This window comes from Bradyrhizobium sp. NBAIM18 (assembly GCF_020193825.1).
In the GTDB taxonomy this organism is placed as follows: domain Bacteria; phylum Pseudomonadota; class Alphaproteobacteria; order Rhizobiales; family Xanthobacteraceae; genus Bradyrhizobium; species Bradyrhizobium yuanmingense.
The window spans coordinates 169,705-225,091 of the sequence record NZ_JADYVO010000008.1 but is presented as its reverse complement, the minus strand read 5'-3'; the positions used below and the strand labels follow the sequence as shown (position 1 = coordinate 225,091).

The window sequence follows — 55,387 nt, the reverse complement described above, 5'->3', positions numbered from 1 at the left end:
CAGAACGGAGGTCTGATCGAGGACGAAACGGAAGTCGGTCGTCTTCGGCCAGACATTGTCCCATTGGGTTTTGACCCATTGATCGAGGCCGGGGATGACGTCGCTATGGGTGCCGAAGGCGAGCACGTCCGGATCGAAGAGCGGCCGCGCCGAGGCGTAATCGACCTCTCGGACATAACCCGCGAAGGTGTCCAGCCATTCGCGGAAGAACTGCGTGATCTCAGTATTCGCGGTCGGCAAAGAGGCCATCACCTGCTCCACATTCGGCAACTCAATCACGGCGATCTTTGTTGCCATGGGCCGGACGATCCAGCAAGATTTGTGCTCCGGGATCACTCGATCGCGACAGGTGTCACGTCACAGCCGGGTTCGATGCTTCGACATCGGCCGGCTCCATTTGTGGGAGCCAGATTCATGAACCGCGTCCTTCTGCTTGCAGCCTCCCTCCTCCTCACCGGCAGCACAGCCGGCGCGCAGTCCAGTCAACCCTATGCCGGCCTTGAGAAGCGCCCCATCAAGGCGCTGTCACAGCAACAGATCGACGATCTCCGCGCCGGACGCGGTATGGGCCTGGCTCTCGCTGCGGAGCTCAATGGATATCCCGGTCCCAGCCACGTCCTCGAGCTCAGTGATCGTCTCGGCCTGACCGCCGATCAGCGCGCCGAGGTTCAACGGCTGTTCGATGCCATGAAACAGGAAGCCGTTCCGCTGGGTAACAAGCTCGTCGAGCAAGAGAGAGCGCTGGAAGACCTCTTCTCTTCCCGTAGGGTCACATCGGAAGCGCTCAAGACCAGCATCGGCGCCATTGCCGAAACTCAGGGGCAGCTCCGCGAGAGCCACCTCAAATATCATCTCTCAACCGCTGCCTTGCTCGATCAGAGCCAGATGCAGCGGTATGCAGATTTACGGGGCTATCAGCGTCCCGACGGCTCCGCAGGGCACAAGCACAAGCACCATCACTAGACAACACCGACCGACCAGACGATCGCGCCAGGGCGGATCGACATGAGGCAACGGCGGACCGAGCTTCGCTGATTCGCCCCGCGCATTTGCCTCAATTCAGTGCCGAATACACGATCAGGCCGAGGATCAGCGCCGTCAGCGAGTATTTGAGCGTGTAGTAGACGTTGCGGTTCCACTCCTTCACCTTGCGGCTGGCGAGGTGGATCTCGTAGAGCTTGCCGAACACCTTGTTGAGCACGCCGACGTGCTCACCGTCGACATTCTGGGTCGCCGACGCCTTGACGATGTGATGGCTGACCCAGCGGTTGATAGCGGACATGAAGCCGTATTTCATCGGGCGCTCGACGTCGCAGAACAGGATGATGCGGTTGACGTCGGTCGCATTCTCGGCACTGTGGATGAAGGTCTCGTCGAACATGAAGGCCTCGCCATCGCGCCAGACGCATTCGACGCCGTCGACGAGGATCCGGCACTTGTTCGAGTTCGGCGTGACCAGGCCGAGGTGATAGCGCAGAGAGCCGGCGAAGGGATCACGGTGAGCGCCGAGCTTGCCGCCTGGAGGCAGCATCGCGAACATCGCGCCATGCACGCTCGGGATCGACTTGAGCAGTTCCACCGTCTTCGGGCAAAGCGTGTTCGCCGACGGCAGGAAGTCGTCGTACCATTTCAGGTAGAACCGCTTCCAACCGCTCTTGAAGAACGAGTAGAAGCCCCAATCGTTGTTCTTCGCCGCCGCGCGGATAAAACCTTCATCGAACAGGCGCACGGCTTCGTCGCGGATGGTCTCCCAGTTCTCGCTAAGGGGCTTCAGCTCCGGAAACTGATCGACCGAGATCACCGGCTTGTTCGGCACCGCCGAGCCCGCATACATCAGCACATTGTAAGGGGCGAGATAGGTCGAGTGATCGCCGAGCTGGCGCGCGAAGCGCAGCCGCTGCTTGCCGCGGAAGTGGACGTAAATCGTCGAAGCCGCAAGCACGTACAAAATGACGAGCTGCGGCGCAAAGAGCTGTTTCAACATTTCCCCAATCCCCAACTGACCCAGCCGGGGTGTCGTGTAGCTCGACCCGGCCCGAGCGACAAGATATTCGCCGGTGGGTTGCAATCACGCTGGGGAGAGCAAGGGTTGAAACTGGGGTCAAAACCGGCCGAAACGAGCCGAATCAGGCCCGCGACAGCGCCTGCAGGCCCTTGAAGGTCAGGCGTTTGGGGTCGGTGACGCCGGCGAGGTAGAGGCGGCGGATGAAGGCGATGACGGCATCGCGGTCGCAATCGGTCAGCGCGACGACGGCGTCGACCGCTATTCTCTGGGCTTCCATTGGGCTCACCTCGGCCTTGCGAGTAACCCCGGCCGAGACAGGGTAGGACTCATCCGTTAAATCGGCGTTAACCGTTCAGGAACCATCGCCGATTCAGCCGCCCCGCCGTATACGCGAAAACGCGCATTGCGGAGGCATGAAGCGGCTCAACGCGCCTTGGTGCTCTGCTTCAGCAGCGCAAACTGCTTCTTCAGCCGGGGCACGGCGAAGTCGGTGAAGGCGCGCACCTTGGGCACCGAAAGCCGGCCCTGCGGGCAGATCAGATGCGCCGGCATCTCCGGATCCTCGTCGTCCGCCAGCACGATCTCGAGCTCGCGGCGCGCGACCTGCTCGGCCACTTGGTACGAATACATCCGCGCCACGCCGCGCCCGGCCACAGTGGAGGCCACTGCCGCATAGGTGCTATTGACGACGAGCCGCGGGGTGAACTGCACGGTGCGCGGCGCCGATGAGCCCGGTTGCGGCGCAAAGGTCCAGGAATTGGGCAGATGCGCCATCGCGACGATCTGGTGTTTGGCGAGATCGCCCGGCTCGGTGATCCGCGGATGTTGTTTCAGGTAGCGGGGAGCTGCCACCACGACGCGGCTGATCCCGCCGACCCGCATCGCCACCATCGCCGAATCCGCCAGCGGACCGATGCGAAGCGCGATATCGACGCCTTCCTCGATCAGATTGACCGCACGGTCGAACAGCAGGAGTTTTGCCGATACGGCCGGATAGGCGTCGAGAAACGCGTCGAGGATCGGCCGCAGTACCATCTCGCCGGAGACCACCGGAGCGGTGATCGTGAGCAGACCACGCGGAGCCGTGCGCGGTCCGGCCGCGATGTCCTCGGCCTCCTCCAGATCGGTGAGCACGCGGCGGCAGATCGCGACATAACGCTCGCCTTCCTCGCTCAGCTTGATCGAGCGTGTCGTCCGGTGCAGCAGCTCGGCGCCGACCCGCTGCTCCAGAAAGGCGATGGCGCGGCTCACCGCAGCCGGCGATCGGCCGAGCTTGCGTCCTGCGGCAGCCAAGCTGCCCTCGTCCACCGCAAGGACAAACACCTTCATCGCGTCCAGACGATCCATGCGCTCGCCGCAGCCCCTGAGATTTCGGCTGAAAGCTAGGCGTTTGCGCCGGCTGCGACAACCTCCGCAAGGATCGATCCGGCATTCGTTCGCGTCGCGAAAGAGTGTCTGCCGGGCAGCGGATATTCGCAAGCAAGCCGCCGCAGCGTACCTCAACGCCCAAGCCAGCCGCCGCTGGCGCAGGTTTTCAAGCCAACAACAGGAGCCCGTCATGGGTATCGAGCAGAAGGTCGCCATCATCACCGGTGCATCGCAGGGTATCGGCGCCGCCCTGGTCCAGGGTTTTCGCGATCGCAACTATCGCGTCGTCGCAACGGCGCGCTCCATCAAGCCGTCGGGTGATGACGACGTCCTCGCCGTTGCAGGCGACATCGCCGAGCGGTCCACCGCAGAGCGCGTGGTGTCGCAAGCGATCGCCCGCTTCGGCCGGGTCGACACGCTGGTCAACAACGCGGGCATCTTCGTCGCAAAACCGTTCACCCAGTACACAGCCGAGGACTATGCCGCAGTGATGGGCACCAATGTCGCGGGCTTCTTCAACATCACGCAGCTTGCCATCGCCGAAATGGAGAAGCAGGGGTCTGGCCACGTCGTCCAAATCACGACGACGCTGGTCGATCAGGCCAATTCGAATGTGCCCTCGGTGTTGGCCTCGCTGAGCAAGGGCGGGCTGAACGCCGCGACCAAGTCGCTCGCGATCGAATACGCCAGGCGCGGCATCCGCGTGAATGCGGTGCCGCCCGGCATCATCAAGTCGCCGATGCACCCGGTCGCGACGCATGCCCAGCTCGACGCACTGCACCCGCTCGGCCATATGGGCGAGATGTCTGACATCGTCGATGCCGTGCTCTATCTCGAGGGCGCCTCCTTTGTCACCGGCGAAATTCTGCATGTCGACGGCGGCCAGAGCGCCGGCCACTGAGCGGAGGAGAACGACAATGCCCATCGTCACCATTCAAGTGACCCGCGAGGGAACGGCGCCGGGTGCGGCGTCGCTCACGGCGGAGGAGAAGGCCGCACTGATCAAGGGCTCGAGCGAGCTGCTGCGCGACGTGCTCGGCAAGCCGCTCGAGTCCACCTTCGAGGTCGACACCGACAATTGGGGCTGGGGCGGCGTGCCCGTGCAGGAATTCCGCCGCCGCCGCACCACGCAGACAGGATGATCTGCACGCCGTCGCGCGCAAGAGGATGACATGACCTCGGCACGATCGTCGGCCCGCTCGTCGCCGACCATCTCGGCGACCACTCGGGTTTGGTCCCGCCCTTCGCGCGGCATTCCTGATCGAGGCCGCGGCCGTGCTGTTGCGACCGTCAGCACCGCGCCGCTGTCGCTGATCGTGTTGAGCGTGGTGGTCGGCGGCTTCACGCCGGCCATCGTGACGCTGGTGCTCGGACGCATCCACGAGTTCGTGCCTAATTCGACCGAACAGCAGCGCACGACCTGGAGCTACGCCACCACAAGCTTTGCGCTGTTTCAGGCGGCCGCCGCTTACGGCTTCTCCTGGATCGATGCGCAAACCGGCGGAGACTATCTCGTCCTGTTCGGCCTCGGCGGCGGTGCGGTGGTGCTGGCATCTCGGCCGCGCCCTGATCGTCCCGCGCAGATCCTGAGTGCGATGATGGCAGGCGAGCTGCATCACCTGGCAATGGGCTTTGTCATGCTTTGAGCAAGCGACCTCAGCAACTCGGTTTGCTTCAGGACCAACTCACATTGCTTTCGCGCGTGCGTACCCGACAGCTCAACCAACTCTGCCAGAGTCTTTGCACGCCCTAGCTCCCGCGCATACTCCAAGGTCGCGCCCGCATTGACCTTCATCAGTTCGAGCACGACGGTGCGACACTCGGCTGCCGTCCCAATCGCGTCGATGAGATCGCTTTCCGCGACGACGGTTTCATTGGCCTCTGATGTCACACTGGCCAGCCGTGACTTTGCGAGGTCGTTGGCGTAGTTGAGCGTAGCGCTCATGCCGTCCAAAGCGCGGGCTTGATACTCCTTGGCCATGTCCACGATGAGATCAGTGCTGCTCGGAGGTTCAGGTCTTGCAACAATGACGCTGGCCGCTTCTTGTGCCGGAACAGTCATAGGAGCAGGGGCTCCTTGCGCGATCTGCGGCGCATCTTGGGGGAAGACGGCGACTGAGCCCGGCAGCATGGCCAAGCCCTCGTCGACCGCACGGCTCACTTCCGCCGCCAGTTCCAGCAGCGAGCGACGCCCGGTGCGTGCAACGTCAGCAGGCAGCTTTGAGCGCGCCTTTCCCATAATCATCCGACTCCTCGGCCAAGTGCGCCGCGATCCAACCCCACAAACTTACAATTTCGTCCGAAGCTTTGGCCGCCGGTGCGAACTCCGTCACGCCCGACCCTGCTCCGAGTGCATCCTGGTGATCGTTACGCTGCGCAATAAACGGGAGTGCAAGCACGCCGAGCGAGCTTAGCGATGTGGCAGCTTCGCTCAGCCGGCACCCTCGCATCGGTGTCTGATTGAGGATAAAGGCAAATCGGCGGTTGAGCCTGCGAATGGCGATCAGTGTAGGAATTGCGGCTTCGATATCGGCCGGGCTCGGGCGCGCCGGGATGAGACAGAGATCGGCGCAGGCGATGACGCGCATCGCCAAGCCGTTGGTCGTGGCAGCTGTGTCGATGATGGCAAGCGAAACGCCTTCGGCCTTCAGCCGCGCGATCAACGGTTCGAGCTCGGCAGGATCGGCAACGCGCTCGACGCGGGGATAGGGATGATCGCGGCGCTCTTTCCATTTCGAGATCGTACCTTGCGCGTCCGCCTCAATGAGAGCGACGCGCTCAGCTCGCTGCATTGCTGCCACCGCCAGTCCAACGGACAGCGTACTCTTGCCGCTTCCGCCTTTTTGCGTGACCAGGGCAAGGACGTGCATGTCCCGCGCTCCCCTTGAAACGGCAACGACGCGGAACTTAGACGTTGTCGGAAATAAACTTCTTGCAGCGCAAAAATACTACCGCAAGTCGCGATTCGTCTCAAGCGAACGCGAGGCTATCCCGGTATCGTACGTGGCAAGATCAGGAATACTGCATCACGCCATCGTCGATCCGACCGAAGCGCAACGAGACGATGTCGAGCGCGTAGTTCTGGTGGAGCCGCCAGGGCCGCTTCGAGCCCTGCTTCGGCATCTTGGCAATCGAGCGCTGCACGTAGCCCGAGGTGAAATCGAGCGAAGGCTGCGCGGTGATGGTGGGATCATCGTTGTGCGGCATGCACTGGCGGAAATTGTGCCGGTCCATGTAATTGATGAGGCGGCAGACATATTCGCAGGTGAGGTCGCATTTCAGCGTCCAGGACGCGTTGGTGTAGCCGAAGGCCGAGGCCATGTTCGGCACGTCGGCATACATCATGCCCTTGTAGGTCAGCGTGTTGGCGAAATCGACGGAGCGGCCGTCGACGCTGACCTCGAGGCCACCGGCGACCTGGAGCACCAGCCCGGTCGCCGTCACGATGATGTCGGCCGCCAGCTCGCGGCCGTCCTTCAGACGGATGCCATCATGCGTGAAGGTCTCGATCTCGCTGGTGACGACGCTGGCGCGCTGCTCGCGGATCGCCTTGAAGAGGTCGCCATCGGGCACGAGGCACAGCCGCTGGTCCCAGGGATTGTAGCGCGGCGTGAAGTGGGTCGCGACGTCGTAGTCCGGACCGAGCGCGATTCTCACGCCCTTGAGGATCAGATCCTTCACCTTCGCCGGCCTGCGCCGGCTGAGCTGGAAGAAGAACATCCCCCACATCACGTTGCGCCAGCGGATCAGGTGATAGGCGAACTTCGCCGGCAGATTGCGGCGCAGCTTGTTGGCGAGGATATCCTGCGCCGGGCGCGACACCACATAGGTCGGCGAGCGCTGCAGCATGGTGACCTGCTCCGCCTGCTTGGCGAGCTCCGGCACCAGCGTCACCGCTGTCGCGCCCGAGCCGATCACGACGACACGCTTGCCCGCGTAGTCGATGTCCTCGGTCCATTTCTGCGGATGCACGATGCGGCCGGCAAAATCAGCGGCGCCCTTGAACTCCGGCGTATAGCCCGCTTCGTATTTGTAATAGCCCGAGCACATGAACAGGAAGTTGCAGGTGAAGCGCACCAGCTCGGTCGCGCCCTCGCCCGTGATGCGCTCGGCCTCGACGGTCCAGCGCGCATCCGGCATCGACCACGCCGCGCGCTTGACGCGATGGTGGAAGCGGATGTGCTTATCGATGCCGTTCTCGCTAGCAGTCTCGCGCACATAGTTCAGGATCTGCGGCCCGTCGGCGATCGCCTTCGGATCGGTCCACGGCTTGAACGAATAGCCGAGCGTGAACATGTCGCTGTCGGAGCGGATGCCGGGATAGCGGAAGAGGTCCCAGGTGCCGCCGATGCAATCGCGTCCTTCGAGGATGACGTAGCTCTTGGCCGGACACTTGGTCTGCAGATGATAGCCGGCGCCGATGCCTGATAGCCCGGCGCCGACGATCAGCACGTCGAAATGTTCTTGTTGCATGGTTTCCTCCGCCGGGGCGGATTGTCCGCCTGCCGCTGCTGGCCGTCAATCGGCAATCAACGGACCGCAACTGCAAAGCGAGTTGAATTCCATGCCCCGAAACAACAAAGCCCCGGATCGCTCCGGGGCTTTGCGTCGATGGTTGGTCGAACCGGTGGCTCAGTAGCGGTAGTGGTCCGATTTGTACGGGCCTTCCTGCTTCACGCCGATATAGTCGGCCTGGTCCTTGCGGAGCTCGGTGAGCTTGACGCCGATCTTGGAGAGGTGCAGGCGGGCGACCTTCTCGTCGAGCGTCTTGGGCAGCACGTAGACCTTCTTCTCGTACTTGCCGTCCTTGTTGTTGGCGAACAGCTCGATCTGAGCCAGCGTCTGGTTGGTGAAGGACGCTGACATCACGAAGGACGGATGGCCCATCGCATTGCCGAGGTTCACGAGGCGGCCCTCCGACAGCAGGATGATGCGGTGCTTGTCGGGGAACTCGATCTCGTCGACCTGCGGCTTGATGTTGGTCCACTTCAGATTGCGCAGAGACGCGATCTGGATCTCGTTGTCGAAGTGGCCGATGTTGCAGACGATGGCGCGATCCTTCATCGCGCGCATGTGCTCGATGGTGATGATGTCCTTGTTGCCGGTGGCGGTTACGAAGATGTCCGCCCGCGGCGCGGCGTCTTCCATGGTCACGACCTCGTAGCCTTCCATCGCCGCCTGCAGCGCGCAGATCGGATCGACCTCGGAGACCATGACGCGGCAGCCGGCCTGGCGCAGCGAGGCGGCCGAGCCCTTGCCGACGTCGCCGAAGCCGGCGACCATCGCGACCTTGCCCGACAGCATCACGTCGGTGCCGCGGCGGATGCCGTCGACCAGCGATTCACGGCAGCCATAGAGGTTGTCGAACTTCGACTTGGTGACGCTGTCGTTGACGTTGATGGCCGGCCATAGCAGCGTGCCTGCCTTCTGCATGTCGTAGAGACGATGCACGCCCGTCGTGGTCTCCTCGGAAACGCCCTTGATGCTGTTGGCGATCCCGGCGAAGTAGCCCTTCGGCTTTTCCTTGAGCTGCTTCTTCAGAAGCGCGAAGAACACTTCCTCTTCCTCGGAGCCGGGCCTGTCGAGGAAAGCGGTGTCGCCGTTCTCGGCGCGCAGACCGAGATGGACATACATGGTGGCGTCACCGCCGTCGTCGAGGATCATGTTCGGGTGACCGCCGCCGTGCCAGTCGAACAGCTTGGCGGTGTAGTCCCAGTACTCGGTCAGCGTCTCGCCCTTGACGGCGAAGACGGGAATGCCGGCAGCCGCGATCGCAGCCGCGGCGTGGTCCTGCGTCGAATAGATGTTGCAGGAGACCCAGCGGATGTCGGCGCCGAGCGCGGCGAGCGTCTCGATCAACACGCCGGTCTGGATCGTCATGTGCAGCGAGCCGGCGATGCGCGCGCCCTTCAGCGGCTGCTTCGGGCCGTACTCCTCGCGGGTGGCCATCAGGCCAGGCATCTCGGTCTCGGCCAGCGAGAGCTCCTTGCGGCCGAAATCGGCGAGCGAAATGTCCTTGACGATGTAATCGGTGAAGCCGGGCTTCGCGTTCATGGCGAGTGTCCTGTTGTTGAACTCGTCATTCCGGGGCACCTCCAAGAGGCGAACCCGGAATCTCGACGTGATAGATGAGGATCCCGGGTTCGCTCGCGTACGCGCCCCGGGATGTCGCGTTTATTAGAGCGCGCGCTTGAGCTGCTCGACGAGGTCGGTCTTCTCCCAGGAGAAGCCGCCCTCGTTGTCGGGCGTGCGGCCGAAATGGCCGTAGGCCGAGGTGCGCGCGTAGATCGGCCGGTTGAGATCGAGATGAGTGCGGATGCCGCGCGGGGTGAGGTCCATCGCCTTGGCGGCGGCCTTCTCGAGCTGGTCTTCCGAAACCTTACCGGTGCCGTGGGTGTCAATGTAGATCGACAGCGGGCGCGCCACGCCGATGGCGTAGGCGAGCTGCAGCGTGCAGCGGTCGGCAAGACCGGCGGCAACGATGTTCTTGGCGACGTAGCGCGCAGCATAGGCCGCGGAGCGGTCGACCTTGGTCGGATCCTTGCCGGAGAACGCGCCGCCGCCGTGCGGGGCCGCCCCGCCATAGGTGTCGACGATGATCTTGCGGCCGGTCAGGCCGGAATCGCCGTCGGGACCGCCGATGTAGAACTTGCCGGTGGGGTTGATGTGCCAGATCGTCTTCGCGGTGATCCAGTCCTTCGGCAGCGCCTCGCGCACATAGGGCTCGACGATCTCGCGAACCTGGTTCGAGCTGAGGTCGGGAACCAGATGCTGGTGCGACACGACGATCTCGCGCACGCCGACCGGCTTGCCGTTCTCGTACTGCACGGTGACCTGGCTCTTGGAGTCCGGACCCAGCACCTTCTCCTTGCCGGAGTGACGGGCTTCCGAGATCAGGCGCAGGATCTTGTGGGCGTAGAAGATCGGCGCCGGCATCAGATCGGGCGTCTCGTTGGTGGCGTAGCCGAACATGATGCCCTGGTCGCCCGCGCCTTCTTCCTTGACCTCGCCCGGCTGCAGCGCATCGACGCCCTGGGCGATGTCGGCCGATTGCGGATGCAGGAGGATCTCGATGTCGCAGGTCTTCCAGTGGAAGCCTTCCTGCTCGTAGCCGATGTCCTTGATCGCGCCGCGCACGACGCTCTCGATCTGCTCGTTGGTCACCGACTTCGGGCCGCGGGTCTCGCCGGCGATCACCACCTTGTTGGTGGTCGCGAGCGTCTCGCAAGCGGCGCGGATTTGCCAGGGGTCGATGCCCGCCTTAGGCCCTTCACGGTAGAACAGGTCGACGATCTCATCGGAGATCCGGTCACAGACCTTGTCCGGATGGCCCTCGGACACGGACTCGCTGGTGAAGAGATAGGACGCGCGCATCAGTAACCCCTTGTTCCGCCGCTAGCCGGCGGGCGTTTGCGATGTTTACTTTTGATGATGTCAATCACGCCGGCGCGAGATGACGTAGGATTCGTCGAGAAACCAGAGCCCGTTGTACTTCCGCAGGACATCCCTGGCGGCATCCAGAGTGCGGCCGTTTTGAGTCATTTCTGTCAATCGGTCGTCCTCAATCTGAGCGACATACACCGCCGCATTCCACGCTGCAAAGGCCGTCGAGGTTCCGATGGTGCCGGTGACCTCGTTGGGCAGAGCTTCCATATCATACCTGAAGATCGAACGATTGTCCGCGTAGGCATTAAAATTTAAGTCGCGGCCCACCGATCCAAGTTCATACTTAACGGCACGCAGTAGCTCATGACGACTGACTGAGAAAGGATTTTCTCCCGGCCAGATCGCCTGGATCATTTCCATGCCCGGATCCTGCCCATGGGAGTGGATACCGATCAGCCTGCCGCCCGGCCGCAGCGCCCGCGCCAGAGGTGCAATGATCCGCTTGGCCCGGAAATTGACCGATGACAGGGCCCGGTAGGGCTGGGATGCGATGACGAGGTCGAAATTGGCCTCAGTCTGGCCCGGCCGCGGAATGGTCGAATCCAGCAGGAACCTGTGGTCCTCGCGATAGAGCACGAGGACGACCGGCCGCTCGTAGAGCGGCATGGCCGTGCGTGGGCTGATCGCAGCGCGCCAGTTCTGCTCCAGAAAGGGCCTCAGCTCCGCGATCTGCTGCTCGAACTCGCCCGACGAAGCGCCGCGGAGCGGCACCTCGTGCCAGACGGTGGCGGCCGCCGCGGCGGGCGACGCTGGCGTCAGCCAGGGCGCCTCGGCGTAGAACATGTTGGTGAACACGAACACTGATGCCGGGTGCTCGAAAATGCGATCCGGCACCTTCTCCAGCGTCAGGCGCAAATCCTCCAGGCTGAGCTCCTTGCCCGCGACGTAGAACGGCATGTGCGGAAAGCGCTGGTGCGTGGCGCGCAGCACCCGCGCCAGCACCGTTCCGTCGCCGACGCCGGCGTCGAACAGGCGCAGCGCCGGCGGGCGCGGATGGATCGAGGCAAGCTCCAGCGCGACGCGGTCCGCGATCACCCGCTTTTCGCTGCAGGTGTGGACGAACAGCAGGTATTTCTGGCGGTTCTCGAAGAAGCGGAAATTGCCGCGTGGATCGCGCTTCTCGGGCGGCACCTGAAGTCCCCGCGGCGGCGGCACGCCGCCGGCCATCGACGCCGCCATATAGGCCTGGATCCGCTCCAGCGTGTCGATGGTGATGCGCTTTCCCTCGCGCAGGCGGTGCACCAGCTTCCCATCGTTCACCGCGCGCCGGCCGAACGTCGATTCCGCCATGTCCGCCTTGCGGCAGAAGTCGGTGATCTGGCTCAGGATTTCGTCGTTCTTCATGAGTGGGAAATCGGTGGGCAGACGGATTGGGACCAATCTCCTAGCAAAATCTGCCCACTGAGGGAATAGCGGATCCAAGCGCCTCCTTCACAGTTTGCTCCGGCCGCGAGCCGCGCCCCACTCTGGCCCCGCCGAGCAACAACTGGCGCTTCTCCTCTGATCGGCTCCTTACCGTGCGCGCCTGCCCGGTCGCCCTGCTCGCCGCGATCCCGTGGTCCGCCCGCGGTCGCGCAGGCACGCGCAATCAGCTCGAGCCGAGCTGCACGGCGGACACGACGCCGGCAGACAAGATGATCAATGCCTGCGAAGGAATCATCGCGTGGGAGGTGAAGGAGCACGGCCCGCCGAGCGGCACGAGCTCAATCGCGGCAAAGCCAGGCGCGGCAAGGTGATCTCGACTCCGAAGAACAAGCACGTGCCCACGGTCGAACTCCTCTCTGTTGGGGTCTATCTGGCGGAGAAGTGACTCGTGCCCGGACGCAGCGCAGCGCTTCTCAGCGGTGCTCTGCAGAGCTGAGGCCTATAGCTCCGCGCAGCAAGTCGAGCAGCATGGGTTCCGGCTCTGCGCAGCAACGCTGGAGCGTTGCTGCGCAGAGCCGGGACACGGGTGAGCCTTAACGGCGGAGCCTTACTGCCCCCACACTTCCTTCGCGATCTCGACCGCGAGGCTGAGCTTGGCCCACTGCTCCTCCTCGGAGAGGATGTTGCCCTCTTCCGTCGAGGCAAAGCCACATTGCGGCGACAGCGCGAGCTGCTCCAAGGGCGCGAACTTGGCGGCTTCTTCCAGGCGGCGCTTGATGTCGTCCTTCTTCTCGAGCTCGCCGAACTTCGAGGTGATGACGCCGACCACGACGACCTTGTTGCCCTTGGGCAGGAAGCGCAGCGGCTCGAAGCCGCCGGCGCGGTCGCTGTCGTACTCCAGGAAGTAGCCGTCGTAATTGGTGCCGGCGAGCATGGTCTCGGCCACCGGCTCGTAGCCACCCGAGGAAATCCAGGTCGAGCGGAAATTACCGCGGCAGACGTGGGTCGTCACCACCATGTCGGCCGGCTTCTCCGCCAGCGCGTAGTTGATGATGCGCGCATAGATCTGTTGCAGCCCATCCGGATTATCGCCGCGCTCGCGTGCCTTCTGCAATTCGTCCTGCGAGCAGAGATAGGCCCAGACGGTGTCGTCGAACTGGAGATAGCGGCAGCCGGCGTCGTAGAACGCCTTCACGGCCTTGCGGTAGGTCTTGCCGAGATCTTCGTAGAAGGCGTCGAGATCGGGATAGACGTCCTTGGAGATCGACTTGCGTCCGCCGCGGAAGTGGAGCACTGCCGGCGAAGGGATCGTCATCTTGGCGGTGACGTGAGCCTGGTCGGCGACCTTCTTCAGGAAGCGGAAGTGGTCCAGCATCGGGTGGCTGTCTGGAAAGTCGAGCTTGCCGATGACGCGGACCGCATCGTGACGGGTCTGCACGCCCGTGAACTGGATGCCGGTGTCGGGGTGAAACAGCTCGCAGCCGGTGAGCTTGGCCAGGAAGTCGAAATGCCACCAGGAGCGGCGGAATTCGCCGTCGGTCGCGAGCTTCAGCCCAATCGAGGCCTGCTTGTGCACGACCTTCTCGATCTCCATGTCCTCGATCTTGCGCAGATCGTCGGCCGAGATCTCGCCCTTCTCCAGCCGGCTACGGGCTTCCTTGATCTTGAGCGGACGCAGGAGGCTGCCGACCTCGTCGGCGCGGAAGGGGGCTTTGGTTCGCTGCATGTGTTACTCCCTGGACATCTTAGTGGGCCGCCGCCCCGGCGACGCCGAGATGGCGCTCCAGGACAGAGGGGTCGGTCTTCAGCGCGGCGCTCGGAGCGTCGTGGACGATCGTTCCGCGCTCCAATATCACAACGCGATCGGCGAGCCCCAGAATCTTTTGGGCATTCTGCTCTACGATGATCGAGCAGATACCTCCGGACCGGGTGATGGTCCCGATCGCCTTCAAGAGTTCCTCGACGATGATGGGCGCAAGGCCCTCCATCGGCTCGTCCAGCAGCAGGACTTTCGGATTGAGGGTAAGTGCGCGACCGATCGCCAGCATCTGCTGCTCGCCGCCGGAGAGCTGGTTGCCGAAATTGCTCCGCCGCTCCTTCAGCCGCGGGAACATCTCGTAGACCTTCTCGACCGTCCAGGGACCGGGCTGCGCTACGGCGGTCATGTTCTCTTCCACCGTCAGCGAGCGGAAGATGTTACGCTCCTGCGGCACCCAGCCGATGCCGGCGCGCGCCCGCTGGTCGGGCCGCATCGCCGTGACATCGGTGCCGGCCAGCGCAATGGAGCCTGCGAAGCGGCGCGTGACGCCGACGATGGAGTTGATCAGCGTGGTCTTGCCGGTGCCGTTGCGCCCGAGCAGCGCCAGCACCTGTCCTTCGGCGAGGCGGAGCGTCATCTTCGGCAGCACCACCGCCTCGCCGTAGCCGGCGCGAAGCGAATCGATCGCGAGCAGGTCAGACATCGACCGCCTCCTCGCCGAGATAGACCGCCTTCACCTGCGGATCGCGCGCGACCTCTTCGGGCGGGCCTTCGGTCAGCAGCGCGCCCGAGACTAGCACCGAGATGCGATCAGCAAAGGAGAACACGAGGTCCATGTCGTGCTCGATCAGGAGCACGGTGACGTCCCGCGGCAGGCTGCCCACGACGGCGAGAATGTCGTGGCGCTCGCTCTCGGGCACGCCGGCGGCGGGCTCGTCGAGCAGCAGCACGCGCGGCTTGGCCGCAATGGCCACCGCGATCTCGAGCAGGCGCTGCTTACCATAGGGCAGCGTCACGGTCTCTTCGTTCATGACGTCGAGCAGATGGAAGCGGGAGAGCAGATCGGCGGTCTCGCCATTGACGTCACTGCGCGTGCCCATCCGTCGCCACCAGTCGCCGCCATGGCCGAGGCGCTCGGAGACCGCGAGCCCGATGGTCTCCAGGGGAGTCAGGTCCGGGTAGAGCTGGTTGATCTGGAACGTGCGCGACAACCCGCGCAGCACGCGCTTGTGCACCGGCAGATCGGTGATGTCCTGACCTTCGAGCAGGATGCGGCCTGCGTTCGGCTTCAGCACGCCGGTGAGCTGGTTGATGACCGTGGTCTTGCCGGCACCGTTCGGACCGATCAGCGCGTGGCGGGCGCCCTGCTCGACCTTCAAGGACAGATCGCGGGTGACGCGCAGGCCGCCGAACTGCTTTTCGAGATTCTGGGTTTCGAGCGCGATGGTCATGAATCGCTCTCCGGCACGGCAACGATCGCCTTGCGCCCCGCAATCCGCCTGATGATCAGGTTCGGCACATACAGCACCCAGCGATGCAGGCGCTGGCGGCCGACCAGCACGATCACGACCAGCACGAGCCCGATCCAGAACTGCCAGTATTGCGGCGTGATGGTCGAGAACAATTCCTGGAGCATGCGGAAGATCACCGCGCCGATCAGCCCGCCGTAGAGATAGCCGGTGCCACCGATCACGAGCACCAGCATCAGGTCCGCGGAGCGCTCGAAGGCGAACACGTCGAGCGAGGCGATCGCGGTCGTCTGGGTGAACAGCGCTCCCGCAATGCCGGCATAGAACGCAGCCAGCGTATAGATCGCGACCAGGCGGCGGTTGACCGGAATGCCAATGGCGGCAGCGCGGAGAGGGTTGTTCTTGATGGCGCGCAGCGACAGGCCGAACGGGGAATTCACGACGCGGCGGGCGAACAGGAACAGCAGGAACAACACGGCGAGCGAATAGAAGAAGCCGGCCTTGCCGAACATGTCGAACGGGATCTCGCCGAAGATCGGCTGCATCTCGATGCCCTGCAGGCCGTCGGTCCCACCGGTGATATTGGAGAAGCGCTCGGCGAGCGCTTCCAGCAGCAACGCGATGCCGAGCGTCACCATCAGGCGCGTCAGGTCGACGCCGCGGATCACCAGAAAGCTGGTGGCAAAGCCGAGCACCATGGCGGCAAGGCCGGCGACGATCAGCGCCAGCACGGGCTCCTTGACGATGCCGTGCAGCGCCAGCAGCCCCGCGGCATAGGCGCCGACGCCGAAGAAGGCGGCATGGCCCAGCGAAACGATGCCGGCATAGCCGAGGATGAGATCGAGCGACATCGCGAACAGCGCGAGGCGCAGGATGTCGGTCATGATTAGATAGCGCGACGGAAATGCGAAGCCGCAGGCCAGCACGATCAGCCAGAAGGCGATTTCGCCGTAGTGCCAGCGCGCCTGGCGCTGGGCATGGTAGCCGACGTCGGAAGCAGCGCTCATCGGTGAACTCAACGCGCGGCCGTGCGGCCGAACAGGCCGTTCGGGCGCCAGATCAGGATCACGATCATGATGGTGTAGATCACGAAGGGGCCCATCTTCGGCACGTAATATTTGCCGGCGACGTCGCCGATGCCGAGCAGCAGCGAGGCGAGGAACGGGCCCGTTATCGAGGAGGAGCCGCCGACGGTGACCACGATCAGGAAGTAAATCATGAACTTCAGCGGGAAATACGGATCGAGGCCGAGGATCTCGGCGCTGAGCGCGCCGCCGAGGCCGGCGAGCCCGCAACCGAAGGCAAAGGTGAAGGCGAATACCTGCGGCACGTTGATGCCGAGACCGCTCGCGGCGCGGGGGTCATCGACCGCCGCCCGCAGGCGGCTACCGAAACGCGTCTTCGCCAGCACCATTTGAAGCGCGATGGTCAGCAGGCCGCAGATCACGATGATCATCAGCCGGTAGCGGCCGATACCGACGCCGAACAGATCGAACTGGCCTTGGAGCGCGGCGGGCAAATTGATGAAGACCCGCGAGGATCCCTGGATGTAATCGACGGCTGCCACCGACATGAAGGTCAGGCCGATCGTGAACAGCACCTGGTCGAGATGGCTGCGGGCGTAGAGATGACGGTACAGCGTCCTTTCGAGCGCGATGCCGATTGCAGCCGAGGACACGAAAGCGAGCGGCAAAGCGGCGAAAAACGGCCAGCCCATCCGGTTGACCAGCACCATGCAGATATAGCCCCCCGCCATCGCGAAGGCGCCGTGGGCGAGATTGACGAAGTTCATCAGGCCGAGCGTGACCGCGAGCCCGCAGGCGAGCACGAACAGCAGCATGCCGTAAGCGACGCCATCGAACAGGTTGGTGAGGATTGCGGTCATTGTCTCAGCTTGAGTAATCCGTCATGGCCGGGCTTGTCCCGGCCATCCACGTTCTTGTCTGGGCCGCCGCGTGGATGCCCGGGTCAAGCCCGGGCATGACGCTGGAGAGAGACCCGGGGTTCGCGCTCATGCGCGCCCCGGATGACGCGCTTTCGCGCGTCACTTCTTGGTCTTGCCGAGATCCTTGACCGCCTCGAAGGTCGCGAACTCGACATTGTAGAGTTCGCCATCCACCTTCTCGACCTTGCGGATGTAGATGTTCTGCACGATGTCGCGGGTCTCGGGGTCGATCGAGATCGGGCCGCGCGGGCTTTCCCACTTCTGACCCTTCATGGCCTCGATCAGCTTGTCGCCGTTGGTGTCGCCACCTGTCTTCTTCAGCGCCTCGTAGATCAGGTGGATGCCGTCATAGCCGCCCACGGCCATGAAGCCCGGACGGTTGCCGAAGGCCTTCTTGTAGGCCGCGACGAAATCCTTGTTCATCTGCGAGGGGTGCGCGGCGGAATAGAGATGCGCGGTGACCGTGCCGAGCACGGCGTCGCCCATGTTGTTGAGCAGATCGTCGTCGGTGACGTCGCCCGGCCCGATCACCTTGATGCCGGCCTTGTCGAGGCCACGCTCGGCATATTGCTTCATGAAGTTGCCGCCCTGGCCCGCCGGCACGAACACGAAGATCGCGTCCGGCTTTGCGTCCTTCATGCGCTGCAGGAACGGAGCGAAGTCGGGGTTCTGCAGCGGCACCTTGACTTCTTCGACCACCTCACCGCCGCCGGCCGCGAAATGCTGCTTGAAGAAGTTGAGGGCGTCATTGCCCGGCGCGTAGTCCGAGGTCAGCGTCGCGACCTTCTTGATGCCGTTCTTCACCGCCCAGTCGCCGATGATGGTCGAGGACTGCGCCAGCGTGAAGCTGGTGCGCACGATATAAGGCGAGCGTTCGGTGATAATGGAGGTGCCGGCCGCCATCACGACTTCAGGAATCTTGGCCTGGGTGGCCAGCGGCGCGGCGGCGAGCGCGGCCGGCGTCACACCGAAGCCGGCGATGAAGTTGACCTTGTCGTTGACGATCAGCTCCTGCGCGGCGGTCTTGGTCTTGTCCGGGATCGCGGCGTCGTCTTTCAGGATGATCTCGACCTTCTTGCCGGCGACGGTGTCGCCCTTCTGCTGCATGTAGAGCTTGATCGCGTTCTCGATCTGCTTGCCGGTCGAGGCCTGGCCGCCGGTCATCGGCAGGATCAGCCCGATCTTGACCGTGTCTTGCGCCTTGGCAGGCTCGACGGCCGCGAGGCCCGCGATCGCAACGACCGCTGCGGTGTGTAAAAAAATTCTGCGTTCGAACATCAGATGTCCCTCCCCTTCATTCCTCACCTCTTGTGCGCCGGACCGAGTACCCGGTCCTTGCCGCGCTTCACTCACGGACAAGCCATGCCGTGCGGCCACATGGCGTCCTCTGTAACCCCGTTGTCAATCGAACGTTGGGCGACCATTCGGCGCAAGCCGCGCAATCTGCCTCAACAACGGCGGAGAGCTATTTGTACGATTGTACAAATGAAATGGTCCTGTCAACGAAAAAGCCCTGTGACACTGGGCCGGAGGGCGATGGCTTTGCCACCCTACGAGGGCCGCACCACACCGGGGATGGAGGATTCAGTCTCTCATTTGCAGAATCCGGACATCTTAAGTGCGTCCGTGGCATGCCCCGTCCTACGATCCGTCAATGACAAATACCCGGTGTATACCGTACCAACAGCGGCGACCTCATCAAGTGCAAAATATGCCTATTATAATACCTTCTCTGTATACAGCTATGCCCTCCCTCGAATAGGCCAATTTTACCTATTGAGAGATATGGTTGCCGCTAACGCCTATGGCGCTCCACCATCCGCGCCCCGTCGGGGGCACGACCAGAGATATTCATGCGTTCTCGCTCGCTTTCGATCGCCGCCGCACTCGCCCTGCTCAATCTCGCAGGCTGCGGGACGGTCAACGAGAAGCTCTCCGCCGGGATGGGCGACTACGTCCCGCAATGGGCCGGCGGCCTGCCCGCTGATGCGCCGCCGCGGCCCGGCACGCCGCAATACGATGCCTACATGAAGGAGCGCGAGCGCAAGCGGCTGATGCCGGCGGCCGATCGCGAGAAGGAAGAACAGGCCCAGAAGGGCGCGACGGGGACGACGTCGGCTGGCGCGGGGCGCTGAGGAAGCGAATGGCGAATAGGGAGTAGCGAATAGGGCGCGCTCCCCCTCCACTCACCATTCGTCCCCCATTCGCTAATCCACGAACACCACGGTCTTGCGGCCGTTGAGGATGACGCGGTCGTCGAGATGGTAGCGGATGGCCCGGGCCAGCACGCGGCGCTCGATGTCACGGCCTTTGCGGACCAGATCTTCCGGCGTGTCACGATGGCTGATGCGCTCGACGTCCTGGTCGATGATCGGGCCCTCGTCGAGATCGCGCGTGACGTAATGCGCGGTGGCGCCGATCAGCTTGACGCCGCGCTCATGGGCCTGGTGATAGGGCTTGGCGCCCTTGAAACCCGGCAGGAACGAGTGGTGGATGTTGATGCAGCGCCCGGACAGCTTTGCCGAGAGATCGTCGGACAGGATCTGCATATAGCGGGCGAGCACCACCAGATCGGTCTTCGTCTTGCCGACGAGGTCCATGATCTGTGTCTCCTGCTCGCGCTTGGTCTCCTTGGTGACGGGCAAATGGTGGAAGGGGATGCCGCCGAAATCGAGCCCGGCATAGACCTCGCGTGGGTGGTTGGAGACGATCGCGGTCGGAATCATCGGCAATTCGCCGGTTCGCCAGCGATAGAGGATGTCGACCAGGCAGTGATCGGACTTCGACACCAGCAGCATCACCTTGCGATGCGCAGCGCGGTCGCGCATCTGCCATTCCATGCCGAAACGCTCGGCGATCGCGGCGAAGCCGGTCTGCAGTGCCGCGAGTTCCACGGCAAGATCGGCCGCTGTGAACACCACCCGCATGAAGAACTTCTTGGTCTCGACGTCGTCGAACTGCTGGGCGTCGAGGATGTTCTGTCCGTTATGAGCGAGAAACGTCGAGACCGCCGAGACGATGCCTGGGCGATCCGGACAGGACAGGGTCAGGACGTATTGATGGTCGGGCAAGGCTCGGCCCTTGATGAAGGTTTGTGCAGCGGAACGATCCAGCGGATTGCGCCCTGCTCTAGCACCGACCCGCCCTTGCGCCAATCCCAACCGCGGAGTCAGGATGAACGGACAATTGCGAATTCTCAACGGAGCATACCCATGGCCGACCGCTTGAACGGCTACCGCATCCTGATCCTGGAAACGCGCGAGGAGGCGCAGTTTTCCAAGCTTCTGGCCGAGCAAGGCGCCGAGGTCGTGCAATGCCCGATGTTCACCATCCACGATGCGCCGGATCCGGCTCCAGTCGAGGCCTGGATCCGCCGCGCCATCGACAAGCCCTTTGACGATCTCGTGCTGATGACCGGCGAAGGCCTGCGCCGCATCATGAAGCTCGCCCGTGCCCGCGGGCTCGACGCCGCCCTGGTCGCGGTGCTCGCCAAAGCGCAAAAATTCACCCGCGGCCCGAAGCCGGGCAAGGCACTGCGCGAGATCGGCCTCGAGGCGCAACAGACCACGGAGAAGCCGACCACCGAAGGCGTGATCGAGATGCTGGCCAGACTCGACCTGAAGGGGCGGCGCCTCGGTCTGCAGCTCTATCCCGACAAGGATCATAGCGCGCTGACCGGCGCGCTGGCCGCGCAAGGCGCCGACGTCGATACGGTGCTGCCCTACGTCTACGATTCCAAGGCTGCCGATGCCAACATCGTCGCCGCCATTGACGACATGGCAGAGGGACGCATCGACTCGATCGCCCTGACCAATCTCGGCCAGGTCCGCCGGCTGATCGAGGTTGCCAAGGCGCGCGGCAGCGAGACGAAGCTGCGCGCAGGTCTCGAACGCACGCTGATCGCATCGGTCGGCCCGGCCGTTTCCGGCGAGCTAGCAGCGCATGGCTTGCGCACGGACGTCTCGCCCGCCGACGAAGCCTATTTCATGCGTCCTCTGATCTCGGCCATGGCAAGTGCGTTGGCCGACAGGAAAGCGGCCAGCGCGGCGAGGTAAGAGCCGAGCGCGGGGGCGGCCTGCGGCGACTGCGATTGACACCGGCATCGCCAGCGTTAGGTTGCGCCACAGCAAGAAGAAACAACAAGGTTAAGGAAATCGCCGTGACACGCGTCATCGCGTCGTGAGCGCCACTGCACGACCTTCGGCGCTCGCGCCATTCCGCATCCGCAACTACCGCTTCCAGTGGCCGTCCGATCTGCTCACCTCCTGGGCCTTCGAGGTCGAGACGCTGGTGCTCGGCTGGTACGTCATCGTCGAGACCGGCTCGGTGCTGCTGCTCACGCTGCTGGCTTCACTCCAGTTCGTCGGAACATTGGTCGCGCCCGTGTTCGGCATGATCGGCGACCGGATCGGCCATCGCGATCTCCTGGTCGTCATGCGCCTTGCCTATACGGCGCTGTCGTCGACCATCATGGTCCTGGCGCTGAGCGGTCATCTGTCGCCGCTGAGCGTCATGATCATCGTCACGATCATGGGCTTGATCCGCCCCTCCGATCTCGGCGTTCGCGGCGCGCTGCTCGCCGATATCATGCCGGCCGAGCAGCTGGTGGGCGCCATCAGTGTTGCGCGCACGACCCAGGACAGCGCGCGCATTGCCGGAGCGTTGACGGGGGCCGGGCTGTTCGCCGTGCTCGGTATCGGCCTCGTTTATGTGGCGATCGCCTGCCTTTACTTCACGGCAGCGCTTCTCATGCTCTGCCTGACCCAGCCGAAAAGGACCGTCACCACGAGCGATCTTCCCGCAAGCAGCCACACCGTTTCGCGGCTGCTTGGCGACCTCAAAGAGGGGATCGTCTATGCCTGGAACGGGCCGGCAATGCGCGCGGCGCTGTGCGTCGCTTTTCTGGCGAATCTCACCGCATTTCCTTTCACGGGCGGATTGTTGCCCTACATCGCGCGGGAGATCTTTCACACTGATCAGACCGGCCTCGGATATCTCTCGGCGAGCTTCGCCGTCGGCTCGCTAATCGGCTCCATCACGCTCAGCCTAGTCAGTGGCGTACGCATTGCCCGACTCCTGATCGGCGCAACGCTGGCCTGGTACGCAATGCTGCTGGTGTTCGTCGAGGTCAGGACGATGCCGGTGGCGATGGCCTGCCTCGTCCTCGCCGGTATCGCCCAGAGCATGTCGATGATCTCGGCTGCCGTCATCCTGATGCGCACCGCGAGCGCACATCTGCGCGGCCGTGTCATGGGCGTGCGCATGATGGTGATCTATGGCTTGCCGATCGGACTGCTCGCGGCCGGCAGCCTGATCGACGTCATCGGCTATTCCGCGACGGGCTCGCTTTATGCCGGCGCAGGATTCGTCGCGATGCTGGCAATCGCGATCCGCTGGCGCGCCGATCTGTGGCCGGCGCACGCGCCGGCCAATGCGCGATGACGGCGTCCCCGTAACGACGTCAGACCTCCACCGGCGGCGATCTCAGAGGAAGCAACGCCGCCACCCGCGAATCGCGCAAATAGAGACCGCCCCAGGCAAGACCAGCAAGATAGACGCCGAACAGCATATGGCTGAAGAGCGGGTTGCCGACCCGCAAGTGAACAGCCACCGTGCCGCCCATATAGGCGGTCAGCAGGATCGCACCGAGCAAGGCCGTTCGCGGGAGGCCGTAGAGCGCGGTGCAGGCCAGCGCCACCACGCCCAGCGCGCGCGCCAGATCGGCCGACGGGGGATAGCCGAGCTCGGCGGTCGCGTTGATCACGACGTCCAGCGGGACGAGCTTCATCCCGGCATCAAACAGCATGAAGGCAATCACGAGCCCGCTCATGACGGAGCCGGCCACGTGTCTCGACTTGGACATCGTCATCCCCTACGACGCCTTCCCCTTGAGAAGGGCGACGATGGCCATCGCATGGCCGTGGCCAAGGCCGAACTCGTCCTTGAGCGCGGCCACGATGGCACCCGCTTTCACGCCGGCGGCCAGTCCCGCTCCGGTCGAAAAACTCCGGTCCTTGCCCCATTTGCGAAACTGTTCCGGGCTCTTGCCGGTCTTGGCCTGGATATTATCAAGATAGGCCTTGAAACTCACCGCAGCGCTCCTCCGATGTTTGCTCCACCAGCGCGGCCGGAGCGATCCAGGCATATTGCGGTCAGGACGTAGTCGTCTTGTATGAAAACGACAATTGCGGCCGCTCGCGCGAGAGGCGCGCAGGCGTCATGCCGATCAGTTGCCTGACCGAGCGGGTAAGATGGGCCTGATCGAAATAGCCGGCGCCCGATGTCGCGTCGAGAACGGAGCTGCCGCTCACCAGCAAGGCCGCGGCGCGACGCGCCCGCTCGATCTGCTGATGGCTGCTGAACGTCATGCCCGTAACGCGGCGAAAGTGGCGCTGAACCGAACGCCGGCTCATCCAGTCGACGTCGCCGTCGATCGCCGCATCGGTCGCGTGGCTGCGTGCGATGACACCCGCGCGCGCCATGCGAGCGACGAGACTTTCCGCATCGTCATAGCCTGGAATGTCCCAGCTCAGACCCGAAAACAGAAAACGGCCGTTGGGCAGCACCGGCAACTGCATGTTTTGATGGTCGATCAGTGCGCTCGTCGGTATCTCCGGCAGGTAGGTTCCCAGCCGAAACCGGATCGCGAGCCATTCGCCGCTCGCGGGACATTCGACGAGTGTCCCGCGGGTGACCGGCCCTCGGAGCGTCACCGCCAGAAGCTCCGGGAGCCTGGTGACCACAAGCTCGATATTTCCCTCGGCCATCGACAGGAACGAGCCGCCACGCCGGCTCCGGCTGCGCCATACCCGCTCGACGTAAGGCGAGTCCGACGCGCGATGGTCGAACTCTATGAGCACGGAAGCACCGGGAATGCGCAGATCATCGTTCCTCCCCGTAGCTCCCGAGCCGCGCGATATCGAGGATCGTGACCCCGCCATATTCCAGCCGCAGCAGCCCCTCCTTCTCCAGCCGGTTCAGCGCGCGGTTGGCGTTCTGGCGGGACATGCCGGAGAGCCCGCCGATCTCCTCCTGGGTGATCTCCAGATGCGCGGTCGATTCCGGATAGAGGATCGGGTTGAACAGCGAGGCGATGCTGCGGGCGAGGCGCGCGGTGGCATCGAGCGTGCGGTTGACCTCGAGCATGCCGATGAACTGGCCGAGCCGCTCGTTGAGTTGGCGCACCAGGAAGCGGTTGAAGCCGACGCTGTTCTCGAACAGCCACATGAAGGCGCTGCGTTCCATCAGCGCGATGCGGCTGTCGCGCAGCGCGACCACGTCGTAGCGGCGCGGCTCGTTCTTGAGCACGCTGCCCTCGCCGAACCAGGCCCCTGCCGTCAGCCCGGCAAGGCTGGTCTCCTTGCCGTCGCGCGAGACCCCGCCCATGCGGGCAAGGCCGCCCACCATGCCGGCCCAATAGGCAAAGATATCACCGCGCATGAACACGCTCTCGCCGGTGCCGTAGGACCGTTCCGTAATTCCGGCGCGCGCGACCTCGATCTCGGCTGGTGTGAGCTCACGCGACCAGGCGGCAATGCGCTTCAGATGATCCTCTGAAATCATGATCTCGAAGCCAGCCGCACCGTTCAGTCACCCCATGCTCCTGTTGCACTGCAACAGAATCCCTTCGGCTATCCATCCGACGAAAGATGGAGACCCGCTCGGCCCGACAACTTTGTCGCAGAATTGTCAGGCCGGAGACATTTCAAAATAGCGCTTTCCCCTATTGAGGACCACCTCGGGCGATGCGGCTTTTGATCCCTCACGGGAACGAAGGTGGCGCCGGTCCGGTCGAGACCAATAGCTGCATGGTCTGGCCGGCACGACCGTACTAGGATCGCCTGACAGGAACGGAAGAGCGCCAATCAAGCGCCATCACCGGGAGGGATTCGTTTGGTGGCTACCAGTCTCGAAGTGCGCGGCGTGTCCTTACGATTCGGCGGCGTCCGCGCGCTGACCGACGTCAGCTTCGCCATCAGGGCAGGCGAGCTGTTCTCGATCATCGGCCCCAACGGCGCCGGCAAGACCTCGATCGTGAACTGTATTTCCGGTCGCTATAAGCCGACCGAAGGCCAGCTGTTCTATCAGGACCGCGACATCACCGGCTTGACGCCGAATGCCCGCGCCTCACTCGGCATCGGCCGCACCTTCCAGAATCTCGCGCTATTCCACCACATGAGCGTGCTCGACAACATCATGGTCGGCCGCCATCACCTGCTGAGGAACAATTTCCTCACGGGCTCGCTGTACTGGCTCACCGGCGCGCGCAGGGAGGAGCTCGAGCACCGCCGCAAGGTGGAAGAGATCATCGACTTCCTCGATCTGCAGTCGGTGCGCAAGGCCACCGCCGGCACCCTCTCCTACGGCCTTCGCAAGCGCGTGGAGCTCGCCCGCGCCATGGCGCTGGAGCCGCGCCTGATCCTTCTCGACGAGCCCATGGCCGGCATGAATTTCGAGGAGAAGGAGGACATGGCCCGCTACATCGTCGATCTCAACGAGGAGTTCGGGATGACGGTGGTGATGATCGAGCACGACATGGGCGTGGTGATGGATATCTCGCATCGCGTCATGGTGCTGGATTTCGGCAAGAAGATCGCCGAGGGCGATCCGGCGACAGTGCTCGCCGATCCGCACGTCAGGCGTGCCTATCTCGGCGAAGAGGACGAGGTGCTGGTCGATCCCGATGATGCCTCTCCGGCGCAGGAGAGCGCGGCATGATGGATTATGCGGGCCGCGTCGCGCAGGCCGACACCTATCCGAAGATGCTCCGGCTCAATGCCAGGGAGCACGGCGACGAGATCGCAATGCGCGAGAAGGATCTCGGGCTCTGGCGCATCTTCACCTGGAACGACTATCAGGCCCGCGTGCGCGATTTCGCGCTCGGCCTCATCGAGCTCGGCCTGGGCCGCGGTGATGTCATCGGTATCATCGGCGACAACCGGCCCGACTGGGTCGCGGCAGAAGTTGCGACGCATGCCATTGGCGGCCTCAGCCTCGGGCTCTATCGCGACGTCCTGGACGAGGAAGCTTCCTATCTCCTCAACTACGGCGAGGCGCAGGTGGTCTTCGCCGAGGACGAGGAGCAGGTCGACAAGCTGCTCATCCTTGCAGAGCGCGTGCCGAAGCTGAAGCACATCATCTATTCCGATCCGCGTGGGATGCGGAAATACGACGACCCGCGCCTGATGCCGGCGGAGAAGTTCGCCGAACTCGGCCGCGCGCGGGCAGCACGCGAGCCGGAACTCTACGACAGATTGGTCGATGCCACCGAGGGCGAGGACGTCGCGATCCTGTGCACCACGTCCGGCACCACCTCGCATCCGAAGCTCGCGATGCTCGCCGCCGGCCGCGTACTCGGCCATTGCGCCACCTATCTCGCCTTCGACCCCAAGGGTCCCGACGACGAATATGTCTCGGTGCTGCCGCTGCCCTGGATCATGGAACAGGTCTACGTGCTCGGCAAAGGTCTGCTCTGCCGGATGAAGATCAACTTCGTCGAAGAGCCGGACACGATGATGAACGATCTGCGCGAGATCGCACCGACCTTCGTGCTGTTCGCGCCCCGCGTCTGGGAATCGATTGCCGCCGACGTCCGTGCCAAGGTGATGGACGCAACGCCCTTCAAGCAGCGCCTGTTCGACATCGGCATGAAGTCGGGCCTTGCCGCGCTCGAACAGGGCAAGCGCTCGGGCTTTGCCGACGCGATCCTGTTCCGCGCACTGCGCGATCGCCTCGGCTTCACCCGGTTGCGTTCGGCCGCGACCGGCGGTGCGGCGCTCGGGCCTGACACCTTCAAGTTCTTCCAGGCCATGGGCGTGCCGCTGCGCACGCTCTACGGTCAGACCGAGCTGCTCGGGGCCTACACGCTGCATCCCGAGGGCAAGGTCGATCCTGATACCACCGGCGTACCGATGGCCGATAATGTCGAGATCCGTATCGACAATGCCGACGTCCACGGCGTCGGCGAGATCGTCGTGCGGCACCCCAACATGTTCCTCGGCTACTACAAGAACCCCGAGGCCAGCGTCGCCGACATCAAGGACGGCTGGATGTGCTCGGGCGACGCCGGCTATTTCAACGCCGACCACCAGCTCGTCGTGATCGACCGCATCAAGGATCTCGCCGAGACCTCCCGCGGCGAGCGCTTCTCGCCGCAATTCATCGAGAACAAGCTGAAATTCTCGCCCTATATCGCGGAAGCCGTGGTGCTTGGGGCCGGCCGCGACGCGCTCGCGGCAATGATCTGCATCCGCTACTCCATCATCTCGAAATGGGCGGAAAAGAACCGCCTCTCCTTCACGACCTACAGCGACCTCGCCTCACGGCCGGAGGTCTACGCGCTGCTGCAGAAGGAGGTCGAGACCGTCAACGCCACGCTGCCGCCGGCCCAGCGCATCTCGCGCTTCCTGCTGCTCTACAAGGAGCTCGACGCCGACGACGGCGAGCTCACCCGGACGCGAAAGGTGCGCCGCGGCGTCATCAACGAGAAATACGCCGGCATCATCGACGCCATCTACCGCGGCGATTCCGACATCCCCGTCGACACCGTGATCCGCTTCCAGGACGGCACCACGCAGCGGGTGCGAACGACGCTGCGCGTGGTGGACCTCGGCGGGCACGGGCACATGGCGGAGGCTGCGGAGTGATACAGATCCTCGTCATGCGCGGGCTTGACCCGCACATCCATCCTCTTCCGAACAGTCTTCCTTCCTCATCGATGGATTGCCGGGTCAAGCCCGGCAATGACGGGCTGAGTCACTCAACATGAACACCGCCTTCCTCATCCAGCTCCTGGTCAACGGCCTTGTGGTCGGCACGCTCTATGGCGTAGTCGCGATGTCGTTCGTGCTGATCTACAAGGCGACGCAGGTCGTCAACTTCGCGCAAGGTGAATTGCTGCTGGTCGGCGCCTGGGTGTGCTGGGCCTTGCTGGCGAAATACCAGGTGCCGTTCTGGATCGGCATGCCGATCACGCTGGTGTTCATGTTCGTGTTCGGCATCGCGGTGCAGGTGCTGATCCTGCGGCCGATGATCGGCGAGCCCATCATCTCGGTGATCATGGTGACGATCGGCCTCTCCACCGTGCTGCAGGCGACGCTGAAATGGATGTTCGGCGTCAATCCGCAGCCGTTCCCGCGCGTGTTCGAAAGCCAATCGGTCGACCTGTTCGGACTGCAGATCCAGACCGTCTACGTCATGAGCCTCGTGGTGTCGGTCGCGATGATGATCGGCATGGCCTGGTTCTTCCGCGCGTCGAAGTACGGCCTTGCGATGCGCGCCACCGCGTTCAACCAGCAGGTGGCGCAGTCGCTCGGCATTTCCGTCAAGAGCGTGTTCGCGATGGCCTGGGCGATCTCGGCGACCGTCTCGGCGGTCGCCGGCGTCGTCGTCGCCGTCGTCAATGGCGTGTCCTCGGGCCTTGCTGCCTACGGCATCAAGGTGTTTCCGGCGGCGATCCTCGGCGGGCTCGATTCCGTCGGCGGCGCGGTGCTCGGCGGCATCATCATCGGGCTTCTGGAGAACGTCGCCCAATATGTCGACAGCGAGTATCTGCACTGGGGCAATCTCTACGAGATCGCACCGTTCTACGTTCTCATCATCGTGCTGATGATCAAGCCCTACGGCCTGTTCGGCACCCACGACATCGAGCGGATCTGATCCATGGCCGGCCCTGCCCTCATTCCCGCTGGTGATTTCCGCACCACTTACGCCGCGGACACCACGATCTTCCCGACCACCACCAGCCGCAACTTCGCGATTCTGGGCGTCGCGCTGCTCTGCCTCGCGCCGCAACTCTTCAGCGGCTACTGGCTCAGCATTTTGATCCAGATCGGCATCTTCTCGATCGCGGCGCTCGGCCTTAATATCCTGGTCGGCTTCACCGGCCAGATCTCGATCGGACACGCGGCCTTCTTCCTGCTCGGCGCCTTCACCTCGGCCTACATCTCCAACAATGCGCCGATCCCGGTGTTCTTCGCGATCCCGCTCGCGGGACTCGTGACGGCGCTGGTGGGACTGATCTTCGGCATCCCCGCGGCGCGGCTGAAAGGACTCTACCTCGTCATCGCGACGCTGGCCGCGCAATACATCCTGCTCGACTTCTTCTCCCGCGCCGAATGGTTCTCCGGCGGCTCGGTGCCGGTAAGCGCCGAGCCGTTCTCGATCTTCGGTTACACGCTGCGGGGCGACCGGCAGTATTTCTACGTCGTGCTGGCCTATGTGCTCTTGAGCTACATCCTCGTCACGAACCTGATGCGCACGCGCGACGGCCGCGCGCTGGTGGCGATCCGCGACCATTATCTCTCCGCGGAGATCATGGGCATCAATCTCACCAAGTACCGCACATTGTCGTTCGGTCTCGCCGCCTTCTTCGCCGGCATCGCGGGCGCGCTCTATGCGCACTATCAGCTCGTGGTCTCCCAGGAAGGTTTCGGGATCGAGCGCTCGATCCTGTTCCTTGCCATGATCATCATCGGCGGCACCGGCTCGATCATGGGCACGCTGATGGGCACCGCCTTCGTGGTGCTGCTGCCCGAGGCGATGGAGTTCGTCAGCCACTATCTCAAGGGCGGCGCGATCGACAAGGCACTGTCACTCAACAACAACATCACCTTCCTGCGCGAGATCGCGATCGGGCTGATCATCATCGCATTCCTGATGTTCGAGCCTGACGGGCTCGCGCATCGCTGGCGGCAGATCAAGGCGTACTGGAAACTCTACCCGTTCTCGCATTGAGCACAGGCAAGTTCACTTTAACAATAAACAGGAGGAACCGACCCATGAAGATGAAGTCCCTTTTGAGCACCGCATCGCTCGCGATCACGATCACCGCATACGCGGCAGGCGCGCAGGCGCAGATCGCGATCGGGCATCTCGCCGACTATTCCGGCGGCACTTCCGACGTCGGCACGCCGTTCGGGCAGGCCGTCGCCGACACCTTCGCCTGGGTCAACAAGAATGGCGGCATCGGCGGCAAGCAGGTCAACCTCGACACCAACGATTACGGCTACCAGGTGCCCCGCGCGATCGCGCTCTACAAGAAATGGTCGGCTCCGGACAACAAGGTCGCCGCGATCATGGGCTGGGGCACGGCCGACACCGAAGCGCTGACCGGCTTCCTCGCCCAGGACAAGATTCCCGACATGTCCGGCTCCTACGCCGCGGCGCTGACTGATCCGGAAGGCGTCAGCGGCAAGGCCAAGCCCGCGCCTTACAATTTCTTCTACGGCCCGAGCTATTCGGACGCGTTGCGCGCGATGCTAATGTGGGCGGCCGAGGACTGGAAGGCCAAGGGCAAGCCCGGCAAACCCAAATTCGTGCACATGGGTGCCAACCATCCCTATCCGAACGCGCCGAAGGCCGCCGGCGAGGCCATGGCGCAGGAGCTCGGCTTCGAGGTGCTGCCGCCGCTGATATTCGCTCTGACGCCCGGTGACTACAGCGCGCAGTGCCTGAGCCTGAAATCGTCCGGAGCGAACTACGCCTATCTCGGCAACACCGCCGCCTCCAACATCTCGGTGATGAAGGCCTGCAAGACGGCCGGGGTAGACATCCAGTTCCTCGGCAATGTCTGGGGCATGGACGAGAACGCCGCCAAGACCGCGGGCGATGCCGCAAACGGCGTGATCTTCCCGCTGCGGACAGCGGTGAGCTGGGGCGGCGACGCGCCCGGCATGAAGACGGTGATGGAGATCTCGAAGATGTCCGACGCCAGCGGCAAGGTCTATCGTCCCGTGCACTACGTCGCGGCCGTCTGCTCGGCGATGTACATGAAGGAAGCGATCGACTGGGCCGCAAAGAACGGCGGCGCCACCGGCGAGAACGTCGCCAAGGGCTTCCACCAGAAGAAGGACTGGGTGCCATCGGGCATGGAAGGCGTCTGCAATCCCTCCACCTGGACCGAGAAGGACCACCGCGGCACGCTGAAAGTGGATCTCTATCGCACCAAGATCTCGGGCTCGACCGATGGCGACCTCAACGATCTCATGGCCAAGGGCACGATCAAGCTCGAGAAGGTCAAGACGGTGGAGCTGCCGCGCAAGCCGGAACTGCTGGGGTGGTGAGCAAACTCCGACGTCATGGCCGGGCTTGTCCCGGCCAGCCACGTCTGACCTCACCGCACGAAGCAGGTGGATGCCCGGGACAAGCCCGGGCATGACGAGCGCAGCAATTTGGTAGGCTCACCAATGACCGACACCCTCGAAGCGTCCCGCGCCAAGCCAACCGCCGTGGCGTCCGCTCCCCTCCTCGCCGTGCGCAACATCGAGGTCGTCTATGACGATGTGATCCTGGTGTTGCGCGGCCTCAGCCTCGACGTGCCCAAGGGCGCGATCGTAGCGCTGCTCGGGGCCAACGGCGCCGGCAAGTCGACGACGCTCAAGGCGATCTCGGGGCTGCTCAAGACCGAGGACGGCGAGGTGACGCGCGGCGAGATCCTGTTCGAGGGCGAGCGGATCAACGGCATCGATCCCGACAAGATCGTCCGCCGCGGCATCTTCCAGGTGATGGAGGGCCGGCGCATCGTCGCCGACATGACCTCGCTCGAGAATCTCAAGCTCGGCGCCTTCACGCGCCGGGACCGCGAGGTCGACGCCGACCTCGACATGGTCTTCAGCTATTTCCCGCGCTTGAAGGAGCGCACCGGCCTTGCCGGTTATCTCTCCGGCGGAGAGCAGCAGATGCTCGCAATCGGCCGCGCGCTGATGGCGCGCCCGAAAATGATCCTGATGGACGAGCCTTCGATGGGCCTCTCGCCGCTGCTGGTGAAAGAGGTGTTCTCGATCATCCAGAAGATCAACCGCGATCTCGGCGTCACCATCCTCCTGGTCGAGCAGAATGCGCGCGCGGCGCTCTCCGTGGCGAGCCACGGCTACATCATGGAGCAGGGCAAGGTTGTGCTCGACGGCAGCGCCGACGCATTGCGCGACAACGAGGACGTCAAGGAATTCTACCTCGGCGGCGCCGGCGACCAGCGCAAGAGCTTCAAGAACCTCAAGAGCTTCAAGCGGCGCAAGCGCTGGCTGTGATCCACAAGGAGCCTAGCCGAGCACCTGCTCGGCTTCCGTGACCGCGCAGAGAACATGATAGAACGACGACGCAGGAATGGTGTCGATCAGCGATTTGCCGTCGCGATCGAACTGGTCGTACCAGCCGCCCTTGACGGGATGGCTGAGATAATGCCGTTCGAGCCGCACCAGCGCCGCGCGCGCCTCGTCCGCCGCTCCCGCCTGGCCGGATTCGGCCTGCGCGATCCACGCCTTCGCGATCTCGGTTTGCGGCCACAGCCGGCGCGTGCTGCGGCGGATGTTGCCGCTTGCATCGCCCTCGTCGACGAGGCAGCCCGTCGCCTCGTCACGATAGCGCAGCGAGGTCTCCAGCAGTTCCGCACGACGCTGGCCGGTCGGGCACCCCGTGATGCGTTCAAAATTCTTCAGCAGCCAGACCCATTCCGCCTGGTGACCCGGCTCGACGCTGACCGGCTCGATCTTCGACCAGTCCTCCTCGAAATATTCCGACAATACGTGCCTCTGCTTGTCGTAGAGGTTGGCGAGGAACAATGCGAAGAATTCTCCGGCACGGTTCTGGAACGACAGATCGTGGGTCGCCTCGAAGCACGCGATCATCGCCTCGAACAGATGCATATGCGGGTTCTGCCGGCGCGGCAGCGAGACCGGAAGGCCTTCGTGAACGCCGCCATGCGGCGAGCGCAGGTGTCCGTCGAGGAAGGCGAGCAGCGCATCTATCTCGGCGCGGACCTGCGTATCCTGGTCGAGCGCATAGACGCTGGCGAGCGCAAACAGGATGAAGGCGTGGTCATAAGCATCACGCCGGGCATCCAGCACCGATCCGTCCGGCGTCAGCCGGTGCACATAGCCAGGCCGGCCATCGGGCGCCTTCGCTTTGGCCAGCAGGTGCTCCAGCCCCTTCAACGCAATCGCGCGCCCCTCGGGATACCAGCCCATCTGTGCCGCCTTGGCGTAGCACCAGATCTGGCGGGCCTGCACGAACACGCGCCGGGGCGCGGCGGCATCGGCCGCACCGTCGCGGTGCAGCCGGTCGATGAAGCCGCCTGCGGCGTGATCCCAGCCGACCGTCGACCACAGCGGCAGCGCCTCGTCGATCATACGGCGCTTCAGGCGCGCAACAACGTTCGACGCCTCGTCCGCCGCAATGATTCCTTCGTCCGCCATCGGGTCCCTTTCAAGCCTCGCCACTGGCGGTCTGATAGCCATGCCGGTGGCGGCGCGCAACGGATGCCAACACGGAAAGAACAGCCATGACCGCCCATTACGACGCCCGCGAGACGCGTGAGCAAACCGCGCGCGAGGCCGACCTGTTCGCCCGCCTGCCGGAGGTGCTGCGAGCCGCGATGGCCGCCCCGGCCTATGCCGAGCGGCTCAAAGGCTTAGATCCCGCCGCCGTGACCTCCAGGGCGGCTCTGGCGGATTTGCCGGTGTTGCGCAAGTCGGAACTGCCCGCCCTGCACAAGGCCTCCGCGCCCTTCGGAGGCTTCGTGGCGGCGGCGCCTGGCTCGTTCGCCCGTCTCTTCACCTCCCCCGGTCCGATCTTCGAGCCGGAAGGGCGACAAGCCGATCCCTGGCGCGGCGCAAGGGCGCTGTTCGCAGCCGGGTTCCGCCCCGACGACATCGTCCTCAATACCTTCAGCTACCATCTCACCCCCGGGGGATTCATCTTCGATGCGTCGGCGCGGGCGCTAGGGTGCGCGGTGATCCCCGCCGGCCCCGGCAACACAGAGCAGCAGTTCGAGCTGATCGAGGCCTACCGGCCGGTCGGCTACAGCGGCACGCCGGACTTCTTGAAGATCCTGCTCGATGCCGCCGCAAGCTCGGGGCGTGACATTTCCTCGATCAAGCGCGCGCTGGTCTCGGGCGCAGCGTTTCCGCCCTCGCTCCAGGCCGAGATCAAGGGGCGCGGCATCGATGCCTACCAGGCCTTCGGCACCGCCGATCTCGGCCTCATCGCCTTCGAGACCGAGGCCCGCGAAGGCATGGTCGTGAACGAGGACCTGATCCTGGAGATCGTCAAGCCCGGCACTGGCGATCCGGTCGCACCAGGTGACGTCGGCGAGATTGTCGTGACTTCGCTCGACCCGCACCATCCCTGGATCCGGCTCGCGCTCGGCGACCTCACCGCGGCCCTGCCCGGCACGAGCCCGTGCGGGCGCACCAACATGCGCATCAAGGGCTGGATGGGCCGCGCCGACCAGACCACCAAGATCAAGGGCATGTTCGTCCGTCCCGAGCAGATTGCCGAGATCGGCAAGCGCCACGCGGAGCTCGGAAGACTTCGCCTCATCGTCACGCGCCAAGGCGAGACCGACGCCATGACGTTGAGAGCGGAAGCTGCGCCCCCTAGCGACTCCCTACGCGACGACATCGCGGCCAGCTTGCGCGCGATAACGAAGCTCGGAGGAGCCGTCGAGCTGGTCGGTCCCGGCACGCTGCCGAATGACGGCAAGGTCATCGTGGACGAGCGCTAACCTCAGCTCGATTTCGACAGCAGGTCATTGCCGGGGCTGAGCACATCCCTCCGCGAATGCGGGAGCGCGGAACGAACTCGCGGCACGACGAAGATGACGAGCGTAGAGCCCGACCTTCGGGCCATGGCTGCGATGCCGCCGGGCGCAGGAACCTTGCATCGTCCGGGCTGCTCCCGTATTACCAGACCACGCTGCGATATGGCCGGAATCGGCCCTTTCTGGACCCCAAAACGTGCTTGACCGAACCCTCGTCACGATCGCCGAGACGGAGACCATTGAGGAAGCCTTCCGGCGCCTGAACGCGAACATGCTCGGCATCCTGTTCGCGCAGGACGCGAGTGGGCGAATCGTCGGCGCCGTGACGGACGGCGACATCCGCAGGCGCATGCTCACCGGTATCACGATCCAGGACCGGGTTGTGTCCTGCATCAACCGCAAATTCGTCTGGGCACCGACCGGCGGGCCACGCGAGCAGATCCTCAAGCTGCTCGACCAGCGCGTCCACGTCGTGCCGATCCTCGATGGCGAGGGACGGCTGGTCGACGTGTTCAGCCGCGAACTGTTCAACCTGTCGGAAGAGAGCGAGGTGTTCGCGCGCGCCCGCTCGCCGGTGCGGATCAGCTTCTCCGGCGGCGGCACCGACCTGACGCACTACTTCGTGGCGAATGACGGCGGCGCGGTCATCAGCGCCACGATCAAGATGTACGCTCACGCGACGCTGCGGCGCCGGAGCGATCCCAGCATCCGGATCTACTCGCACGACTTCCGCCGCACGGTCGAGGCCGACAATCTCGCCGAGCTCGGAACGGGCGGAGATCTCGCACTGATCAAGTCCGTCGTGCGCCTGATCAAGCCGACTTACGGATTCGAGCTCGAAGTGTCCGCCGACTTCCCGGTCGGCTCCGGCCTCGGCGGCTCCGCGGTGGTCTCGTCGGCGATCATCGGCTGCTTCAACGAATTTCGCAGCGACCAGTGGGACCGCCACGAGATCGCGGAGATGGCGTTCCAGGCCGAGCGGCTGATGCTCAACATCCCAGGCGGCTGGCAGGATCAGTACGCCACCGTGTTCGGCGGATTCAATCACATGGAATTCTTCTCCGACCAGAACACCATCGTGCCGCTCCGCCTCGATCCCAACATCATCGCCGAGCTCGAGGAGAGCCTGGTGCTCTGCTACGTCGGCGCGGGGCGCGATTCCGGTGCCATTCACCGCGACCAGAAGGCTCAGCACGAGACCAGCGACGCGGTGGCCGCAGCTGCCAAGCAGAAGGAAGTGACGCGCGACATAAGACGGCATCTGCTGCGCGGCCAACTGCTGGAATGCGGCCGGCTGATCGACGAGGCTTGGCACGCCAAGCGGAAGCTGAGCTCCAAGATCTCGTCGGACGCGATCGACGCGATCTATGATTTTGCCAAGCAGCATGGCGCGGTGGGCGGCAAGTTGCTTGGCGCCGGCGGCGGCGGTTACTTCATGTTCTTCGTCCGCCCGTTCGAACGCTACCAGCTGATCGCGGCGCTGGAACAGCAGGGGCACAACTGTTCGCGCATCATGTTCGAGGAGAACGGGCTGCGGACGTGGAAATCGCGTGTTCCCGCCCAGCTAGCCTGACGCATATGAGACGAGAATGTTGATGACATCGCCCAAACAGCCTGCTCCGGTCCGCATCGGCAACCGTCTTCTGGGCGATGGCGAACCCTGCTACGTCATCGCCGAGATCGGCAACAACCATAATGGCGATTTCGACCGCGCCATTGCGCTGGTCGATGCCGCGGTCGCCGCCGGAGCTGATTGCGCCAAATTCCAGATGCGCAAGCTCGACGAGGTCTATCGCGCCTCGAGCCTGTCCGGCAAAGACGACGACCTCGCCGTCGAATATACGCTCGATCTTCTGCGCCGCTTCGAGCTGCCGACCGCGCAGCAAAAGAAGATCGCCGAATATTGCGCAGCCAAGGGCGTCGAGTACCTCTGCACGCCCTGGGACGCCAAGAGCGTCGCCGTGCTCGAAAGCTTCGGCGTAGAGGCCTACAAGGTCGCGTCCGCCGACCTCACCAACCTGCCGCTGCTCGCCCGCCTCACCGCCACCGGAAAGACGCTGATCGTCTCGACCGGCATGAGCACGACGGACGAGATCAAGGCCGCGGCAAAGTTCCTCGACGACCGCAATGCCAGCTATGTGCTGCTGCATTGCCAGAGCACCTACCCGGCCGCGCTCCACAACATCCATTTGCGTTTCATGGAAACGCTGCGCGAGATCCATCCGGTCGTCGGCTATTCCGGCCACGAGCGCGGCATTGCCGTTTCGACGGCCGCCGTCGCGCTGGGCGCCGTCGTCATCGAGCGCCACATCACGCTCGATCGCGAGATGGAGGGGCCGGACCATGCCGCAAGTCTCGAGCCGGAGGAATTCAAGGCGCTCGTCTCCGGCATTCGCGAGGTGGAAGCGGCCCGCGGCGAGAAGCTCGCCGAACGCGCGCTGAGCCAGGGTGAGCTGATCAACCGCGAAAACCTCGCCAAGAGCCTGGTGGCCGCGCGCGACCTGTCGGCCGGCACCGTGATCTCCGAAAGCGACATCGCCGTGAAGAGCCCGGGACAGGGCCTGTCGCCGCTGAAGATGCCGGCGCTGCTCGGCCGCAAGCTGACGCGAACGATGGCGGCCGACGACTATTTCTTCCAGAGCGACCTCAATGAAGGCGCCGCGAAGGCGCGGCGCTACCGCTTCGACCGCCCCTGGGGCGTTCCGGTGCGCTATCACGATACCGAACGCTTCTTGGAAATCTGCGAGCCCGACATCATCGAATTCCATCTCAGCTACAGCGACATGGAGCGCGATCCGGCAGCCTATCTGTCGGGCACCTATGATCTCGGTTTCGTGGTGCATGCGCCGGAGCTGTTTGCCGGCTCCAAGCTGATGGACCTCGCAACGCCCGACGAGGCGCTGCGGCGCTACTCGCTGGAGCAGACGCAGGCGGTCATCGACATCACCCGCGGCCTGAAGAAGTTCTTCCCCAAGACCAAGCGTCCGCCCATCGTGGCCAATATCGGCGGCTTCACCATGGACGAGCCGCTGTCGCCGGAAGAGAAAGCCGAGCGCTACCGCATCTTTGCGCAGAGCTTGACCGAGCTCGACATGGAGGGTGTCGAGCTGACGCCGCAGACCATGGCGCCGTTCCCCTGGCATTTCGGCGGCCAGCGCCACCAGAACATCTTCATCTTCCCGGAGGAATCGGCCGCGTTCTGCGCCAAGCATGGTTTGCGCATGTGCGTCGATATCTCCCACACCAAGCTCGCCGCCAATCATTTCGGCTTCGACTTCGCGCAAGGCCTCGCCCAGCTCGGGCCGCACACCGCGCACCTGCATTTCGGAGACGCCAAGGGCCTCGACGGCGAAGGTCTTCAGATCGGCGAAGGCGAGATCGATTTCGACGAGATCGGACAGGTGTTGCGCAAGCATGCACCGACGGCATCGTTCATTCCCGAAATATGGCAGGGCCACAAGAACATGGGCGAAGGCTTCTGGACCGCGCTCGAGCGTCTGGAGGGACACATCTGATGGCGCGCAAGACGCTGGCCGTGATCGCCGCGCGCGGCGGCTCCAAGGGCATCCCGCACAAGAACCTGCTCGATCTCTGCGGCAAGCCCCTGATCGCCTGGACTGTCGAACAGGCCCGCGCGGCGCGCGGCGTCGACGTGGTGGCGGTCTCGTCGGACAGCGAGGCGATCCTCGCCGCGGCCGAGGCCGCCGGCGCGGTCGGCGTTCGGCGTCCGGACGACATTTCGGGCGACCTCGCCTCCTCCGAATCCGCCTGGCTGCATGCCCTCGATGCGACCGAGGCGCAACTGGGCCGGTTCGAGCGCGTGGTCGCGCTTCAGGCCACATCGCCGATCCGCGAGCCCGGCGACATCGAGAACGCACTTGAGACCTTCGATCGCGGCCATCTCGACAGCCTGCTGTCGGTCTGCGAAGTCGAGGACTACTTCAACTGGCGGATCGGCGCGAACGGCCCGGAGCCGATCAATTACGACTATCGCAACCGCCGCATGCGCCAGCAGATCGAGAAGCGCTACCTCGAGAACGGCTCGTTCTACGTCCTGATCCCATCCCTCCTGCGCGAGCAGAACAATCGTCTCGGCGGCAAGATCGGCTTCCACGTCATGGATCGTCACAAGATGTTCCAGATCGACCGCCCCGAGGACGTCAAGCTTTGCGCCGCCATCATGCGCAGTTACGGCTATGCCTGATCTCAGCGCCTTCTCGCTCGCAGGCAAGATCGCGGTGGTCACCGGCGCCTCGCGCGGCATTGGCGCGGCGATCGCGAGCGGCCTCAAGGATGCCGGAGCCACCGTGTTCGGCCTCAGCCGGTCCGGAACCGCGCCGCAGGGCGTCACCGCCATTGCCTGCGACCTCTCCGACGACAGCGCGATCGAAGGCGCATTCCGCAGCATCGCGGCAAAAGGCAATCGGATCGACGCACTCGTGAACGCCGCCGGCATCAGTCTTCCGGCCCAAGGCGGCGAAAGCGAGCTAGCACGCTTCCGTGCCACGGTCGCAACCGATCTCACCGGCGTCTATGCCACCATCCTCGCCGCCTATCCGCTCCTGAAGAACGCGGGCTCGGCGGCGATCGTCAACGTCACCAGCATCAATTCTGTGCGCGGCTTCCCCGGCAATCCCGGCTACGTCGCGGCAAAGGCGGGTCTTGCCGGGCTGACGCGCGCTCTGGCCGCCGATTACGCACCGGACGGCATCCGCGTCAACGCACTTGCGCCGGGCTACGTCGCGACCGAGATGACCGCGAAGAGCTATGCCGACCCCGTCATGCACGAGGATCGGCGCCGCCACACCATGCTCGGCCGCTGGGGGCAACCCGCCGACATGGTGGGTGCCGCCGTTTTTCTGGCCTCCGAAGCCTCCGCCTATGTGACCGGCCAGGAAATCTTTGTCGACGGCGGCTGGATCGCCAAGGGCCTCGCCATCAGTTCGGATAGCACATCGTGACCGCAACGCTCGAACGCATCGGCTTCATGCAGGGACGCCTGTCGGCCCTGGTCGACGGCAAGATCCAGGCGTTCCCGTGGAACGAATGGCGGGAGGAATTTCCCCGCGCCAAGGCGCTCGGCCTGACCCGGATGGAATGGACCATCGACCAGGAACGGCTACGCGAGAACCCGCTGATGACCGAGCCGGGACAGCAGGAGATTCTGACGCTGGCACGCGAAAACGGCGTGCGCATCCCGAGCCTGACCGGCGATTGCTTCATGCAAGCACCGTTCTGGAAGGTCGATGCGGTCGTGCGCGATGCTCTCGTCAACGATCTCGATCTCCTGATTGCCGCCTGCAGCCGCATCGGCATCGCGTTCATCGTGGTCCCGCTGGTCGACAACGGCAAGATCGAGCGCGAGAGCGAGAGCGACACGCTCAAGCGGGTGCTGATCGCCCGCCGTGAACAGCTCGTGAGACAGAACGTCAAGATCGTCTTCGAGTCCGATCTGCCGCCGCGCGACCTCGCCCGCTTCATGGAGGCGTTTCCGGCCGAGGTTTTCGGCATCAACTACGACAGCGGCAACAGCGCTTCGCTGGGCTACGACAGCGCCGAGGAGATCGAGGGCTACGCGCCCCGCATTCTCAACGTCCATGTCAAGGACCGCGTGCGCGGCGGCACCACCGTGCCGCTCGGCACCGGCAACGCCGATCTCGCCAAGACGATCCGGCTGATCGAACGCTCTGGCTACAAGGGACAGTACATCCTGCAAACCGCGCGGGCTAGCGATGGCGATCATGCCGGCGCGCTGGCGAAATATCGCGACATGACGGTCCGCTGGATCGAGGATGCCGCGCGATGAGGCTCGAGCTGGAGGATCGCGTCGCGCTCGTCACCGGCGCCAGCCGTGGCATCGGGCTCGCGATTGCGACGACGCTCGCAGCAGAAGGCGCCAGAGTCGCGCTCGCCGCTCGCGGCGCAGATGCGCTCGATGCCGCGCGGGCTACGGTCGGCGGCAGCACGTCGGTCCACGTGGCCGATGTCACCGATCCGGCTGCCGCAGCGGGGCTGCTGCACGAGGTCGAACGGCAGTGGGGGCGCCTCGACATCCTCGTCTGCAACGTCGGGAGCGGCGCTTCCGTGCCGCCGGGGCAGGAAAATGCGGCGGAATGGTCGCGGGTGATGGATCTCAATTTCTTCGCCACGACCAACATGATCGAGGCTGCACGGCCGCTGATGGCGCGCGGCAGCGGCGACCGGTCGATCGTCTGTATCTCCTCGATCGCCGGCATGGCGGCGCTGGGCGCGCCCGTCACCTACTATGCCGCGAAGGCGGCGCTGAACGCCACCGTGCGCGGGCTGGCACGCCCGCTGGCGCTCGAGGGCATCCGCATCAATGCGGTCGCGCCCGGCAACATCCTCGCCGCCGACGGCACCTGGGCGCGCAAGCTCGCCGAGAACAGGGCCGCGGTCGAGGACATGCTTGTTCGCGAGGTGGCACTGCGCCGGCTCGGCAAGCCGGAAGAGATCGCCGACCTCGTCGCATTCCTCGCCTCGCCGCGCGCGGCGTTCATTACCGGCAGCGTCATGGTCGCCGACGGCGGCCAATTGCGCGGCTGAACAGGAGCTCCCGATGGCAAGCCCGTCCTCGCGCTATGACCTGACCGGCCGCACCGCTCTCGTGACCGGTGCAGGCGGCCTGCTCGGCCGGCAGCATGTCGCCGCGCTCTCCGAGGCCGGCGCGCGCGTCGTCGTGACCGACGTCGGACTTGCGCAGGCCGAAGCCGCCGTTGCCGCACTCAAGCAGAATGCGCCGTCCGCCGACCTGATCGCGCTTGCGATCGACGTCACCACACTCGATTCGGTGCGCGCTGCGCACGAGCAGCTTTCCGGCCGCGGCGTCTCCGTCGACATCCTCGTCAACAACGCGGCCATCGATCCCAAGGTGACCTCCGCACCCGGCGTGATGCATTCCTCCCGCTTCGAGGCGTTTCCGGTGCCGCAATGGCAGACCGAGATCGCCGTGGGCCTGACCGGCGCGATGCTATGCGCTCAGGTGTTCGGCGGTGCAATGGCATCGCGTGGCCACGGTGTGATCCTCAACATCGCCTCCGATCTCGGCGTGATCGCGCCGGACCAGCGGCTCTATCGCCAACCGCAGGTGACGCGCGAGGAGGAGCAGCCGGTGAAGCCGGTGACCTACTCCGTGATCAAGCACGGGTTGATCGGGCTGACGAAATATCTGGCGACGTACTGGGCCGATCACGGCGTCCGCGTCAACGCGATCTCGCCGGGCGGGGTCTTCAACAACCAGGATCCGGCCTTCGTCGAGCGACTGACGCGCCTGATCCCGATGGGCCGCATGGCCGAGGTCGACGAGTACCGCGCCGCGGTGCAGTTCCTGTGCTCGGATGCCTCGAGCTACATGACCGGGCAGAACCTGGTGATGGATGGCGGTCGAAGCGTGTGGTAGCCGCGGCGCGCCGCTCACGACGAAAGCGACACCGCTCTGCGCTGCTCGCCGGACGTAGCTCCTAAACTTTGGAAACCGCAGAGCGGCGAAACAAGCGAGTTTTGTCGGCGAGCACCCACGGGAGAACGGGACGGCCCAACATCTGCCAACGCTCCTCCAGAATGATCGCGGCGAACAGCGCGGCAATTTTGATCCAATATGTCGGCGTCGCCGCAAAGTTCAGCATGCCCCCGATGTACATGACGTAGAAGCCATACAGCACATAGAACGACAGCATTGCCGTCAGATATCGCCCGGCAACGATTGAGCGGATCATGATCGCGGAAATGAGCGCCGTGAGCCAGCCGGCTCCCAGCAGAAAGAACCAGCTAAAATAGGGACCAAACAGCTCGAAAAAGATTTCAGGAAATCCACCTGCGAATTGAAACCCGCCCGTGATGTGCTCCGTCGTCCGTGGCTCACCGATCGTTTCGGACATCAGGAACTGCGGTGTCGTGTTTCGTCCCGCAACGATGGGACGCCCGAACAGGGCATCGAAGGCACGGCGTGCATCCCAATCTCCGTTGACCAGAACACGCTGATAGGACGCCCATCCTATCTCTGACGGCTGCACGAGAGCGCGCTCCACGAAAGCGCCCCGCGCGGCCTCTCCTTCGTATCCTCTGACCCTGGTCAGATTCCAGTAGAGCGCGAATGCAATCATCGCGACCGTCGCCGCTATGATGCCGGTGCCCGCCAGTACGATGCGGCGATCGGCGATCCGAGGCAGCAAGCTTAACGAACGTCCGCCTGCAAAGCCTCGAGCCTGAACGAGCAAAGCCGCCGAGAACGGTATGATAAAGAATCCACAATATCGGTAGAAGGGCGAGAAGCGCCCGCCTACGAGAAACATGTAGAAGATCATCGCAGCCAGCAAAACCAGAAAGCGATAATCGTATCGCCGCCGTCGCAACCACTCAGCCACGAACATGGTCCCCCACCAGAAGCAGACCATGTCGCCTCGCTCGATCACAAAGCGATGAAGAAAATTGGCCTGCTCGTTGAAGGTCCAACGCTCGATCTTGGCGAACAGTGGAATGACGCCCCCCTGGATCAGAGCGCCGAAAAGCAGGATCAAGAAGAGGACCGACACGTAGAATGTGACGTCCGACAGAGTCAGTTGAGATTGGCTCGGATGCGGCTCGGGAACTGGAGCCGACCGAGCCCAATCATCCAGCGCCTGCGCATTGAAGACCCAGAGGAATGGAAGAAGCGTCAGAAAATAGGCGATCGACTGGAACACAGTCATGACGCCGGGACCAATGAACATCTGAAGCTGGGACGAAAGGATGGGCCCCGAGAGATCGATGTAGAACGAGGAGATCGTCCGCCACACGAAGGTAAACAAAAGAAAGGCGAGGCACAGGAAAATTGTCGATCTGAAGCGCAACAACCAAACGATGAAGAGCAGTATCGAGACACCAGCCAAAAGGGTCATGGCCAGCTCTACCCGACCCGGACCGATCGCTTCAGAAGGAAAGTCAAAAGGCCAATGAAAAGGACGATGCCCAAGCCCGCCAGAATGGCTCTTTGCACGAGATTGACCTCCCTGGGGCCTTCCATCACAGGAGATGATCCATCCTGCAGGCCTGTCATCCTCACGGTGCGCTCGCTATAGGTCAGTAACGCAATGCGCGTTTCGACATTGAGAATTCCATCAACTGAGCCCCCGGGGCTCGACATCAAGGCCGTGCCATCCGGCCGAGCCGGCGTAACGTATATGTCGCCCTTCTTGAGCGAATCGCTCAGGCGCACCTTTGCATCTTGAAGGCTGTCGCGCACGGAACGCAACAATTCCATTCTCGGTTCAAGCAATTTCTGATGAACGGCCTGGATTGCGGCAACGGCCTGTTGAAGCAGGATCAGCGCCTCCTCCTTCGAGGCGGAACTTGCCTCCAGACGGATGATGGAATCGTCTATGACGATCCCGCGCAACGAAGCTCCGGCGAACGCCCCCCGGCGGTCGTGAAGTGCCTTGCGAGCATCGGCAAGTACACTGTCTTGGAACTGAATCCCTCCGATCCGTGTCACCAGCTCACGGGCACTCTCTACGCGTTCGACGGTCATCGCAGACCGGCCGAGAAGGCCGTCAAGGCTGGGCATTGTACCAAGTGCAATCGTCGCACTTGCGGTCCAGGATTCCACCTTTCGGCCGACGTCCAGGGAACCGAGAGCAGCCAACAACATGGCTCCGATGGCGAGCGAAAGAACCCAATGCTTCCGTACTGTTCGGATAGCGACATCGGACCACCTCGCAAGCTGCGGACGAACTGAAGCTTGGGGCGCACGCTCGATCATGGGCATGTACTCTTGTCCCGGACACAATATGAACGGAAAGCTCCATACCGTGAATGGGGCGCCCGGTCGACATCATACTAAGCAATCTATGGTTGATTAATCGGCCCCTGTGCCAAATTCTCGAGGAACCATTGTGGCCCTGGCCGCCCTCGGTCCGTCCTGCCGTCTGATCCACCAAAGGTGACCCGCGACTTTCGTCAGGCTCAAGCCTTGGTCGCCCAAGCGGCCGCTGGACATGAGGGCGCTCTTGCTACCGGAACGAGTGCCGCCATCTCTGCGCTCCAGTCCTTGCATTGGGGCTGCGGCTCCCGTATGACCGAAACTAGCTATGTGAGTTGGTATCTGCCTCAAACAGGCAGAACATCGGCCTTTCTTGGACCTACACCGTGCTTCAACGACCGCTCGTCAGCATCACTCCGATCGTGGCCATTCCGGCGAGGAAATGCTGACGTGCGCTGGCAAACAAAGGCGCGGGCGTTCTCCGTATTGTCGAACATTCCCTGGGGCGAAGACCTGCATTACGCCCTGCAGCGCTACATCACACGACGGCTGCCGCGCCCCGAACGACAGGTCAGGTCCATCTATACGCTTGCGCAGCGGCTGCTGGGCGTCCACGACAGGTACAGCATCCGACCGTTACGGGATTCGACTTTTTACGAGTTCGGCGCCGGGCGGGATCTGATCATTCCTCTCGCCTTCAGTGCACATGGGGCGCGACGCTTCATTACCGTCGACATCGAGCGCTTGGCCAAGCTGGAACTGATCCGCGCCAACGCAGCCGTGATTTCTCGACTGAGCGGGACCGACCACCCCGACTTGAACTCCGTAGAGGACCTCGAGCGTTACTGGCACATCGACTACCGCGCACCGGCCGATGCCCGAACGACAGGCCTGCCAGCCGGTTCGATCGACTGCGCGGTCTCGGTCGAAACGCTTGAGCACATTCCCAAGAGCGACATCGCGGCGATCCTGAAGGAGTTGCGACGCATCATGCGCCCTGACGGGCTTATCCTCATGCAAATCGACTACGGCGACCACTTCAAAGGCTTCGATCCGTCCATCAGCTCATTCAATTTCCTGACCTATTCCGACGAGGATTGGGCGCCCTTCCAATCTCGCTTCCAATACGTCAATCGTTTGCGCCATAGCGAATATCTGCAGCTGTTCAGAGAGGCCGGATTTGAACTGCTCAGCGACCAACCAGACCGCCGGCCACCTGAGCAGCAGATCCTGGAACGGTTGGCACCGCGCTTTCGAAATTTCTCTCCTGAGGATCTGTTCACGCTAGGCTCCCTGATCGTTGGCCGCCCGACTGACCTGCCGAAAGGAAATTGAGGATCGCCAATTCTCGGCTGCTGCGACGGGCCCCATCCTAGAGATCTCGCGATGTGGACGATCACATTTGTCCTGACCTTGCTGTTCTTCCTGATCCAGCTCGGCACAGTTGGCTCCGCCAGAACCTACATCCTCTCGGACCCGTATACGATAGGCATCGTCCGGGCGACCACCGGCGCGCCGGCCGCCTATCTGTTCTCCAGTCTGGACACCGTGAACGAAATGATCGCAACAGGTGCAAAATCGGTCGTACGCACGACTCTGCAGCCGGCCGAAGGAGATCAGCGGCTTGCAGATACTTGCAGCCTGATCGCCCCTCTGGTGCGCGTCGTGTTGCATCACTCATGCCATCGGAGGGACAAATCATGCTGAGACAAGCCGTCATCCTCGTCGGTGGGCTCGGCACCCGCCTTGGCGAACGCACCAAATCCGTGCCGAAGCCGATGCTCGAGATCGGCGGCCGGCCGTTTCTCGACACGCTGATCGATGAACTCGCCCGCTATCAGGTCTTCGATGAGATTCTGTTGCTTGCCGGCCACAAGGCCGACATCGTCGAGAGCCACTACGCCGGCGCGGCGCGGGGCCGGGCAAAGATCGTCGTGTCGCGCGAAACCGAGCCGCTCGGTACCGGCGGCGCGCTCGTGAACGCACGGGATCTGCTGCACGACCGTTTCCTGCTGCTCAATGGCGACTCGCTGTTCGACTTCAACCTGCTTGATCTGATCGCGCGTGCGCGGGACGGTCGGATTCACATGGCATTGCGCGACGGCGTCGTCGGGGACCGCTACGGGCGCGTCGCACTCGATGGCGACGTGGTGCGCGATTTCATCGCCCCGGGTGCGGGCGCCACGGGGCCGGTCAATGCCGGGATCTACGTCGTCGACAAGTCCGTTCTCGCCGATATCGCGAAACTTCCCGCCTCTCTCGAACAGGACGTGTTTCCCGGCCTTGCCGCGCGCGGCGAGCTGCGCGGCACCGCCTATCGCGGCTATTTCATCGACATCGGCATCCCCGACGATTTCGCGCGCGCCGATCGCGAGCTGCACGAGAAGCTGCGGCGTCCCGCCGTGTTCTTCGATCGCGACGGCGTGCTCAACCATGATTCCGGCTACACATTCGAGACGCACAAGCTCGAATGGATCGACGGGTCACGCGAGGCCGTGAAGACCGTCAACGACGCCGGCTATTTCGCCTTCGTCATCACCAATCAATCCGGCGTCGCGCGCGGCTATTACGAGGAGCATCACGTCGTCACCCTGCACCGCTGGATGGCGGAGCAGATGGCGCTGGTCGGCGCGCATATCGACGCCTTCGAATATTGCCCCGATCATCCCGAGGGAACCGTGGCCCGCTATTGCCGCGTCAGCGACCGTCGCAAGCCGGCGCCGGGCATGATCGCCGACCTGGCGCAGCGTTTCCCCATCGACATGGCGCGCAGCATGGTGATCGGCGACAAGCCGAGCGACCTCGAGGCCGCGCAGGCTGCCGGACTTCCCGGCCATTTGTTCCAGGGCGGCAATCTCGAGGCGTTCGTAAGAGCGCGCCTGAACGCGGCCGGCAACACTTAGATGGCGCGTCAAAAACTGCTGCATTCCCGGGCATTTGTCAGCTTTCGCACCGCTGCTATGTTGCGCGCGACCGCCAGTATGCTATAGCGCCATCTTGTTGCGAAGACTGGCTTAATCGCCTTTTGGGGTCCGGCATGGCAGATCTGAGGGACGCCCGCGTCCTCGTTACCGGCAGCGACGGCTTCATCGGTTCGCATGTCGTCGAGGAGCTGGTGAAAGCCGGGGCCTGCGTCAAGGCGATCGTCTATTACAACTCCTTCAACTCGTGGGGCTGGCTGGACACCGTTCCTGCCGACATCATGAAGTCCGTGGAGGTGGTCGCCGGCGACATCCGAGATCCGCATTTCATGATCGCAGCCGCCAACGGCTGCACCGACGTGCTGCACCTGGCGGCGCTGATCGCGATCCCCTTCTCCTATGTCGCGCCCGATTCCTATGTCGAGACCAATGTGCGCGGTACCGTGAACGTGCTCCAGGCCGCGCGCATGGCCGGCGTGCGGCGGTTCGTGCAGACCTCGACCAGCGAGGTCTATGGCACGGCGCAGACCGTTCCGATCAAGGAGAGCCATCCGCTGGTCGGCCAGTCGCCCTACTCGGCCTCGAAGATTGCCTCCGATCAGATGGCGCTGTCGTTCCACGCCTCGTTCGACATGCCGGTCGTCGTGATCAGGCCGTTCAACACCTATGGACCGCGGCAATCGGCACGTGCGGTGATCCCCACGATCATCAGCCAGATCGCGACCGGCAAGCGCAGGATTCGTCTCGGCGCCGTCAGCCCGACCCGTGACTTCTCCTTCGTCACCGACACCGCGCGCGGCCTGATCGCGGGACTCACCGCACCGGCCGAGCAGACCGTCGGCCAGACCATCAATCTCGGTAGCGGCTTCGAGATCTCGGTCGGCGCCACCGCGCAGATGATCGCCGACGTCATGGGGACCACGATCGAGATCGAGACCGACGAGGCGCGGCTGCGTCCCGCCAATAGCGAGGTCGAGCGCCTCTGGGCCGACAATTCCAAGGCGCGCCAGCAGCTCGGCTGGGCCCCGGAATTCGGTGGGATCGAAGGCATGCGCCAGGGCATCGTGAAGACGGTGAACTGGTTCACCAATCCCGTCAATCTCGGCCGCTACAAGGCGGACGTCTACAATGTCTGAGGCAATTGTGGGAACGGCCGCGACCAGATCCGACATCTCTACGCGCACCTTCGATCCGAAGGCCGTGGTCGATGCCGTCCGGCGCGCCGCAGGCACGTCCAACGGCATCCTCGGCCTGCACGAGCCGGTGTTTGCCGGCAACGAGGTCGCCTATCTCGAAGAATGCATCAAGAGCACTTTCGTCTCCTCGGTCGGCCCGTTCGTCGACCGCTTCGAGCGGATGCTGGAGGAGGTGACGGGCGCCAAACGCGCGGTCGCCGTCGTCAACGGCACGGCGGCATTGCACGCCTGCTTCCGCCTCGCCGGCGTCGAGCCCGGCGACGAGGTCATCTCGCCGGCGCTGACCTTCATCGCGACCACGAACGCGATCGCCTATTGTGGGGCGGTGCCGCATTTCGTCGACAGCTCCTTCGCCACGCTCGGCATGGACCCGCGCGCCCTCGCCGCGCGGCTCGAGAGGATTGCCGAGCGAACGCCAAAGGGCGCGGTCAATCGCGAGACAGGACGCCGCATCGCTGCGATCTCGCCGATGCACACGTTCGGGCATCCCGTCGAGCTCGACGAGATCGCCGCGATCGCCCGCGACTGGGGCATCGCACTGGTGGAGGACGCCGCGGAATCCTTGGGCTCGACCTACAAGGGTCACGCCGTCGGATCGCAGGCGCGGCTCGCGGCGCTGAGTTTCAATGGCAACAAGATCGTCACCACAGGCGGCGGCGGCGCCATCCTCACCAACGACGAGGAGCTCGGACGCCGCGCCAAGCATCTCACCACCACCGCGAAGCTGCCGCACAAATGGGCCTTCGTGCACGACGAGATCGGCTTCAACTACCGCCTGCCCAACCTGAATGCCGCGCTCGGCTGCGCCCAGCTCGAGCAGCTCGACGGTTTCCTGGCAAGCAAGCGCAGGCTGGCTGCGGCCTATGAGCGCGTCTTTGCGGACGTTCCCGGCGTATGCTTCTCGCGCGAGCCCGAGGGCACCACGAGCAATTACTGGCTGAACGCGATCCTTCTCGACGAGGCCCATGCCGGACGGCGGGACGACCTGCTGACGGCGCTGAACGAAGCCGGCTTCGGCGCGCGGCCGGCCTGGACCCTGATGCACCGCCTGCCGATGTTCTCGGACAGCCCGCGCGGCGATCTCGCCACCGCCGAGTCGATCGAGCGCCGCCTGATCAACCTGCCGAGCAGCGCCAGCATCAGAGCCCGCGATGAATAGCGGCACGCGAAAGATCTGCTTCGTCACCGGCAGCCGGGCCGATTTCGGGCTGCTGGTCTGGCCGATGCGCGCGATCCGCGAGACGTCAGGCTTGAGGCTCCAGCTCATCGCCACCGGTATGCATCTCGCGCCCGAGTTCGGCTACACCTTCAACGCCATCCGCGACGGGGGCTTCGAGGTCGACGAGCGCATCGAGACGCTGCTTGCCAGCGACACCGGCGCGGGCGTTGCAAAATCGGTCGGGCTCGGCGTGATCGGCTTTGCCGACGCGTTCACGCGGCTGCAACCGGATCTCGTCGTCGTGCTCGGCGACCGCTTCGAGATGTTCGCGGCCGCCCAGGCCGCGATGTTCATGCGGCTGCCGATGGCGCATCTGTTCGGCGGCGACGTCACCGAAGGCGCGGTCGACGAATCCGTCCGCCACGCCATCAGCAAGATGTCGCATCTGCATTTCACCAGCAATCAGGACTCGACGCGGCGCTTGATGCAGCTTGGCGAGCACCCAACCCGTATCCACACCATCGGCTCGGTCGGCATCGACGCCATCAAGCATCTCGATCTGATGAACCGCGACGACATCGGCAACGCGATCGGGATGCCGCTCGGCGAACGCAATGCGCTCGTGACGTTCCATCCGGTGACGGTCGAGGCCGGACGCTCGGTGGCCGAGCTGGACGAGCTGTTCGCGGCGCTGTCGAGGCTCGATCCCGGCTTTCGCCTCATCTTCACGCTCGCCAATGCCGATGCCGAAGGGCGCGCGCTGAACGACCGGACCAAGGCCTTCGCGGCCGGCCGGCCGAACACGATCGCGGTCGCCTCGCTCGGGCAGCTCCGCTATCTCAGCCTGATGAGCCAGGTGGACGTCGTGATCGGCAATTCGTCGAGCGGCATCCTCGAAGCGCCGTCATTCGGTGTTCCGACGGTGGATATCGGCGACCGTCAGAAGGGGCGCGAGCGCGCCGACTCGGTATTTCACGCCACGCCCGAGCGCGGCGCGATCGCCGCGGCGATCTCGCAAGCGCTTGAGCGGGGCCGCAAGGACACCGTCAATCCCTATGGCGACGGCAATTCCAGCCGGCGCTTTGCCGACATCATCGCGGCCATCCCGGATTTCGGCCAGCTCCTGAAGAAGGGCTTCTACGAAGCTCCCGCAAACGGAGCGCGGCCATGACGAGACACACGCTGATCATCGCGGAGGCCGGCGTCAATCACGACGGCAGCCTGGACAAGGCACTGGCCCTGGTCGATGCGGCAGCCGATGCCGGTGCCGACATCGTCAAGTTCCAGACCTTCAATGCAAAGGCGCTGGCGGGCGGAGCGGCGAAGAAGGCCGGCTACCAGCAGCGCACGACGGACGCCGCCGAGAGCCAGCTCGCCATGCTGGAACGTCTCGAGCTGCCCCAGGCTGCGCATCATACGCTGATCGCGCGCGCCGAGGAGCGCGGCATCGCGTTTCTGTCGACACCGTTCGACGACGCTTCGCTCGCCTTTCTGCTGTCGCTCAAACTGCCGCGCATCAAGATCGGGTCGGGCGATCTCACCAATGCCCCGCTGCTGCACGCCGCAGCGAGGGCCGGTGCGACGCTGATCCTGTCGACCGGCATGGCGACGCTCAGCGAGATCGAGGAAGCCCTCGGCGTATTGGCGCACGGCTATGCGCAGCGCAACGATGCTGCGGGCCTCGCATCTTTCCGCGCAGCGTGGCGCGATCCGGCAGCGCGCGCCGCGCTGGCGCGGCACGTCAGCCTGCTCCATTGCACGACCGAATATCCCTGCCCCATCGCCGATGTGAACCTCGCTGCGATGGCGACGATGCGGTCGGCGTTCCAGCTTCCGGTCGGCTATTCCGATCACACTGACGGTTTCGAGGTTTCGGTCGCCGCGGTCGCGCTCGGCGCGGCGGTCATCGAGAAGCACCTGACGCTGGATCGCAGCGCGCCCGGTCCCGACCACGCGGCCTCGCTCGAACCTGATGATTTCAAGCGGATGGTCGGCGCCATCCGCAATGTCGAGGCCGCGCTCGGCGACGGCGTTAAGGCACCGAGGGAGTCCGAGGTCGGGAATGTGCCGGTGGCGCGCAAGAGCATCGTGGCGGCACGCGCACTGAAGGCCGGCGAGATCATCGGCCCGGCCGACATCACCACCAAGCGGCCGGGCACGGGGCGGTCGCCGATCGAGTACTGGTCCCTGATCGGAACCGCAGCACCGCGGGCGCTCGAGCCGGATGATCCGGTCTAGCGGCGAGGCTTGGCAGGAACCCCGCTCAGCACCGAGCCGGACGGCCATGAGCCCGTGACGACAGAGCCCATCGCGACCAGCGTATCGTTGCCGATGGAAATGTGATCGCGGACACGGCTGCCGAGCCCGACGAAGCAATTGTCGCCGATCTCGACGCCGCCGCCGACCACCGTTCCCGGCGAGAGATGGGTGTAGTGTCCAATGCGCACGTCGTGCTCGACGACCGCGCCCGAATTGATGATGCAGTGATGGCCGATCATGCTTCGCGCATTGACGATCGCGCCCGGCATGATGACGCAGCCCAGACCGATCGTTGCCGACGGCGAGACGAACGCGCGCGGATGGATCACCGACGCCCAGCGCGTCAGCTGCAGCCGGCCGATCATCTGCCGGCGCGCGGGCCCCGCCTGCATCGTTCCGACACCGACCACGAAGGCGGCATCGGGATAGTTCGGCGCAACATCATCGGTTCCGAGATAGCGCGCATCGCCCAACGTTCCCGGCTGGCGATCGAGGAAACCGATGACGTTGAACTGGCCCGACAGAAGCGCTGCCTCGTAGACCATGAAGGCATGTTCGCCGCCGCCGATGATGATCAGATCGTCCATCGCGATTCCCCTGAGCTGCACCGATCTTAGCGGCCGGGCCCGGGCGCTTCAAACCGATCGATTGCGCCTGAAAACGCTTGAATTAACAAGGACAAGCCCGGGTCCCCTGACGGGGTTGACGCCGCCTCTCGCAGCCGCGATATAGCAGGCTCAGCCGTGGGCTGCCCACAAATCCGGCGTGTACGAGGCAGAATTGCCATGAAATCCTGGCGCAAGGCCATCGTCGGTACCCAGGCCAGTGTGGGCGAGGCCATTGCCGCGATCGAGAGCGGAAGCATCCAGATTGCGCTGGTGCTCGACGACCAGAACCGGCTGCTCGGCGTGGTCACCGACGGCGACGTCAGACGCGGACTGCTGCGCGGCATCGCCCTCACCGGGCTTGCGACCGACATCATGAACCGGACGCCGGTGTCGGCCCCTGCGACCTTGCCCCGTGAGGATCGCCTGCATTTGATGCGGCAGAGGTCGATCAAGCAGCTCCCGCTCGTCGACGAGGGCGGCCATCTCGTCGTGGTCGAGACGCTCGATGAGCTGCTCGAGCCGCGCCAGTATCAGAATCCGGTGCTGATCATGGCCGGCGGCCTCGGCGAGCGCCTGGGCGCGCTGACGCGCGACGTTCCGAAGCCGATGCTCAATGTCGGCGGCCGCCCGCTGCTCGAGACGATCGTCCGCAACGTCGTCCAGCAAGGCTTCGGCAACATCTTCATTTCGGTGAACTACAAGGCCCAGACGATCAAGGATTACTTTGCCGATGGCGCCGCCTTTGGCGCCAACATCCAGTACGTGCACGAGACCGAGCGCCTCGGCACTGCCGGTGCGCTCGGGCTGTTTGCAACACCGCCGGATCTGCCGATGATCGTCACCAACGGCGACATCCTCACCACGATCAACTACGGAGCGCTTCTCGACTTCCACAACGGAGCGCCGGCAGAAGCGACGATGGCTGTCCGCGAGCACAAGGTGCACGTCCCCTATGGGGTGGTGTCTACCACGGACGGATTTCTCCAGACCATTCGCGAGAAGCCGACCGAGAGCTGGTTCGTCAGTGCAGGCATCTATGTGATCGGCAGGTCGGTCTTCCGCCACGTCACGCGGGGCGTCAGCATCGATATGCCGACCGTGCTCGAGCGCGTGATCGCCGACAAGGGACGCGTCGCGGTCTATCCAATTCGCGAGTACTGGCTCGACATCGGCCGGCTGGAGGATTTCGAGCAGGCGCATGCGGAGTTTCACGAGGTCTTCCCGTGATCTCGACAACAGCCGTCGTGGTTGGCCTCGGCTCGATCGGCACAAGGCATGCGCGCGTCCTGCGCGAGCTCGGCCTTCGGGTCGCAACGGTCAGCCGGCGCGAAGGTGGCGACTACGGTTCGATCGCGCAGGCCGTTGCGGCGGCGCATCCGGACTATGTGGTGATTGCCACCGAGACGGCGCGCCATGCGGACAATCTGCAAGAGCTGGCGCAAACCGGCTTCCGTGGCAAAGTCCTCGTCGAAAAGCCGCTTTTCGCAACGCCGGCACCGGCCCCGAAATATCCGTTTGCCCATGTCAGCGTCGGATACAATCTGCGCTTTCACCCAGTGATGACGGCGCTGGCGGACATGCTGCGCGGACGCGACGTGATCACGGTCGGCGCCTATGTCGGCCAGGACATCAGGGACTGGCGACCGGACCGCGATCACCGCACAACCGCCTCCGCCACGGCTGATGCCGGGGGCGGCGTGCTGCGGGATCTCAGCCACGAGCTGGACTATCTGCTCTGGCTGTTCGGGCCATGGCATCGCGTCGCTGCGCTTGGCGGCGCCTCCGGCGCGCGCGACATCGACGTCGACGACCACCTCGACCTGCTGCTCGATATGCAGCGGGCGCCGTCCGTCCACGTCCACATGGACTATCTCGACCGTCAGGGCGTCCGCCGCATTCGCGTCAATGTCGACGACGACACCATCGAGGCCGATCTCGTCGGCGGCCGCCTCGCCGTCAACGGTAAGGCAAGGGAGATTCCCAGCGAGCGCGACCAGACCTACCGCGACATGCATGTGGCGGCGATGCGTGGCGCCCAGCCGGCCTGCTCCCTGCCGGAGGCCCTCGGCGTCATGCATCTGATCGACGCCAGCGAGCGCGCGTTGCGCAGCAAGACCTGGGTGTCGCCATGAGCCTTGTCTGTACCATCTGCGCGCGAGGCGGCTCGAAAGGTGTCGTCGGCAAGAACGCGCGCGATCTCCTGGGTAGGCCCGTGCTCGCGTGGAGCATCGAGCAGGCGCGCGAGACCGGCCTGTTCGACGCGATCGCCTTCAGCAGCGATTCGGACGCCTTGCTCGATGCGGCGGTGAAGGCCGGCGCCGATATCGCGGTCAAGCGCCCCGATGAGATGGCGACCGACACCGCACCGAAGCTGCCGGCGATCCGGCACTGTCTCGAGCAGGCCATCGCGAAAATGGGTACAACGCCGGAGATTTTCGTCGATCTCGATGTCACGTCCCCGCTCAGGCTGGCCTCGGACATCACCGGTGCAGTGGCGTTGCTGCGCGAGAGCGGCGCGCGCAATGTCATCACCGGTGCGCCGGCGCGGCGCTCGCCGTATTTCAACCTCGTCGAGCAGCGCACCGACGGCAGCGTCG

Annotated in this window: 57 protein-coding genes (2 of these 57 running past the window's edge); 32 read left to right on the top strand and 25 right to left on the bottom strand. The window is 64.2% G+C overall.

The genetic code is table 11. The annotated features are described in order from the left end of the window. Positions 1-249: the 5' portion of a nuclear transport factor 2 family protein gene (locus I6F17_RS20170; RefSeq protein ID WP_036043275.1), read on the bottom strand. It extends 210 nt beyond the left edge of the window; 249 of the gene's 459 nt are visible here — the first part of the coding sequence; its start codon is at positions 247-249; the stop codon falls past the left edge of the window. Positions 250-414: 165 nt separating this feature from the next. Between I6F17_RS20170 and I6F17_RS20165 the strand changes: the two genes are divergently transcribed. Then, positions 415-963 carry a periplasmic heavy metal sensor gene (locus tag I6F17_RS20165; protein WP_225130492.1) on the top strand — a complete coding sequence of 183 codons (549 nt, stop codon included), beginning with the start codon at positions 415-417 and terminating at the stop codon, positions 961-963. A gap of 91 nt (positions 964-1,054) precedes the next feature. On the opposite strand, the gene I6F17_RS20160 is transcribed toward I6F17_RS20165, so the two are convergent. From I6F17_RS20160 to I6F17_RS20150, 3 genes are all read right to left on the bottom strand, one after another. Then, entirely contained in the window at positions 1,055-1,984 is a 930-nt protein-coding gene (locus I6F17_RS20160; protein ID WP_225130490.1) for an aspartyl/asparaginyl beta-hydroxylase domain-containing protein, read from the bottom strand. A 142-nt stretch (positions 1,985-2,126) separates the two neighbouring features. Then, the gene (locus I6F17_RS20155; protein ID WP_007612486.1) at positions 2,127-2,282 is read right to left on the bottom strand and encodes a hypothetical protein; all 156 of its coding nucleotides are present in this window, start codon (positions 2,280-2,282) and stop codon (positions 2,127-2,129) included. Between the two features lie 146 nt (positions 2,283-2,428). Continuing rightward, positions 2,429-3,352, bottom strand: coding sequence for a LysR family transcriptional regulator (locus I6F17_RS20150; RefSeq protein WP_225130499.1), 924 nt, complete (start codon positions 3,350-3,352; stop codon positions 2,429-2,431). Positions 3,353-3,563: 211 nt separating this feature from the next. Between I6F17_RS20150 and I6F17_RS20145 the strand changes: the two genes are divergently transcribed. The 3 genes from I6F17_RS20145 to I6F17_RS20135 are packed head-to-tail and all read left to right on the top strand — an operon-like array spanning position 3,564 to position 5,019. Beyond that, complete coding sequence (locus I6F17_RS20145; RefSeq protein WP_225130488.1) at positions 3,564-4,274, top strand: SDR family oxidoreductase; 711 nt, start codon at positions 3,564-3,566, stop codon at positions 4,272-4,274. A gap of 16 nt (positions 4,275-4,290) precedes the next feature. Continuing rightward, positions 4,291-4,515, top strand: coding sequence for a 4-oxalocrotonate tautomerase family protein (locus tag I6F17_RS20140; RefSeq protein WP_063710696.1), 225 nt, complete (start codon positions 4,291-4,293; stop codon positions 4,513-4,515). Between the two features lie 30 nt (positions 4,516-4,545). Beyond that, positions 4,546-5,019: a YbfB/YjiJ family MFS transporter gene (locus I6F17_RS20135; RefSeq protein ID WP_036043285.1), complete on the top strand. Its 474-nt coding sequence runs from the start codon at positions 4,546-4,548 to the stop codon at positions 5,017-5,019. Here I6F17_RS20135 and I6F17_RS20130 read toward each other — a convergent pair. From I6F17_RS20130 to I6F17_RS20105, 6 genes are all read right to left on the bottom strand, one after another. After that, positions 4,989-5,618, bottom strand: a complete 630-nt coding sequence (locus I6F17_RS20130; protein WP_085974755.1) for a phasin family protein — start codon at positions 5,616-5,618, stop codon at positions 4,989-4,991. The genes I6F17_RS20135 and I6F17_RS20130 overlap by 31 nt on opposite strands. After that, positions 5,581-6,243: a ParA family protein gene (locus I6F17_RS20125; RefSeq protein WP_225130486.1), complete on the bottom strand. Its 663-nt coding sequence runs from the start codon at positions 6,241-6,243 to the stop codon at positions 5,581-5,583. Before I6F17_RS20125 ends, I6F17_RS20130 begins: the two co-directional genes overlap by 38 nt. A 142-nt stretch (positions 6,244-6,385) precedes the next feature. After that, positions 6,386-7,846: an NAD(P)/FAD-dependent oxidoreductase gene (locus I6F17_RS20120; protein WP_225130485.1), complete on the bottom strand. Its 1,461-nt coding sequence runs from the start codon at positions 7,844-7,846 to the stop codon at positions 6,386-6,388. 159 nt (positions 7,847-8,005) lie between these two features. Beyond that, positions 8,006-9,427 carry an adenosylhomocysteinase gene (gene ahcY, locus I6F17_RS20115; protein WP_225130484.1) on the bottom strand — a complete coding sequence of 474 codons (1,422 nt, stop codon included), beginning with the start codon at positions 9,425-9,427 and terminating at the stop codon, positions 8,006-8,008. Between the two features lie 123 nt (positions 9,428-9,550). After that, entirely contained in the window at positions 9,551-10,747 is a 1,197-nt protein-coding gene (gene metK, locus I6F17_RS20110) for a methionine adenosyltransferase (protein ID WP_128266405.1), read from the bottom strand. A gap of 60 nt (positions 10,748-10,807) precedes the next feature. Beyond that, positions 10,808-12,163 (bottom strand): hypothetical protein, encoded by a 1,356-nt coding sequence (locus I6F17_RS20105; protein ID WP_057028724.1) that lies wholly within the window; start codon positions 12,161-12,163, stop codon positions 10,808-10,810. Positions 12,164-12,482: 319 nt separating this feature from the next. Between I6F17_RS20105 and I6F17_RS20100 the strand changes: the two genes are divergently transcribed. Further along, positions 12,483-12,629, top strand: a complete 147-nt coding sequence (locus I6F17_RS20100) for a hypothetical protein (protein ID WP_157785213.1) — start codon at positions 12,483-12,485, stop codon at positions 12,627-12,629. Between the two features lie 162 nt (positions 12,630-12,791). Here I6F17_RS20100 and I6F17_RS20095 read toward each other — a convergent pair whose 3' ends face one another. The 6 genes from I6F17_RS20095 to I6F17_RS20070 form a co-directional block, all read right to left on the bottom strand. Then, a complete protein-coding gene (locus I6F17_RS20095) occupies positions 12,792-13,910 on the bottom strand; it encodes a cobalamin-independent methionine synthase II family protein (RefSeq protein ID WP_036043303.1) in 1,119 nt (372 codons plus the stop codon). 19 nt (positions 13,911-13,929) lie between these two features. After that, positions 13,930-14,646 (bottom strand): ABC transporter ATP-binding protein, encoded by a 717-nt coding sequence (locus I6F17_RS20090; protein ID WP_036029900.1) that lies wholly within the window; start codon positions 14,644-14,646, stop codon positions 13,930-13,932. Then, on the bottom strand, positions 14,639-15,394 hold the full coding sequence (locus I6F17_RS20085; protein ID WP_036043305.1) for an ABC transporter ATP-binding protein: 756 nt from the start codon (positions 15,392-15,394) through the stop codon (positions 14,639-14,641). Before I6F17_RS20085 ends, I6F17_RS20090 begins: the two co-directional genes overlap by 8 nt. Further along, complete coding sequence (locus I6F17_RS20080; RefSeq protein WP_036043307.1) at positions 15,391-16,419, bottom strand: branched-chain amino acid ABC transporter permease; 1,029 nt, start codon at positions 16,417-16,419, stop codon at positions 15,391-15,393. The genes I6F17_RS20085 and I6F17_RS20080 overlap by 4 nt, the downstream gene beginning before the upstream one ends. 8 nt (positions 16,420-16,427) lie before the next feature. Continuing rightward, positions 16,428-17,297 (bottom strand): branched-chain amino acid ABC transporter permease, encoded by an 870-nt coding sequence (locus I6F17_RS20075; protein WP_036015727.1) that lies wholly within the window; start codon positions 17,295-17,297, stop codon positions 16,428-16,430. Between the two features lie 159 nt (positions 17,298-17,456). Continuing rightward, positions 17,457-18,635, bottom strand: a complete 1,179-nt coding sequence (locus I6F17_RS20070) for an ABC transporter substrate-binding protein (RefSeq protein WP_225130483.1) — start codon at positions 18,633-18,635, stop codon at positions 17,457-17,459. 575 nt (positions 18,636-19,210) lie between these two features. Here I6F17_RS20070 and I6F17_RS20065 point away from each other — a divergent pair. Beyond that, a complete protein-coding gene (locus I6F17_RS20065; protein WP_036043309.1) occupies positions 19,211-19,492 on the top strand; it encodes a hypothetical protein in 282 nt (93 codons plus the stop codon). A 72-nt stretch (positions 19,493-19,564) separates the two neighbouring features. On the opposite strand, the gene purU is transcribed toward I6F17_RS20065, so the two are convergent. Beyond that, positions 19,565-20,428, bottom strand: a complete 864-nt coding sequence (gene purU / locus I6F17_RS20060) for a formyltetrahydrofolate deformylase (protein ID WP_036015720.1) — start codon at positions 20,426-20,428, stop codon at positions 19,565-19,567. Positions 20,429-20,569: 141 nt separating this feature from the next. Here purU and I6F17_RS20055 point away from each other — a divergent pair, with 141 nt between their 5' ends. Both I6F17_RS20055 and I6F17_RS20050 read left to right on the top strand, forming a co-directional pair. Next, entirely contained in the window at positions 20,570-21,412 is an 843-nt protein-coding gene (locus tag I6F17_RS20055) for a uroporphyrinogen-III synthase (RefSeq protein WP_036043312.1), read from the top strand. Positions 21,413-21,536: 124 nt separating this feature from the next. Beyond that, entirely contained in the window at positions 21,537-22,799 is a 1,263-nt protein-coding gene (locus tag I6F17_RS20050; protein ID WP_057028719.1) for an MFS transporter, read from the top strand. 19 nt (positions 22,800-22,818) lie between these two features. Here I6F17_RS20050 and I6F17_RS20045 read toward each other — a convergent pair whose 3' ends face one another. The 4 genes from I6F17_RS20045 to I6F17_RS20030 all read right to left on the bottom strand — a co-directional run bounded on the left by I6F17_RS20045 (position 22,819) and on the right by I6F17_RS20030 (position 24,920). Further along, positions 22,819-23,226 (bottom strand): DoxX family protein, encoded by a 408-nt coding sequence (locus I6F17_RS20045; protein WP_225130482.1) that lies wholly within the window; start codon positions 23,224-23,226, stop codon positions 22,819-22,821. Positions 23,227-23,229: 3 nt separating this feature from the next. Further along, complete coding sequence (locus I6F17_RS20040) at positions 23,230-23,448, bottom strand: DUF4287 domain-containing protein (protein ID WP_225130481.1); 219 nt, start codon at positions 23,446-23,448, stop codon at positions 23,230-23,232. A 61-nt stretch (positions 23,449-23,509) separates the two neighbouring features. Beyond that, positions 23,510-24,217, bottom strand: coding sequence for a helix-turn-helix domain-containing protein (locus I6F17_RS37955; RefSeq protein ID WP_036029878.1), 708 nt, complete (start codon positions 24,215-24,217; stop codon positions 23,510-23,512). Between the two features lie 22 nt (positions 24,218-24,239). Beyond that, positions 24,240-24,920, bottom strand: a complete 681-nt coding sequence (locus I6F17_RS20030; protein ID WP_225130480.1) for a Crp/Fnr family transcriptional regulator — start codon at positions 24,918-24,920, stop codon at positions 24,240-24,242. Between the two features lie 333 nt (positions 24,921-25,253). Here I6F17_RS20030 and I6F17_RS20025 point away from each other — a divergent pair, with 333 nt between their 5' ends. The 6 genes from I6F17_RS20025 to I6F17_RS20000 all read left to right on the top strand — a co-directional run bounded on the left by I6F17_RS20025 (position 25,254) and on the right by I6F17_RS20000 (position 32,383). Next, on the top strand, positions 25,254-26,075 hold the full coding sequence (locus I6F17_RS20025; RefSeq protein ID WP_036043434.1) for an ABC transporter ATP-binding protein: 822 nt from the start codon (positions 25,254-25,256) through the stop codon (positions 26,073-26,075). Continuing rightward, positions 26,072-28,003, top strand: a complete 1,932-nt coding sequence (locus I6F17_RS20020; RefSeq protein WP_036043319.1) for a long-chain fatty acid--CoA ligase — start codon at positions 26,072-26,074, stop codon at positions 28,001-28,003. The genes I6F17_RS20025 and I6F17_RS20020 overlap by 4 nt, the downstream gene beginning before the upstream one ends. A 118-nt stretch (positions 28,004-28,121) precedes the next feature. After that, positions 28,122-29,015, top strand: a complete 894-nt coding sequence (locus I6F17_RS20015; RefSeq protein ID WP_036029874.1) for a branched-chain amino acid ABC transporter permease — start codon at positions 28,122-28,124, stop codon at positions 29,013-29,015. Positions 29,016-29,018: 3 nt separating this feature from the next. Continuing rightward, entirely contained in the window at positions 29,019-30,092 is a 1,074-nt protein-coding gene (locus tag I6F17_RS20010) for a branched-chain amino acid ABC transporter permease (protein ID WP_036043322.1), read from the top strand. Between the two features lie 44 nt (positions 30,093-30,136). Further along, complete coding sequence (locus I6F17_RS20005; RefSeq protein WP_036043325.1) at positions 30,137-31,420, top strand: ABC transporter substrate-binding protein; 1,284 nt, start codon at positions 30,137-30,139, stop codon at positions 31,418-31,420. Between the two features lie 123 nt (positions 31,421-31,543). Beyond that, the gene (locus tag I6F17_RS20000) at positions 31,544-32,383 is read left to right on the top strand and encodes an ABC transporter ATP-binding protein (RefSeq protein WP_036043328.1); all 840 of its coding nucleotides are present in this window, start codon (positions 31,544-31,546) and stop codon (positions 32,381-32,383) included. 12 nt (positions 32,384-32,395) lie between these two features. On the opposite strand, the gene I6F17_RS19995 is transcribed toward I6F17_RS20000, so the two are convergent. Next, positions 32,396-33,547 carry an AGE family epimerase/isomerase gene (locus tag I6F17_RS19995; protein WP_036043331.1) on the bottom strand — a complete coding sequence of 384 codons (1,152 nt, stop codon included), beginning with the start codon at positions 33,545-33,547 and terminating at the stop codon, positions 32,396-32,398. Between the two features lie 86 nt (positions 33,548-33,633). Between I6F17_RS19995 and I6F17_RS19990 the strand changes: the two genes are divergently transcribed. The 8 genes from I6F17_RS19990 (at position 33,634) to I6F17_RS19955 (ending at position 42,310) form a co-directional block, all read left to right on the top strand. Next, positions 33,634-34,857, top strand: coding sequence for an AMP-binding protein (locus tag I6F17_RS19990; RefSeq protein ID WP_225130479.1), 1,224 nt, complete (start codon positions 33,634-33,636; stop codon positions 34,855-34,857). Positions 34,858-35,089: 232 nt separating this feature from the next. Then, complete coding sequence (locus I6F17_RS19985) at positions 35,090-36,466, top strand: CBS domain-containing protein (protein ID WP_225130478.1); 1,377 nt, start codon at positions 35,090-35,092, stop codon at positions 36,464-36,466. A 22-nt stretch (positions 36,467-36,488) separates the two neighbouring features. Continuing rightward, a complete protein-coding gene (locus I6F17_RS19980; protein ID WP_225130477.1) occupies positions 36,489-38,408 on the top strand; it encodes an N-acetylneuraminate synthase family protein in 1,920 nt (639 codons plus the stop codon). Then, on the top strand, positions 38,408-39,097 hold the full coding sequence (locus tag I6F17_RS19975; protein ID WP_225130474.1) for an acylneuraminate cytidylyltransferase family protein: 690 nt from the start codon (positions 38,408-38,410) through the stop codon (positions 39,095-39,097). The genes I6F17_RS19980 and I6F17_RS19975 overlap by 1 nt, the downstream gene beginning before the upstream one ends. Next, positions 39,090-39,854, top strand: coding sequence for an SDR family oxidoreductase (locus I6F17_RS19970; protein ID WP_225130472.1), 765 nt, complete (start codon positions 39,090-39,092; stop codon positions 39,852-39,854). The genes I6F17_RS19975 and I6F17_RS19970 overlap by 8 nt, the downstream gene beginning before the upstream one ends. Continuing rightward, complete coding sequence (locus I6F17_RS19965; protein WP_225130471.1) at positions 39,851-40,699, top strand: TIM barrel protein; 849 nt, start codon at positions 39,851-39,853, stop codon at positions 40,697-40,699. Before I6F17_RS19970 ends, I6F17_RS19965 begins: the two co-directional genes overlap by 4 nt. Next, positions 40,696-41,457, top strand: coding sequence for an SDR family NAD(P)-dependent oxidoreductase (locus I6F17_RS19960; protein ID WP_225130469.1), 762 nt, complete (start codon positions 40,696-40,698; stop codon positions 41,455-41,457). Before I6F17_RS19965 ends, I6F17_RS19960 begins: the two co-directional genes overlap by 4 nt. A gap of 13 nt (positions 41,458-41,470) precedes the next feature. Beyond that, a complete protein-coding gene (locus tag I6F17_RS19955; RefSeq protein WP_225130466.1) occupies positions 41,471-42,310 on the top strand; it encodes an SDR family oxidoreductase in 840 nt (279 codons plus the stop codon). A gap of 61 nt (positions 42,311-42,371) precedes the next feature. Here I6F17_RS19955 and I6F17_RS19950 read toward each other — a convergent pair whose 3' ends face one another. Next, complete coding sequence (locus I6F17_RS19950; RefSeq protein WP_225130464.1) at positions 42,372-43,787, bottom strand: DUF6418 domain-containing protein; 1,416 nt, start codon at positions 43,785-43,787, stop codon at positions 42,372-42,374. Between the two features lie 8 nt (positions 43,788-43,795). Beyond that, complete coding sequence (locus I6F17_RS19945; RefSeq protein WP_157784013.1) at positions 43,796-44,653, bottom strand: hypothetical protein; 858 nt, start codon at positions 44,651-44,653, stop codon at positions 43,796-43,798. Between the two features lie 444 nt (positions 44,654-45,097). Here I6F17_RS19945 and I6F17_RS19940 point away from each other — a divergent pair, with 444 nt between their 5' ends. The 7 genes from I6F17_RS19940 to neuB all read left to right on the top strand — a co-directional run bounded on the left by I6F17_RS19940 (position 45,098) and on the right by neuB (position 52,161). Continuing rightward, positions 45,098-45,982, top strand: a complete 885-nt coding sequence (locus tag I6F17_RS19940; RefSeq protein ID WP_225130462.1) for a class I SAM-dependent methyltransferase — start codon at positions 45,098-45,100, stop codon at positions 45,980-45,982. 51 nt (positions 45,983-46,033) lie between these two features. Next, positions 46,034-46,354 (top strand): hypothetical protein, encoded by a 321-nt coding sequence (locus I6F17_RS19935; RefSeq protein WP_225130460.1) that lies wholly within the window; start codon positions 46,034-46,036, stop codon positions 46,352-46,354. Beyond that, positions 46,348-47,550 carry an HAD-IIIA family hydrolase gene (locus I6F17_RS19930; protein WP_225130458.1) on the top strand — a complete coding sequence of 401 codons (1,203 nt, stop codon included), beginning with the start codon at positions 46,348-46,350 and terminating at the stop codon, positions 47,548-47,550. The genes I6F17_RS19935 and I6F17_RS19930 overlap by 7 nt, the downstream gene beginning before the upstream one ends. A 134-nt stretch (positions 47,551-47,684) precedes the next feature. Beyond that, entirely contained in the window at positions 47,685-48,704 is a 1,020-nt protein-coding gene (locus tag I6F17_RS19925; protein ID WP_225130456.1) for an NAD-dependent 4,6-dehydratase LegB, read from the top strand. Beyond that, complete coding sequence (locus tag I6F17_RS19920) at positions 48,697-49,923, top strand: LegC family aminotransferase (protein WP_225130453.1); 1,227 nt, start codon at positions 48,697-48,699, stop codon at positions 49,921-49,923. The genes I6F17_RS19925 and I6F17_RS19920 overlap by 8 nt, the downstream gene beginning before the upstream one ends. Beyond that, positions 49,916-51,094 carry a UDP-N-acetylglucosamine 2-epimerase gene (gene neuC / locus I6F17_RS19915; protein WP_225130452.1) on the top strand — a complete coding sequence of 393 codons (1,179 nt, stop codon included), beginning with the start codon at positions 49,916-49,918 and terminating at the stop codon, positions 51,092-51,094. The genes I6F17_RS19920 and neuC overlap by 8 nt, the downstream gene beginning before the upstream one ends. Further along, entirely contained in the window at positions 51,091-52,161 is a 1,071-nt protein-coding gene (neuB, locus tag I6F17_RS19910) for an N-acetylneuraminate synthase (protein ID WP_225130450.1), read from the top strand. The genes neuC and neuB overlap by 4 nt, the downstream gene beginning before the upstream one ends. Here neuB and I6F17_RS19905 read toward each other — a convergent pair. Next, complete coding sequence (locus I6F17_RS19905; protein ID WP_225130449.1) at positions 52,158-52,769, bottom strand: acetyltransferase; 612 nt, start codon at positions 52,767-52,769, stop codon at positions 52,158-52,160. The genes neuB and I6F17_RS19905 overlap by 4 nt on opposite strands. A gap of 198 nt (positions 52,770-52,967) precedes the next feature. Between I6F17_RS19905 and I6F17_RS19900 the strand changes: the two genes are divergently transcribed. The 3 genes in view from I6F17_RS19900 to I6F17_RS19890 are tightly spaced (each overlapping or abutting the next) and all read left to right on the top strand, a layout consistent with a single transcriptional unit that may run on beyond the window. After that, complete coding sequence (locus tag I6F17_RS19900) at positions 52,968-54,017, top strand: nucleotidyltransferase family protein (protein WP_128266375.1); 1,050 nt, start codon at positions 52,968-52,970, stop codon at positions 54,015-54,017. After that, entirely contained in the window at positions 54,014-54,922 is a 909-nt protein-coding gene (locus tag I6F17_RS19895) for a Gfo/Idh/MocA family oxidoreductase (RefSeq protein WP_128266374.1), read from the top strand. Before I6F17_RS19900 ends, I6F17_RS19895 begins: the two co-directional genes overlap by 4 nt. Beyond that, positions 54,919-55,387, top strand: the 5' portion of a protein-coding gene (locus I6F17_RS19890) for an acylneuraminate cytidylyltransferase family protein (RefSeq protein WP_225130448.1). Its footprint extends 233 nt past the window's final position; 469 of the gene's 702 nt are visible here — the first part of the coding sequence; it begins with the start codon at positions 54,919-54,921; the stop codon falls past the right edge of the window. Before I6F17_RS19895 ends, I6F17_RS19890 begins: the two co-directional genes overlap by 4 nt.

What these genes read in the sequence shown, in the direction of transcription:
- I6F17_RS19955 (WP_225130466.1), top strand. Translation starts at nt 41,471, where the DNA reads ATGGCAAGCCCGTCCTCGCGCTATGACCTGACCGGCCGCACCGCTCTC.
- neuB (WP_225130450.1), top strand. Translation starts at nt 51,091, where the DNA reads ATGACGAGACACACGCTGATCATCGCGGAGGCCGGCGTCAATCACGAC.
- I6F17_RS20120 (WP_225130485.1), bottom strand. Translation starts at nt 7,846, where the DNA reads ATGCAACAAGAACATTTCGACGTGCTGATCGTCGGCGCCGGGCTATCA.
- I6F17_RS19995 (WP_036043331.1), bottom strand. Translation starts at nt 33,547, where the DNA reads ATGGCGGACGAAGGAATCATTGCGGCGGACGAGGCGTCGAACGTTGTT.
- metK (WP_128266405.1), bottom strand. Translation starts at nt 10,747, where the DNA reads ATGCGCGCGTCCTATCTCTTCACCAGCGAGTCCGTGTCCGAGGGCCAT.
- I6F17_RS19900 (WP_128266375.1), top strand. Translation starts at nt 52,968, where the DNA reads ATGAAATCCTGGCGCAAGGCCATCGTCGGTACCCAGGCCAGTGTGGGC.
- I6F17_RS19905 (WP_225130449.1), bottom strand. Translation starts at nt 52,769, where the DNA reads ATGGACGATCTGATCATCATCGGCGGCGGCGAACATGCCTTCATGGTC.
- I6F17_RS20160 (WP_225130490.1), bottom strand. Translation starts at nt 1,984, where the DNA reads ATGTTGAAACAGCTCTTTGCGCCGCAGCTCGTCATTTTGTACGTGCTT.
- I6F17_RS19935 (WP_225130460.1), top strand. Translation starts at nt 46,034, where the DNA reads ATGTGGACGATCACATTTGTCCTGACCTTGCTGTTCTTCCTGATCCAG.
- I6F17_RS19960 (WP_225130469.1), top strand. Translation starts at nt 40,696, where the DNA reads ATGAGGCTCGAGCTGGAGGATCGCGTCGCGCTCGTCACCGGCGCCAGC.
- I6F17_RS20070 (WP_225130483.1), bottom strand. Translation starts at nt 18,635, where the DNA reads ATGTTCGAACGCAGAATTTTTTTACACACCGCAGCGGTCGTTGCGATC.
- I6F17_RS20020 (WP_036043319.1), top strand. Translation starts at nt 26,072, where the DNA reads ATGATGGATTATGCGGGCCGCGTCGCGCAGGCCGACACCTATCCGAAG.
- I6F17_RS19970 (WP_225130472.1), top strand. Translation starts at nt 39,090, where the DNA reads ATGCCTGATCTCAGCGCCTTCTCGCTCGCAGGCAAGATCGCGGTGGTC.
- I6F17_RS20165 (WP_225130492.1), top strand. Translation starts at nt 415, where the DNA reads ATGAACCGCGTCCTTCTGCTTGCAGCCTCCCTCCTCCTCACCGGCAGC.
- I6F17_RS20010 (WP_036043322.1), top strand. Translation starts at nt 29,019, where the DNA reads ATGGCCGGCCCTGCCCTCATTCCCGCTGGTGATTTCCGCACCACTTAC.
- I6F17_RS20055 (WP_036043312.1), top strand. Translation starts at nt 20,570, where the DNA reads ATGGCCGACCGCTTGAACGGCTACCGCATCCTGATCCTGGAAACGCGC.
- I6F17_RS20140 (WP_063710696.1), top strand. Translation starts at nt 4,291, where the DNA reads ATGCCCATCGTCACCATTCAAGTGACCCGCGAGGGAACGGCGCCGGGT.
- I6F17_RS20005 (WP_036043325.1), top strand. Translation starts at nt 30,137, where the DNA reads ATGAAGATGAAGTCCCTTTTGAGCACCGCATCGCTCGCGATCACGATC.
- I6F17_RS20125 (WP_225130486.1), bottom strand. Translation starts at nt 6,243, where the DNA reads ATGCACGTCCTTGCCCTGGTCACGCAAAAAGGCGGAAGCGGCAAGAGT.
- I6F17_RS20150 (WP_225130499.1), bottom strand. Translation starts at nt 3,352, where the DNA reads ATGGATCGTCTGGACGCGATGAAGGTGTTTGTCCTTGCGGTGGACGAG.
- I6F17_RS19975 (WP_225130474.1), top strand. Translation starts at nt 38,408, where the DNA reads ATGGCGCGCAAGACGCTGGCCGTGATCGCCGCGCGCGGCGGCTCCAAG.
- I6F17_RS20030 (WP_225130480.1), bottom strand. Translation starts at nt 24,920, where the DNA reads ATGATTTCAGAGGATCATCTGAAGCGCATTGCCGCCTGGTCGCGTGAG.
- I6F17_RS20090 (WP_036029900.1), bottom strand. Translation starts at nt 14,646, where the DNA reads ATGTCTGACCTGCTCGCGATCGATTCGCTTCGCGCCGGCTACGGCGAG.
- ahcY (WP_225130484.1), bottom strand. Translation starts at nt 9,427, where the DNA reads ATGAACGCGAAGCCCGGCTTCACCGATTACATCGTCAAGGACATTTCG.
- I6F17_RS19925 (WP_225130456.1), top strand. Translation starts at nt 47,685, where the DNA reads ATGGCAGATCTGAGGGACGCCCGCGTCCTCGTTACCGGCAGCGACGGC.
- I6F17_RS19980 (WP_225130477.1), top strand. Translation starts at nt 36,489, where the DNA reads ATGACATCGCCCAAACAGCCTGCTCCGGTCCGCATCGGCAACCGTCTT.
- I6F17_RS20000 (WP_036043328.1), top strand. Translation starts at nt 31,544, where the DNA reads ATGACCGACACCCTCGAAGCGTCCCGCGCCAAGCCAACCGCCGTGGCG.
- I6F17_RS20155 (WP_007612486.1), bottom strand. Translation starts at nt 2,282, where the DNA reads ATGGAAGCCCAGAGAATAGCGGTCGACGCCGTCGTCGCGCTGACCGAT.
- I6F17_RS20065 (WP_036043309.1), top strand. Translation starts at nt 19,211, where the DNA reads ATGCGTTCTCGCTCGCTTTCGATCGCCGCCGCACTCGCCCTGCTCAAT.
- I6F17_RS20145 (WP_225130488.1), top strand. Translation starts at nt 3,564, where the DNA reads ATGGGTATCGAGCAGAAGGTCGCCATCATCACCGGTGCATCGCAGGGT.
- I6F17_RS19950 (WP_225130464.1), bottom strand. Translation starts at nt 43,787, where the DNA reads ATGACCCTTTTGGCTGGTGTCTCGATACTGCTCTTCATCGTTTGGTTG.
- I6F17_RS19990 (WP_225130479.1), top strand. Translation starts at nt 33,634, where the DNA reads ATGACCGCCCATTACGACGCCCGCGAGACGCGTGAGCAAACCGCGCGC.
- I6F17_RS20130 (WP_085974755.1), bottom strand. Translation starts at nt 5,618, where the DNA reads ATGATTATGGGAAAGGCGCGCTCAAAGCTGCCTGCTGACGTTGCACGC.
- I6F17_RS19945 (WP_157784013.1), bottom strand. Translation starts at nt 44,653, where the DNA reads ATGCCCATGATCGAGCGTGCGCCCCAAGCTTCAGTTCGTCCGCAGCTT.
- I6F17_RS20045 (WP_225130482.1), bottom strand. Translation starts at nt 23,226, where the DNA reads ATGACGATGTCCAAGTCGAGACACGTGGCCGGCTCCGTCATGAGCGGG.
- I6F17_RS20075 (WP_036015727.1), bottom strand. Translation starts at nt 17,297, where the DNA reads ATGACCGCAATCCTCACCAACCTGTTCGATGGCGTCGCTTACGGCATG.
- I6F17_RS19920 (WP_225130453.1), top strand. Translation starts at nt 48,697, where the DNA reads ATGTCTGAGGCAATTGTGGGAACGGCCGCGACCAGATCCGACATCTCT.
- I6F17_RS19930 (WP_225130458.1), top strand. Translation starts at nt 46,348, where the DNA reads ATGCTGAGACAAGCCGTCATCCTCGTCGGTGGGCTCGGCACCCGCCTT.
- I6F17_RS20135 (WP_036043285.1), top strand. Translation starts at nt 4,546, where the DNA reads ATGACCTCGGCACGATCGTCGGCCCGCTCGTCGCCGACCATCTCGGCG.
- I6F17_RS20105 (WP_057028724.1), bottom strand. Translation starts at nt 12,163, where the DNA reads ATGAAGAACGACGAAATCCTGAGCCAGATCACCGACTTCTGCCGCAAG.
- I6F17_RS20015 (WP_036029874.1), top strand. Translation starts at nt 28,122, where the DNA reads ATGAACACCGCCTTCCTCATCCAGCTCCTGGTCAACGGCCTTGTGGTC.
- I6F17_RS20095 (WP_036043303.1), bottom strand. Translation starts at nt 13,910, where the DNA reads ATGCAGCGAACCAAAGCCCCCTTCCGCGCCGACGAGGTCGGCAGCCTC.
- I6F17_RS20085 (WP_036043305.1), bottom strand. Translation starts at nt 15,394, where the DNA reads ATGACCATCGCGCTCGAAACCCAGAATCTCGAAAAGCAGTTCGGCGGC.
- I6F17_RS20080 (WP_036043307.1), bottom strand. Translation starts at nt 16,419, where the DNA reads ATGAGCGCTGCTTCCGACGTCGGCTACCATGCCCAGCGCCAGGCGCGC.
- neuC (WP_225130452.1), top strand. Translation starts at nt 49,916, where the DNA reads ATGAATAGCGGCACGCGAAAGATCTGCTTCGTCACCGGCAGCCGGGCC.